This is a genomic window from Acinetobacter sp. AOR14_HL (genome assembly GCF_027855175.1).
In the GTDB taxonomy this organism is placed as follows: domain Bacteria; phylum Pseudomonadota; class Gammaproteobacteria; order Pseudomonadales; family Moraxellaceae; genus Acinetobacter; species Acinetobacter calcoaceticus.
In genome coordinates, this window is the sequence record NZ_JAKTII010000008.1 from 230,687 (window position 1) to 288,357 (window position 57,671).

51 protein-coding genes, 3 tRNA genes and 1 pseudogene (2 of these 55 running past the window's edge) are annotated in these 57,671 nt (G+C 39.7%); 17 read left to right on the forward strand and 38 right to left on the reverse strand.

The genetic code is table 11. From position 1 onward, the window contains the following. Nucleotides 1–382, forward strand: the 3' portion of a protein-coding gene (locus MKL38_RS09375) for a Na+/H+ antiporter subunit G (protein ID WP_005037179.1). The gene continues 23 nt to the left of window position 1, outside the view; only the last 382 of its 405 coding nucleotides appear in the window; its start codon lies beyond the left edge, outside the window; it ends in the stop codon at nucleotides 380–382. 60 nt (nucleotides 383–442) lie between these two features. Here the strand turns inward: MKL38_RS09375 and MKL38_RS09380 are convergent, their stop codons facing one another. The 9 genes from MKL38_RS09380 to tpiA form a co-directional block, all read right to left on the reverse strand. Continuing rightward, entirely contained in the window at nucleotides 443–844 is a 402-nt protein-coding gene (locus tag MKL38_RS09380; protein WP_003654587.1) for a ribosome-binding factor A, read from the reverse strand. Continuing rightward, nucleotides 844–3,543, reverse strand: coding sequence for a translation initiation factor IF-2 (infB, locus tag MKL38_RS09385; RefSeq protein ID WP_005037181.1), 2,700 nt, complete (start codon nucleotides 3,541–3,543; stop codon nucleotides 844–846). The genes MKL38_RS09380 and infB overlap by 1 nt, the downstream gene beginning before the upstream one ends. A 10-nt stretch (nucleotides 3,544–3,553) precedes the next feature. Then, on the reverse strand, nucleotides 3,554–5,038 hold the full coding sequence (gene nusA / locus MKL38_RS09390) for a transcription termination factor NusA (RefSeq protein WP_003654584.1): 1,485 nt from the start codon (nucleotides 5,036–5,038) through the stop codon (nucleotides 3,554–3,556). A 36-nt stretch (nucleotides 5,039–5,074) separates the two neighbouring features. After that, the gene (rimP, locus tag MKL38_RS09395; RefSeq protein WP_005037183.1) at nucleotides 5,075–5,599 is read right to left on the reverse strand and encodes a ribosome maturation factor RimP; all 525 of its coding nucleotides are present in this window, start codon (nucleotides 5,597–5,599) and stop codon (nucleotides 5,075–5,077) included. Nucleotides 5,600–5,814: 215 nt separating this feature from the next. Beyond that, a tRNA-Met gene (locus MKL38_RS09400) sits at nucleotides 5,815–5,891 on the reverse strand. Nucleotides 5,892–5,980: 89 nt separating this feature from the next. Then, nucleotides 5,981–6,057: transfer RNA gene (locus MKL38_RS09405), tRNA-Met, on the reverse strand. Between the two features lie 41 nt (nucleotides 6,058–6,098). Continuing rightward, nucleotides 6,099–6,183 (reverse strand) — tRNA-Leu (locus MKL38_RS09410). A 56-nt stretch (nucleotides 6,184–6,239) separates the two neighbouring features. Beyond that, nucleotides 6,240–6,569, reverse strand: coding sequence for a preprotein translocase subunit SecG (gene secG, locus MKL38_RS09415; protein ID WP_005037186.1), 330 nt, complete (start codon nucleotides 6,567–6,569; stop codon nucleotides 6,240–6,242). Nucleotides 6,570–6,581: 12 nt separating this feature from the next. Then, nucleotides 6,582–7,376 (reverse strand): triose-phosphate isomerase, encoded by a 795-nt coding sequence (tpiA, locus tag MKL38_RS09420; protein WP_003654580.1) that lies wholly within the window; start codon nucleotides 7,374–7,376, stop codon nucleotides 6,582–6,584. Between the two features lie 291 nt (nucleotides 7,377–7,667). On the opposite strand from tpiA, the gene pilB reads away from it, so the two are divergent. The 4 genes from pilB to coaE are packed head-to-tail and all read left to right on the forward strand — an operon-like array spanning nucleotide 7,668 to nucleotide 12,091. Next, nucleotides 7,668–9,380 carry a type IV-A pilus assembly ATPase PilB gene (gene pilB / locus MKL38_RS09425; protein WP_270903125.1) on the forward strand — a complete coding sequence of 571 codons (1,713 nt, stop codon included), beginning with the start codon at nucleotides 7,668–7,670 and terminating at the stop codon, nucleotides 9,378–9,380. 26 nt (nucleotides 9,381–9,406) lie between these two features. Then, nucleotides 9,407–10,633 carry a type II secretion system F family protein gene (locus tag MKL38_RS09430; protein WP_004640845.1) on the forward strand — a complete coding sequence of 409 codons (1,227 nt, stop codon included), beginning with the start codon at nucleotides 9,407–9,409 and terminating at the stop codon, nucleotides 10,631–10,633. Further along, nucleotides 10,633–11,493 carry a prepilin peptidase gene (locus tag MKL38_RS09435; protein ID WP_004640843.1) on the forward strand — a complete coding sequence of 287 codons (861 nt, stop codon included), beginning with the start codon at nucleotides 10,633–10,635 and terminating at the stop codon, nucleotides 11,491–11,493. Before MKL38_RS09430 ends, MKL38_RS09435 begins: the two co-directional genes overlap by 1 nt. Before the next feature lies 1 nt (nucleotide 11,494). Next, nucleotides 11,495–12,091 (forward strand): dephospho-CoA kinase, encoded by a 597-nt coding sequence (gene coaE, locus MKL38_RS09440; RefSeq protein WP_270903126.1) that lies wholly within the window; start codon nucleotides 11,495–11,497, stop codon nucleotides 12,089–12,091. On the opposite strand, the gene MKL38_RS09445 is transcribed toward coaE, so the two are convergent. The 4 genes from MKL38_RS09445 to MKL38_RS09460 all read right to left on the reverse strand — a co-directional run bounded on the left by MKL38_RS09445 (nucleotide 12,088) and on the right by MKL38_RS09460 (nucleotide 15,603). Further along, nucleotides 12,088–13,002 carry a DMT family transporter gene (locus MKL38_RS09445; RefSeq protein WP_004640840.1) on the reverse strand — a complete coding sequence of 305 codons (915 nt, stop codon included), beginning with the start codon at nucleotides 13,000–13,002 and terminating at the stop codon, nucleotides 12,088–12,090. The two genes, coaE and MKL38_RS09445, sit on opposite strands and share 4 nt — an antisense overlap. A gap of 35 nt (nucleotides 13,003–13,037) precedes the next feature. Further along, nucleotides 13,038–13,787 (reverse strand): 23S rRNA (guanosine(2251)-2'-O)-methyltransferase RlmB, encoded by a 750-nt coding sequence (gene rlmB / locus MKL38_RS09450; protein ID WP_005037200.1) that lies wholly within the window; start codon nucleotides 13,785–13,787, stop codon nucleotides 13,038–13,040. 102 nt (nucleotides 13,788–13,889) lie between these two features. Further along, nucleotides 13,890–14,216 carry a pyrimidine/purine nucleoside phosphorylase gene (gene ppnP, locus MKL38_RS09455; protein WP_003654567.1) on the reverse strand — a complete coding sequence of 109 codons (327 nt, stop codon included), beginning with the start codon at nucleotides 14,214–14,216 and terminating at the stop codon, nucleotides 13,890–13,892. 76 nt (nucleotides 14,217–14,292) lie between these two features. After that, entirely contained in the window at nucleotides 14,293–15,603 is a 1,311-nt protein-coding gene (locus MKL38_RS09460; protein WP_270903127.1) for a tetratricopeptide repeat protein, read from the reverse strand. Nucleotides 15,604–15,717: 114 nt separating this feature from the next. Between MKL38_RS09460 and recN the strand changes: the two genes are divergently transcribed. The 3 genes from recN to ruvX all read left to right on the forward strand — a co-directional run bounded on the left by recN (nucleotide 15,718) and on the right by ruvX (nucleotide 18,505). Beyond that, nucleotides 15,718–17,385, forward strand: a complete 1,668-nt coding sequence (gene recN / locus MKL38_RS09465) for a DNA repair protein RecN (protein ID WP_003654563.1) — start codon at nucleotides 15,718–15,720, stop codon at nucleotides 17,383–17,385. 125 nt (nucleotides 17,386–17,510) lie between these two features. Continuing rightward, on the forward strand, nucleotides 17,511–18,065 hold the full coding sequence (locus MKL38_RS09470; RefSeq protein WP_003654562.1) for a YqgE/AlgH family protein: 555 nt from the start codon (nucleotides 17,511–17,513) through the stop codon (nucleotides 18,063–18,065). Next, nucleotides 18,065–18,505 carry a Holliday junction resolvase RuvX gene (gene ruvX, locus MKL38_RS09475; protein ID WP_002115066.1) on the forward strand — a complete coding sequence of 147 codons (441 nt, stop codon included), beginning with the start codon at nucleotides 18,065–18,067 and terminating at the stop codon, nucleotides 18,503–18,505. Before MKL38_RS09470 ends, ruvX begins: the two co-directional genes overlap by 1 nt. 40 nt (nucleotides 18,506–18,545) lie before the next feature. Here the strand turns inward: ruvX and MKL38_RS09480 are convergent, their stop codons facing one another. From MKL38_RS09480 to MKL38_RS09495, 4 genes and pseudogenes are all read right to left on the reverse strand, one after another. After that, nucleotides 18,546–19,547: an HlyD family secretion protein gene (locus MKL38_RS09480; protein WP_003654559.1), complete on the reverse strand. Its 1,002-nt coding sequence runs from the start codon at nucleotides 19,545–19,547 to the stop codon at nucleotides 18,546–18,548. 39 nt (nucleotides 19,548–19,586) lie between these two features. Then, nucleotides 19,587–19,793: a DUF1656 domain-containing protein gene (locus MKL38_RS09485; protein ID WP_198496436.1), complete on the reverse strand. Its 207-nt coding sequence runs from the start codon at nucleotides 19,791–19,793 to the stop codon at nucleotides 19,587–19,589. Then, nucleotides 19,786–21,885 carry an FUSC family protein gene (locus tag MKL38_RS09490; protein ID WP_270903128.1) on the reverse strand — a complete coding sequence of 700 codons (2,100 nt, stop codon included), beginning with the start codon at nucleotides 21,883–21,885 and terminating at the stop codon, nucleotides 19,786–19,788. The genes MKL38_RS09485 and MKL38_RS09490 overlap by 8 nt, the downstream gene beginning before the upstream one ends. After that, nucleotides 21,876–22,007 (reverse strand): annotated as a pseudogene (locus MKL38_RS09495) (hypothetical protein). The gene MKL38_RS09490 and the pseudogene MKL38_RS09495 overlap by 10 nt, the downstream one beginning before the upstream one ends. A gap of 367 nt (nucleotides 22,008–22,374) precedes the next feature. On the opposite strand from MKL38_RS09495, the gene MKL38_RS09500 reads away from it, so the two are divergent. Then, nucleotides 22,375–23,148 (forward strand): IclR family transcriptional regulator, encoded by a 774-nt coding sequence (locus tag MKL38_RS09500; protein ID WP_003654555.1) that lies wholly within the window; start codon nucleotides 22,375–22,377, stop codon nucleotides 23,146–23,148. Between the two features lie 194 nt (nucleotides 23,149–23,342). Here the strand turns inward: MKL38_RS09500 and MKL38_RS09505 are convergent, their stop codons facing one another. The 7 genes from MKL38_RS09505 to MKL38_RS09540 form a co-directional block, all read right to left on the reverse strand. Next, on the reverse strand, nucleotides 23,343–23,954 hold the full coding sequence (locus MKL38_RS09505; protein WP_003654553.1) for an alpha-ketoglutarate-dependent dioxygenase AlkB family protein: 612 nt from the start codon (nucleotides 23,952–23,954) through the stop codon (nucleotides 23,343–23,345). Beyond that, on the reverse strand, nucleotides 23,951–24,805 hold the full coding sequence (locus MKL38_RS09510; protein WP_333724266.1) for a methylated-DNA--[protein]-cysteine S-methyltransferase: 855 nt from the start codon (nucleotides 24,803–24,805) through the stop codon (nucleotides 23,951–23,953). Before MKL38_RS09510 ends, MKL38_RS09505 begins: the two co-directional genes overlap by 4 nt. Before the next feature lie 126 nt (nucleotides 24,806–24,931). Next, on the reverse strand, nucleotides 24,932–25,519 hold the full coding sequence (pgsA, locus tag MKL38_RS09520; RefSeq protein ID WP_004640822.1) for a CDP-diacylglycerol--glycerol-3-phosphate 3-phosphatidyltransferase: 588 nt from the start codon (nucleotides 25,517–25,519) through the stop codon (nucleotides 24,932–24,934). Between the two features lie 118 nt (nucleotides 25,520–25,637). Then, nucleotides 25,638–26,432, reverse strand: coding sequence for a thioesterase family protein (locus tag MKL38_RS09525; protein ID WP_270903129.1), 795 nt, complete (start codon nucleotides 26,430–26,432; stop codon nucleotides 25,638–25,640). Nucleotides 26,433–26,551: 119 nt separating this feature from the next. After that, complete coding sequence (gene uvrC / locus MKL38_RS09530; protein WP_270903130.1) at nucleotides 26,552–28,351, reverse strand: excinuclease ABC subunit UvrC; 1,800 nt, start codon at nucleotides 28,349–28,351, stop codon at nucleotides 26,552–26,554. Nucleotides 28,352–28,484: 133 nt separating this feature from the next. Then, nucleotides 28,485–29,015 carry a CHAP domain-containing protein gene (locus tag MKL38_RS09535; RefSeq protein WP_270903131.1) on the reverse strand — a complete coding sequence of 177 codons (531 nt, stop codon included), beginning with the start codon at nucleotides 29,013–29,015 and terminating at the stop codon, nucleotides 28,485–28,487. Between the two features lie 187 nt (nucleotides 29,016–29,202). Further along, nucleotides 29,203–30,060: a hypothetical protein gene (locus MKL38_RS09540; RefSeq protein WP_270903132.1), complete on the reverse strand. Its 858-nt coding sequence runs from the start codon at nucleotides 30,058–30,060 to the stop codon at nucleotides 29,203–29,205. Between the two features lie 355 nt (nucleotides 30,061–30,415). Here MKL38_RS09540 and MKL38_RS09545 point away from each other — a divergent pair, with 355 nt between their 5' ends. Then, a complete protein-coding gene (locus MKL38_RS09545) occupies nucleotides 30,416–30,676 on the forward strand; it encodes a hypothetical protein (protein WP_270903133.1) in 261 nt (86 codons plus the stop codon). Nucleotides 30,677–30,861: 185 nt separating this feature from the next. Here the strand turns inward: MKL38_RS09545 and lpxO are convergent, their stop codons facing one another. After that, nucleotides 30,862–31,776: a lipid A hydroxylase LpxO gene (gene lpxO / locus MKL38_RS09550; protein WP_092710062.1), complete on the reverse strand. Its 915-nt coding sequence runs from the start codon at nucleotides 31,774–31,776 to the stop codon at nucleotides 30,862–30,864. A gap of 172 nt (nucleotides 31,777–31,948) precedes the next feature. Further along, nucleotides 31,949–32,974 (reverse strand): hypothetical protein, encoded by a 1,026-nt coding sequence (locus MKL38_RS09555; protein WP_270903134.1) that lies wholly within the window; start codon nucleotides 32,972–32,974, stop codon nucleotides 31,949–31,951. 391 nt (nucleotides 32,975–33,365) lie between these two features. On the opposite strand from MKL38_RS09555, the gene fadB reads away from it, so the two are divergent. After that, entirely contained in the window at nucleotides 33,366–35,519 is a 2,154-nt protein-coding gene (fadB, locus tag MKL38_RS09560) for a fatty acid oxidation complex subunit alpha FadB (RefSeq protein WP_270903135.1), read from the forward strand. 12 nt (nucleotides 35,520–35,531) lie between these two features. Continuing rightward, entirely contained in the window at nucleotides 35,532–36,704 is a 1,173-nt protein-coding gene (gene fadA, locus MKL38_RS09565; RefSeq protein ID WP_004640802.1) for an acetyl-CoA C-acyltransferase FadA, read from the forward strand. Nucleotides 36,705–36,748: 44 nt separating this feature from the next. On the opposite strand, the gene MKL38_RS09570 is transcribed toward fadA, so the two are convergent. Both MKL38_RS09570 and MKL38_RS09575 read right to left on the reverse strand, forming a co-directional pair. Then, nucleotides 36,749–37,240: a hypothetical protein gene (locus MKL38_RS09570; RefSeq protein WP_270903136.1), complete on the reverse strand. Its 492-nt coding sequence runs from the start codon at nucleotides 37,238–37,240 to the stop codon at nucleotides 36,749–36,751. Between the two features lie 243 nt (nucleotides 37,241–37,483). Further along, nucleotides 37,484–38,131 carry an RBBP9/YdeN family alpha/beta hydrolase gene (locus MKL38_RS09575; RefSeq protein WP_270903137.1) on the reverse strand — a complete coding sequence of 216 codons (648 nt, stop codon included), beginning with the start codon at nucleotides 38,129–38,131 and terminating at the stop codon, nucleotides 37,484–37,486. A 71-nt stretch (nucleotides 38,132–38,202) separates the two neighbouring features. On the opposite strand from MKL38_RS09575, the gene MKL38_RS09580 reads away from it, so the two are divergent. After that, nucleotides 38,203–38,568: a MerR family transcriptional regulator gene (locus MKL38_RS09580; RefSeq protein WP_198079125.1), complete on the forward strand. Its 366-nt coding sequence runs from the start codon at nucleotides 38,203–38,205 to the stop codon at nucleotides 38,566–38,568. 21 nt (nucleotides 38,569–38,589) lie between these two features. Here the strand turns inward: MKL38_RS09580 and MKL38_RS09585 are convergent, their stop codons facing one another. Next, a complete protein-coding gene (locus MKL38_RS09585) occupies nucleotides 38,590–39,348 on the reverse strand; it encodes a hypothetical protein (protein ID WP_003654528.1) in 759 nt (252 codons plus the stop codon). Nucleotides 39,349–39,526: 178 nt separating this feature from the next. On the opposite strand from MKL38_RS09585, the gene MKL38_RS09590 reads away from it, so the two are divergent. The 3 genes from MKL38_RS09590 to MKL38_RS09600 all read left to right on the forward strand — a co-directional run bounded on the left by MKL38_RS09590 (nucleotide 39,527) and on the right by MKL38_RS09600 (nucleotide 42,757). Further along, nucleotides 39,527–40,228 carry a DsbA family oxidoreductase gene (locus tag MKL38_RS09590; protein ID WP_003654526.1) on the forward strand — a complete coding sequence of 234 codons (702 nt, stop codon included), beginning with the start codon at nucleotides 39,527–39,529 and terminating at the stop codon, nucleotides 40,226–40,228. Nucleotides 40,229–40,587: 359 nt separating this feature from the next. Next, complete coding sequence (locus MKL38_RS09595) at nucleotides 40,588–41,730, forward strand: hypothetical protein (protein ID WP_270903138.1); 1,143 nt, start codon at nucleotides 40,588–40,590, stop codon at nucleotides 41,728–41,730. 124 nt (nucleotides 41,731–41,854) lie between these two features. Next, nucleotides 41,855–42,757: a selenocysteine synthase gene (locus tag MKL38_RS09600; protein ID WP_270903139.1), complete on the forward strand. Its 903-nt coding sequence runs from the start codon at nucleotides 41,855–41,857 to the stop codon at nucleotides 42,755–42,757. Nucleotides 42,758–42,839: 82 nt separating this feature from the next. Here the strand turns inward: MKL38_RS09600 and htpG are convergent, their stop codons facing one another. The 5 genes from htpG to MKL38_RS09625 form a co-directional block, all read right to left on the reverse strand. Then, the gene (htpG, locus tag MKL38_RS09605; RefSeq protein ID WP_270903140.1) at nucleotides 42,840–44,759 is read right to left on the reverse strand and encodes a molecular chaperone HtpG; all 1,920 of its coding nucleotides are present in this window, start codon (nucleotides 44,757–44,759) and stop codon (nucleotides 42,840–42,842) included. A 102-nt stretch (nucleotides 44,760–44,861) separates the two neighbouring features. Next, the gene (locus MKL38_RS09610) at nucleotides 44,862–45,215 is read right to left on the reverse strand and encodes a lysozyme inhibitor LprI family protein (protein WP_003654518.1); all 354 of its coding nucleotides are present in this window, start codon (nucleotides 45,213–45,215) and stop codon (nucleotides 44,862–44,864) included. Between the two features lie 189 nt (nucleotides 45,216–45,404). After that, complete coding sequence (locus tag MKL38_RS09615; RefSeq protein WP_080758612.1) at nucleotides 45,405–45,986, reverse strand: OmpW/AlkL family protein; 582 nt, start codon at nucleotides 45,984–45,986, stop codon at nucleotides 45,405–45,407. Nucleotides 45,987–46,315: 329 nt separating this feature from the next. After that, entirely contained in the window at nucleotides 46,316–47,740 is a 1,425-nt protein-coding gene (locus tag MKL38_RS09620) for a Na+/H+ antiporter family protein (RefSeq protein ID WP_270903141.1), read from the reverse strand. Between the two features lie 101 nt (nucleotides 47,741–47,841). Beyond that, complete coding sequence (locus tag MKL38_RS09625; RefSeq protein WP_270903142.1) at nucleotides 47,842–48,720, reverse strand: alpha/beta fold hydrolase; 879 nt, start codon at nucleotides 48,718–48,720, stop codon at nucleotides 47,842–47,844. A 117-nt stretch (nucleotides 48,721–48,837) separates the two neighbouring features. Between MKL38_RS09625 and MKL38_RS09630 the strand changes: the two genes are divergently transcribed. After that, on the forward strand, nucleotides 48,838–49,323 hold the full coding sequence (locus MKL38_RS09630; protein ID WP_005045166.1) for a DUF4442 domain-containing protein: 486 nt from the start codon (nucleotides 48,838–48,840) through the stop codon (nucleotides 49,321–49,323). Nucleotides 49,324–49,368: 45 nt separating this feature from the next. Here MKL38_RS09630 and MKL38_RS09635 read toward each other — a convergent pair whose 3' ends face one another. The 4 genes from MKL38_RS09635 to rpoB all read right to left on the reverse strand — a co-directional run. Next, nucleotides 49,369–49,725, reverse strand: coding sequence for a hypothetical protein (locus MKL38_RS09635; RefSeq protein WP_056483208.1), 357 nt, complete (start codon nucleotides 49,723–49,725; stop codon nucleotides 49,369–49,371). A gap of 218 nt (nucleotides 49,726–49,943) precedes the next feature. Continuing rightward, nucleotides 49,944–50,309, reverse strand: a complete 366-nt coding sequence (locus tag MKL38_RS09640) for a DNA transfer protein p32 (protein ID WP_270903143.1) — start codon at nucleotides 50,307–50,309, stop codon at nucleotides 49,944–49,946. Nucleotides 50,310–50,479: 170 nt separating this feature from the next. Continuing rightward, nucleotides 50,480–54,673 (reverse strand): DNA-directed RNA polymerase subunit beta', encoded by a 4,194-nt coding sequence (rpoC, locus tag MKL38_RS09645; protein ID WP_017391399.1) that lies wholly within the window; start codon nucleotides 54,671–54,673, stop codon nucleotides 50,480–50,482. A gap of 86 nt (nucleotides 54,674–54,759) precedes the next feature. Further along, nucleotides 54,760–57,671, reverse strand: partial view of a DNA-directed RNA polymerase subunit beta gene (rpoB, locus tag MKL38_RS09650; RefSeq protein WP_005037255.1) — the 3' portion only. Its footprint extends 1,177 nt past the window's final position; 2,912 of the gene's 4,089 nt are visible here — the last part of the coding sequence; its start codon lies off the right edge, out of view; its stop codon occupies nucleotides 54,760–54,762.

Genomic DNA, 57,671 nt, shown 5'->3' on the forward strand with positions numbered 1-57,671 from the left:
TGTTTCGGTCTTTCTGGTTTTTGGCGCTTTCTTTATGTTAGTCGGCTCAATTGGTATGGTCCGCTTACCTGACTTATTCATGCGCTTACATGCACCCACAAAATCGAGTACGTTAGGATTAGGCAGCTTCTTGATTGCTTCCATGATCTTTTTTGCTTTTCAAGGCCGCTTTGGTTTTGCCGAGCTACTGATCACACTTTTAGCTTTTATTACCGCACCGGTTTCAGCAAATTTAATTGCTCAAGCTGCGCTACATTTACGTTTGCGCTCGCTTAGTGGAGAAGTTCCTGAAGCAATTGAACGCCCTTTGCCTTGGGATCGTTATAAAATTGGACAGCGTTTCTCACAAAATAAACCACCTATGGACCCTCCTAAAGAATAGGGAAAAAAGACAACCAATAAAAAAGCCACCCGAAGGTGGCTTTTTTATTTTTAATTTATATTACTGTTCGTCATCTGACTCGCGTTTCGGTAAATCATTTACCGCTTTTTCGATCAGACCAAACATATAGTTACCATAGGCATTAGTCTTGTCATAATGGAAACGCAATCTTGGCGTAATACGTGTCTTGATACGACGACTCAATTCATGACGCAAGAAACCAGAAGCTTTATTTAATACATCTAAAGTTTCTTTATTTGCTGCTTCACTTTGCTCATCACCAAGCTCACGTCCCATTACAGTGACATAAACTTCAGCATAACCCATGTCTGCACTGACTTTCACCGCAGAGATGGTCACTAGACCACCTAAGCGAGGATCTTTAAGCTCCTGACGGATCAGCTCAGACAACTCACGTTGCACTGAATCCGCCATGCGCTTTAAGCGTTGGCTACCCGCCATTAAAGACTCCGTTTAATCAATTGAACATCATAGACTTCAATTTTATCTTTCACTTTGATGTCTTTATAACCTTTCACCGCAAGACCACATTCCATACCGGCACGAACTTCTTCAACCACTTCTTTATAACGACGAAGAGATTCAAGCTCGCCTTGGAACACAACCACGTCATCACGTAATACGCGAATCGGTTTATTACGATGCAATACACCTTCAAGTACCATACAGCCTGCTGCTGCACCAAACTTGCTTGAGTGGAATACTTCACGTACTTCAGCAACACCCAAGATAGTTTCACGATGTTCAGGAGCAAGTTTACCGCTCATGGCATCTTTCACATCATCAATTAATTCATAGATGATGCTGTAGTAACGAATATCGATACCGTCTTGGTCACTTCTCTGACGAGCAGTCGTATCAGCACGAACGTTAAAGCCTAACAATACAGCTTCTGAAGATTCAGCAAGAATCACATCAGACTCAGTAATCGCGCCAACACCCGAACTAATTACACGAACTTTTACTTCATCAGTCGATAATTCATGTAAAGCTGCATTCAATGCTTCTAAAGTACCACGTACGTCTGTTCTTAAAACAACGTTCACAGTAGGAACATCTTTTTTGCCCATTGACGACATGATATTTTCAAGACGCATTGCGCTTTGACGATCAATACGTTTTTGACGTTCACGGTCAGCACGAGCATCAGCAACTTCACGTGCTTTCTTCTCGTCATTTACAACAAGAACTTCATCACCTGCCATTGGAGCATCTGGAAGACCCAGAATTTCTACCGGAATAGATGGTCCTGCTGATTTAATAGGCTTACCATTTTCATCAGACATTGCACGGACACGACCATATGATGAACCTGCAAGAACAAGGTCACCAATGTTTAATGTACCGTTTTGAACAAGAATAGAAGTTACTGCACCACGGCCTTTATCAACACGCGCTTCAATAACAACACCTTGTGCAGCACCTTCAGCAGATGCTTTTAATTCCATCAATTCTGATTGAATAAGAATTAAATCAAGGAGTTCATCAATACCTTGTCCACTGTGAGCAGAAACCTTAGCAATCGGAACATCACCACCCCATTCTTCTGGAACGATTTGTTTCGTTGTTAATTCATTTAACACACGGTCTACATCAGCAGATTCTTTATCCATTTTGTTGATTGCAACAATAATTGGAGTACCTGCTGCACGCGCATGGTCAATTGCTTCTGCAGTTTGTGGCATTACACCGTCATCTGCTGCAACAACCAATACAACGATATCCGTTGCTTTAGCACCACGTGCACGCATTGAAGTAAACGCAGCATGTCCCGGTGTATCAAGGAATGTAATGATTCCTTTGTCTGTTTCAACGTGATATGCACCAATATGCTGGGTAATACCACCTGCTTCACCTGCCGCCACTTTCGAACGACGGATACGGTCAAGCAATGATGTTTTACCATGGTCAACGTGACCCATAATGGTAACAACTGGCGGACGAGTTGTTTGCTCACCACGTGCTTCTTCAGCCGCTTCAAGCAAGTTATCTTCCGCTTGTGTATCAGAAACTAAAACAGGGTTATGGCCCATTTCTTCAACAACAAGTGCTGCTATATCTTGATCAATAGCTTGTTCTTGATTAACCAACTCACCCATTTTCATAAGTGATTTGATAACTTCACGTACTTTAATCGCCATTTTTTGAGCAAGATCGGCAACAACAATGCTTGAACCGATTTCTACATCATAAACTTGCTTTTTAACTGGCTTTTCAAATCCATGCTTATTTGCTTGGCTTGATTTTAAACCGCGTTTGTTATGGTTAACAAAACTTTGCTCTTCTTGACCACGACGACCACCTTTTTTACCCGCACGTGGGTTAGTGGTTGCGCCACCGCGTTTAATTTCACGGTCTTCTTGCTTAAATGAATCTTCATAAGCTTGGCCAACTAGACCTGAAGCAAGTGGAGAATCATCAATCACACGAATTGTAGTAGTAGCTTCGTCATTTGAATACTTAGACGCCATTTTGCGCATTTGTTCAAGTGTACGTTGCTGAGCTTCTTCAGCCGCTTTACGACGCGCAGCTTCTTCAGTTGCTTTTAACTGAGCTGTTTGTGCTTCACGCGCTTTCTTTTGCTCTAATGTTTCTGCTGGTTTTGGTGCAGGTTTTACTGTACCACCACCACGTCTTTTCACGACTACAGCAGCTTTAGGAGCTGTTTGTGCAGCGCTATCTTGTTGATGAGCAGCACGCATAGCATCTAAAGTTGCTTTTGCTTTTTGCTCTGTTTGAAGACGCGCGTTTTGCTGTGCAGTGTCACGCGTTTGCTGTTCTACACGTGTTTTAGCTTCAGCTTCTGCACGTGCTTTAGCTTCAGCTGCAATTTGTTCAGGGTTTGGTTTAGCAAAAACCTGTTTTTTACGTACTTCTACGTTAATTGTTTTTGCTTTACCTGAAGTACTTGCAACTTTAGCGGTACTGGTTGTTTTACGTTTCAACGCAATTTTTCCTGTGTTACCACTTTCCTGACCATGCACTTTTTTCAAATGATTGACTAAAGTATCCTGTTGTTCAGTGGTAATAATATCGTCTGCTGTACGTTGAGGCAAACCTGCTTCACGAGCCTGTTCTAGGAGCTTCTCAACAGGACGTTCTACACTGAGAGCTAACTCTTTAATCGACTTGTCCGTCATATTTCATCTCCTAGTTAAACCATGATTCGCGAGCTTTCATGATCAATTGACCTGCTTTTTCATGATCAAGTCCTTCAATATCAGAGATATCGTCAGTAGCCTGATCTGCCAAATCATCGACAGTAATGATACCGCGAGCGGCAAGCGAGTAAGCGATCTCAGAAGTCATGCCTTCCATTGTTAGAAGGTCTGCGCTCGGTTCTTGAATATTTTCTTGCTGTTTCAAAGCATCAGTAAGTGCTGCTTCTTTTGCACGACTTTGCAATAACTCAACCAATTCAGCATCAAGCTCAATTTCGTCAAAAGTTTCAGCTGGAACATAAGCAATCTCTTCTAAAGAGGTAAAGCCCATTTCCACCAATGCCATTGCTAAATCTTCTTCAATATCGAGACGTGATACAAACATGTCAAGATATTGCTGAGCTTCATTTTGCTGACGAGCACGATACTCTTCTTCAAGCATCATGTCGAGTTTGTAGCCAGTTAAATCAGAAGCCAAGCGAACATTTTGGCCTTGTGAGCCAATCGCGCGAGCCAATTGATCGCTGGTTGCAAAAATAATATCGGCACTTCTTGCATCTTCATCAAGCACGATGCCTGAAACATCAGCTGGTTCTAATGCACTTGCAATGTACTGAGCTGGATCATCAGACCAGACCACTACATCAATACGTTCACCGTTTAACTCTTGTTGTACCGCTTGAATACGCGTACCACGCATACCAATACATGCACCTACAGGGTCAATACGATGGTCATTTGTTTTCACTGCAATTTTAGCACGAACGCCTGGTTGACGTGCCGCTGCTTTAATTTCAATAATTTCTTCAGAAATCTCAGGAATTTCTTTTTTCATTAAAGCAATTAACATTTCAGGCTTAGCGCGTGATAACAACAACTGAGCGCCACGACCTTCACGGTTCACATTGTATAAAATAGCGTTCATACGTTGTTTTGGACGAAGAATTTCTTTAGGAATCATTTCTTCGCGCGCAAGATAAGCTTCAGCGTTGTCGCCTAAATCGATAATAAAGCCATCTTTAGTTTGTTTTTTCACTTCACCGTAAATCAACTCACCAACTTTAGACTCGTATGCATCAGCAACTAACGCACGCTCAGCTTCACGAATTTTTTGTACAATAACTTGTTTTGCAATTTGTGCAGCGATACGACCAAACTCAATAGATTCTACTTCGAGTTCACGTACATCACCAATTGACCATTTAGATGGGTCAAGGTCAGAAATCGCATCTTGGCAAGCTGGCATTTCATGATCTTCATCTGCCACAACAGTCCATTGACGGAACGTACTGTAATCACCAGTTTTACGATCAATTTCTACACGAAGCTGAGCTTCTTCAGCATGCGTACCTTCGTAAAATCTTTTCTTCGTTGCAGCAACTAGAGCTTGTTCTAAAGCCTCGAAGATCGCTTCACGACTAACACCTTTTTCATTACTAACCGTTTCAACAACGGTAAGAATTTCGCGGCCCATAAGTCACCTACCGATTTCTTATAAAATTTAATAAATTTAATCTTGATAGATCAAGTTTGCTTTATCGATATTGTTGCTGTCGATCTCAAGCACGTGCTTCCCATCAACTTCAACCTGAATTTCTTCATTTTCAAGGTCTACTGAGATAAGTTTTGCTTGAAATTTACGACGGTTTTCTACTGCTGCAATCAAACGCAAAGCAATTTGTTGTCCAATGTAGCCTTGTAACTGTTCTAGTTGAAAAAATGGACGATCCCAGCCCGGGGAAGAAACTTCTAATGAATACTCACCTGAAATTGGATCATGAACATCCAGCATTGCGCCAACTTGTTGTGTTACACGCACACAATCTTGTACACCAATACCACGGCCTTGTTCTACTTCGCCATCTTCATTAAGTACAGGCTCAGCATCTTCACTTACCGCTTTATCGATATAAATACGCAATAATGAACGTTTGCCTTGTGGGAGAAACTCGATTCCCCAAAGGTCGACACCACATGCTTGTACTGCAGGAACAATTAAGTCATGCAATGCTTGGGATTTATTTGATAATTTCATTTACTCTCGTCATTCTCGTGCGATTCAATCGGTTGTTTTAACCGACACAGACCTACTATAGTGAAGCATGACTATTTGACCAATTGATGTCGAAACTACACGATAGCGATACGATAACCAATAAAAAAGGGCGTTAATCGCCCCTATCTTGCACAGAAAACAATAGTCCACTGTGCAAAAAGGCCCACTTGTCTGTGAGCCTCTTTTAAGAAACTTGGTAGCGGGAGCTGGATTTGAACCAACGACCTTCGGGTTATGAGCCCGACGAGCTACCAGACTGCTCCATCCCGCATCAACGTGCAAAAATTATATACAAATATCAAATAAAGTCAATGTAAACTTACTAGATATTTGCCTGATTAAGTTGCACCTTAATCAAATTGGTAGCGGGAGCTGGATTTGAACCAACGACCTTCGGGTTATGAGCCCGACGAGCTACCAGACTGCTCCATCCCGCAACAAAAACAAACTACTTGCACTCAACTTTCTGGTTAAAAGCTGGTGCGGAAGGGGGGACTTGAACCCCCACGCCCGAAGGCACTACCACCTCAAGGTAGCGTGTCTACCAATTCCACCACCACCGCAGCTTGTGGGACGCATTCTAGTGCTTCCAACTACAAAAGGAAAGCCTTATTTCGAATTATTGACTCGTTTTTGGTGCATTTGGTGAAGTTTCAGGCGATGTTGTTTGAATTGGCGCTGTCGTCTGTACAGTTTTTAAACTATATGCCTCAGTAGTCTGTTTTTTCGCAAAAACAGCTAAGGTTAAACTAGTCACAAAAAACAATGCTGTTAACACAGCAGTAAGTCGAGTAAGGAAGTTAGCAGAACCCGATGCGCCAAACACAGTGGCTGCTCCGCCACCGCCGAAAGAAGCACCAGCATCCGCACCTTTACCGTGTTGCACTAGAATCAAGCCAATCATCAGTACCGCTAAAATAATATGTACGATCAGTACAAAAGAGTGCATACCCTATCCTCGTTATTTACTTTGTGCAAAGGCTTCTACGATTTGATAAAAAGATGCTGCATTTAACGAAGCACCTCCAACCAACGCGCCATTAATATCTGGACATGCTGCCAACTCGACTGCATTTTCAGCTTTTACACTACCGCCATATAAAATCGCAATGTCTGGACCCGCAGAAGTAATCTGACTTAAACCTTCACGGATTTTAGCATGCATTGCCTGTGCATCTTGTGGTGAAGCAGTTTTACCTGTACCAATTGCCCAGATTGGCTCATAAGCAATTACAATTTGCTTTTGCCATTGCTCTGCAGTAACTACAGGAGCTATATCACAGATTTGTTGCAATACAACCTGCTCTGCCAAATCTTGTTCACGCTGTTCGAGACTTTCACCAACACAATAAATAACAGTTAAGCCTGCATTTAAAGAATTTTGGAGTTTTGCCTTCAAAATTTCAACGTTATCACCTAATAAATCACGGCGTTCAGAGTGACCCACCAATACAAAATTAATTTGGCTATCTTTTAATAATTCTGCACTGACTTCACCAGTATAGGCGCCTGTACCCGCTACACGCGATACATCTTGTGCAACTGTATATACTGTTCTTGCAGCATCTTGCAATTGTGTTTGTACCATTGCAAGTGCAATAGAAACTGGAGCAACCCCGACATGGCAGCTTTCATCTGCAATTTGGTTTTGTTGCAATAGTTGTTTAAATTCTTCTATAAGTTGTTTGGCATTGGCACGCATTGGGTTCATTTTCCAGTTGCCAACTACCCAAGGCGTAATCGTCGAACCCGACATACGGCTCACCTTTCATCAAAAATGCAGCACATTCTACACGCATTTCTACAAATTTCAGATACTTTTCTTTAACGGCTTTGCTCATATCTTTTCTACTATTTGAAAACAGTAATAAAACTTTATTAAGGCTAAAGCTCCGCCTTTTAAAAATTAATGAATAAAAACTTCGACTGGTTCAAGCTTTAATAAGCGGATCAAGACGAGAGCATCATTTTCTCAGGTAGTAATTTTAGATAACAAAAGTATAATTTTTTATATACCAATTATAAACATATGAGCACAGGTAGGCAGATGTCAGTCATACATACATCTCCAAAATTTTCGGGGTTTTTTCGACGATTAGTCGAAGAAAAACATGTGTCGGCAGCGACCATGCAAGCAGCATTAGATGCAGCAAAAAAAGCTAAACAGGATACTGTTGCGTACCTGATTGAAGAGGTTAATCTCTCCCCTTCTTTATTAGCTGAAACAATTTCTATTGAGTTTGCTGAACCATATTTTGATCTGGACGTTTACGATACCAGCCAGATTCCTAAAGATTTGGTCGACCAGAAACTGATTTTAAAACATCGGGTCTTGCCTCTCGTACAAAGAGGACAGATTTTATATGTTGCAACCAGTAATCCCAGTAATGTTGATGCTATTGATGCTATTCGCTTCAACAGCAAGCTTATGGTTGAGCCGATTATTGTCGAGCACCATAAACTCGAGAAAATTCTGGCGCAGCAATTTACTGAAGAAAGTAGTTTCGAGTTTAGTGATGAAGAGTTTGATCTTGATGTAGATCTTGATACCTCAACCGCTCCAGAAGAGGATGATGACACTCCTCAGGGCGACGAAGCACCTATTGTTAAATATGTTAACAAGTTATTAATAGATGCGATTCGTATGGGAGCTTCAGACTTGCATTTCGAACCCTATGAGAAATCGTATCGGGTCCGTTATCGGGTCGATGGCGTTTTACGTCAGATTGCAAATCCGCCTTTGCAACTGGCTAATCGTTTGGCTTCACGCTTGAAAGTTATGTCTCAAATGGACATTTCCGAAAAGCGTGTTCCTCAAGATGGTCGTATCAAACTCAAGCTATCGAAATCTAAAGCAATTGATTTTCGTGTGAACTCTCTTCCGACCTTATTTGGTGAAAAGCTAGTTCTACGTATTCTCGATCCATCGAGTGCCATGCTGGGAATTGATGCTCTAGGATATGAAGAAGAGCAAAAAGCACTCTTTATGGAAGCATTAGATAAGCCACAAGGTATGCTTTTAATTACTGGTCCTACAGGTTCTGGTAAAACAGTATCCTTATATACGGGTCTCAACATTTTAAACACTGAAAGTTCCAATATTTCTACTGCCGAAGATCCAGTCGAAATTAACCTTGAAGGTATTAATCAGGTTAACGTGAACCCTAAGGTAGGTCTTAGTTTTTCGGCCGCGCTTAAATCATTTTTACGTCAGGATCCTGACATTATTATGGTCGGTGAGATTCGTGATTTAGAAACAGCTGAAATCGCGATTAAGGCGGCTCAGACGGGTCACATGGTAATGTCCACACTACATACCAACAGTGCCCCTGAAACACTGACTCGTCTACGCAACATGGGAGTTCCATCTTTCAATATTGCGACATCAGTCAATCTGGTCATTGCTCAACGTTTGGCACGTCGATTATGCCCTCAATGTAAGGTGCCTAGTGACATTCCTAAACAAAGCCTATTAGAAATGGGTTTTACCGAACAAGATCTAACACATCCCGATTTTCAAGTTTTTCAACCGATCGGTTGTCCTGAATGTCGTGAGGGCTACAAAGGTCGAGTTGGTATTTATGAGGTAATGAAAGTCACACCTGAGATTTCCAAGATTATTATGGAAGATGGCAATGCTTTAGAAATCGCTGCTGCTTCTGAAAAGTTGGGGTTTAGTAATCTGCGTCGCTCAGGTTTAAAGAAAGTCATGCAAGGTGTTACTTCTTTACAAGAAGTCAACCGCGTGACCAGTGAATAAAGACAATTTAAAATAAGGATAATGTCATGACTGTCAAAAAGGCACAATTGATGCCGACTTTTGCTTATGAAGGGGTTGACCGTAAGGGCGTAAAAATTAAGGGAGAACTTCCGGCTAAAAATATGGCTTTAGCCAAAGTCACCCTACGCAAACAAGGGGTAACTGTCCGTAATATTCGGGAAAAACGTAAAAATATTCTTGAAGGTTTATTCAAGAAAAAAGTATCAACACTTGATATCACGATTTTTACCCGACAACTTGCAACCATGATGAAAGCTGGTGTGCCACTGGTACAAGGCTTTGAAATTGTGGCGGAAGGTTTAGAAAATCCAGCGATGCGCGAGGTGGTACTCGGTATTAAAGGCGAAGTTGAAGGTGGTAGTACTTTTGCATCAGCTTTAAGAAAGTATCCTCAGCACTTCGACAAACTATTTTGTTCTCTTGTAGAGTCTGGCGAACAATCTGGTGCGCTTGAAACCATGCTGGATCGTGTGGCAATTTACAAAGAAAAAAGTGAATTGCTCAAGCAGAAAATCAAGAAAGCCATGAAATACCCGGCAACGGTTATTGTAGTTGCTGTGGTTGTTACCATTATTTTGATGGTTAAAGTAGTTCCTGTCTTCCAAGACCTATTTTCTTCCTTTGGCGCAGATTTGCCTGCGTTTACACAAATGGTCGTAAATATGTCGAAATGGATGCAGGAATACTGGTTCATTATGATTATTGTGATTGGTGCAATTATTGCTGCTTTTATGGAAGCTAAAAAGCGCAGTAAAAAATTCCGTGATGGTTTAGACAAACTCACGCTTAAGTTGCCTATCTTTGGTGATCTTGTTTACAAGGCGATTATTGCCCGCTACAGCCGTACTTTAGCAACCACTTTTGCAGCAGGTGTTCCGCTCATTGATGCACTTGAATCAACAGCTGGTGCAACCAATAATGTTATTTATGAACAAGCTGTAATGAAAATTCGTGAAGATGTTGCAACAGGTCAACAACTCCAATTTGCGATGCGCGTTTCAAATCGTTTTCCATCGATGGCTATACAAATGGTCGCAATTGGTGAAGAATCTGGTGCACTAGACAGCATGCTCGACAAAGTTGCCACCTACTATGAAAATGAAGTTGATAATGCCGTTGATGGTTTAACTTCAATGATGGAACCTTTAATTATGGCAATCTTAGGGGTACTTGTAGGCGGTCTGGTTATTGCTATGTATCTTCCAATTTTCCAAATGGGCTCAGTCGTGTAATGCAAGAAATTATTGCTTATTTTATTCAAAACTTAACTGCACTTTATATTGCAGTTGCACTATTGAGCCTGTGTATTGGTAGCTTTTTGAATGTGGTGATTTATCGCACCCCCAAAATGATGGAACAAGATTGGCAGCAAGAATGTCAAATGTTACTCAATCCTGAACAACCAATCATTGACCATGAAAAGCTAACATTAAGTAAGCCCGCTTCATCATGCCCCCAATGCCACCAGCCCATTCGCTGGTATCAAAATATTCCTGTCGTCAGTTGGTTAGTTTTAAAAGGTAAATGTGGGCATTGTGAGCATGCAATTAGCATGCGCTACCCAGCCATCGAACTATTAACAATGGCATGTTCACTGGTTGTGGTCATGGTGTTTGGCCCAACCATACAAATGCTTTTTGGACTAGTCCTGACTTGGGTTTTAATTGCTTTAACATTTATTGATTTTGATACTCAGCTGCTACCCGACCGTTTTACCTTACCTTTGGCCGCACTGGGTTTAGGCATTAATACCTTTAACATATACACCACACCCACTTCAGCTATTTGGGGTTACTTAATTGGTTTTTTATGCCTGTGGATTGTGTATTACCTATTTAAAGTAATTACCGGCAAAGAAGGCATGGGCTACGGCGACTTTAAGTTGCTTGCGGCATTAGGTGCATGGATGGGGCCATTGATGCTGCCATTAATTGTGCTATTGTCATCTTTACTAGGTGCAATTATTGGCATCATTTTACTAAAATTACGCAATGACAATCAGCCCTTTGCCTTTGGGCCGTATATTGCCATTGCAGGCTGGGTTGCCTTTTTATGGGGTGACCAGATTATGAAAATCTATTTGGGAGGTTAAGATGGCTTTTATTCTGGGAGTCACAGGTGGAATTGGCAGTGGAAAATCTGCTGCAACACAATGGTTTGAATCCCAAGGAATACAAGTCGTCGATGCCGACATCGTTGCTCGCGAAGTGGTTGAAAAAGGCCAACCTGCCCTTCAAAAAATTCAACAAACTTTTGGAGACTGGGTACTTCAAGCAGACGGGTGTTTAGATCGCCGTGCCCTACGCGAGTATATTTTTCAAAATCCACAAGCACGCCATACACTTGAGCAAATTACTCATCCTGCAATCCGCCAATCTATTATTCAACAATTACAAAATCCGCGTAGTACTTATGTGATTTTAGTTTCGCCATTGCTCTTTGAAACCAACCAGCATGAATTGGTTAATCACACATTATTAGTTGATGCGAGTGAACAAACTCAAATTCAGCGTGCAAGCCAACGCGATGGACAAAACCAAGAACAAATCCAGAAAATTATTGCGGCGCAAATGCCACGTGAGCGAAAACGCGAACTTGCCAATGACATTGTGTTTAATGACGGATTACTCGAACATTTACATCAACAATTAGAGCCTTTACATCAAAGTTATTTGAAACGTACAGATTAATCTGGCTCATTTTGCTGTTTAATTTTTTGTGCCAAGCTATCTGGTCGAAACCATCGCCAAGGTTGTAAGGCACCCACTCCCATTCCAACTAAACCCACAACAATAGATGGGCTTAACGCCTCCCCCAGCAGAGGTACGGCCAATATGGCTGCAATAAAAGGTGCCAAAGTGACGATACTTCCTGTTTTAAAAGCACCTAAACGCTGAATCGCTGCCACATAAGTCAAAGTTGCAATAATAACGACAAACACACCATGGAAGATGCCTTGTATGGCTAAATGAACAGGACTGACTTCCATGAAATGCTTAGGCAAAAATAAAACATAGATGGGCAAATAAATAATTGCAGACCAAATCGCAACACTTGCCATTGAGTGCCATGCAGACAATTTCCACTGTTTAAGTAACACAGTGAAAATCCCCCACCAAATCGCACTAATAAAAAGGAGTAGATCACCTATTCCAAAAGCAGAAGCATTACCTTGCAACATCAAAACACTCATGAGCCCTAAAGCAGCGATCATGATTGCCAGACTAGCCCATGTATGTTTATCAAATGGTTGTCTAAATAAAATATATGCTGCGAACGCAGTACAAATTGGAATACAGCCATTTAAGAAAATTGCAGCATGAGCGGCGGGAGCATAGAGAAATGCGGTGTAGACGGTAAGACAATAAATGACCCCGCCAATCAAGGCCAAAATAACCGCATGCTTACTCCATAAAAAAGCGAGATCTTTTTTATAGATCAGAATAGGCATTAAAATTAAGAAGGCTATTGCGAAGCGCAGTGCGGCAATATCCCAAGCACTGATGTGCCACTGTGCATTTAAACGGGCAAAAAGCGTAAACCCGCCCCAAATGCACATGGTCACCAATACAAAGAAATAACCTTGCTTACGGGGAGACATATCAAAATGACTTAAAAACTAGAAAGGCAGCTAAATTATACCTCAGAACGCTGGCGGCAAGCCTCATAAAGAGCCATACCAGTCGCTACACTGACATTTAGACTTTGTAGATTTCCTGACATCGGAATATAAACTTTATGATCACACTGCGCCTGTGTAATAGGACGCAAACCGGTATCTTCGGCTCCCATCACAATCACGACTGGTCCAGAAAAATCGCATTTTTGAAGTGGCAACGCACTTTCATCAAGCATGGTGCCAATCACACGCACGTGCGTTGTTTCTTTAAGATGAGCCAATGTACGAGCTAAATTTGTGACTTGAATGAATTTAACTTTCTCGGCTCCACCCGCTGCAACTTTACGAGCAGTTGGCGTTAAACTTGCCGCACGATCACGAGGCACGATGACTGCTTGCACACCCATCGCAGCTGCGGTACGAATACAAGCCCCTAAGTTATGTGGGTCTGTCACCTGATCCAATGCCAACAACAAGGCATCTGGAGTTTCACTTAAGATTTGATCAAGATCTTGCTCATTTAAGACAGGATGCGGACGCACTGCTGCAACTACACCTTGATGAAATGGTAGACCTGCAAGTTTTTCAAGACTATCGCGACTTGCTTTTTGTACACTAATTCCAAAAGGCTCTGCCAATTGCAAAATCTTTTGCAAACGCTGATCATCCCGTCCTTTTAAAGTAAACAGGGTTAGCACACGCTCCGGCTCAAGTTCTAGCAATGACTCCACTGAATGAACGCCATAATAATATTCCTGTTTTGCCATGCATGACCTCTAACAACGTTTGAGCAAAAAAATAAAAATCCTGCAAAGCCAACTTCACAGGATTTCTTTGGGCATAGTGTACCCGATTTGAACAGGAATTTCTTAGCCTTCTAAATGGCACACGTAATCGAGCACTTCATCAGTTTCGATTTTAAAAACACTATTTCCAGGCACGTAAAATGATTGGCCTGCACGGAACAATTCACTTTCATTACTGTCCGCAATTGTTACGCGACATTCACCTGAAATAATTTCCATACGCTCAGGGACATGCGTTTCAAAAGTTAAGGCTTGCTCAGTCGGCAAAATAACACCTAGTGTTTTTTTCGTTCCATCTTCAAATTGCACGGTATGGCTGATACATGCTCCACCAAAATAAACGTTTGATTTTTTGATGACCGTTACATGATCAAATTGGTTTGTACTCATGCACATTCTCCAGATAATGCCATATTTATATAAATTATGATGAATGTAGTTTAATTGTGCCTAAATAACTAATCAATCAGTTTTCATACGGATAGACTTGTAATTTCCACTGCTCGGCCTGAATTTTTTTGGCAAAAGCATGAGGTAAATTAATCTCAATATTTCGACTATTCGACACAATTGCATCGTATCTGCAAACTTCGACCTGATTTTCATCTAGGAGTACCCAACACACTCTTTGTGCAGTTGGATGGGCAACTGCTGTAGCAACTACCGGTGAACCGTCATTCATTCCTACATGAAAATTTTCACTGTCATTTTGCATTAACACCAGATCATACGCTGGAAAATCGATAGCATCTGAATCGAATTGCTGACTATCGTGTATCAGCACACTCTGTTTTAAAGTCGGCCAAATACAATAACGCAAATAATGTTGATCCATCACCCGATTATCCAGATAACGCCCGGTGGCAACATAATCTCTGATATGTGCTTCAATATTATGAAAAATCCCCGTACATCCGCCCCACATTCCAGCCAGAATTAGTTCGGTATGAGAATAGTTGTCTCGCATTAAATGAAACCATTTATCACTCTTGAGCCACGCGTCTACAGCCGCCTTTTCACGGTATGACACAATCGAGTCGGCATCACGTATAAGAAAACGCTTAATTGTTGGATCATCCATCACAAAAAATCGCCAGAACAGCCCTGATAGTTGTTTTTGGGAGTCCGTCACTGGTACCACTTGCGCACCTTTCTCTTTTAAACGCTGTTGCACAAGCACTGGAACGGTATCATCGACATAAAATCGGCACGTCCACTCTGGATAAACTTGTTTGGCTAACTTAGTATTTAAAATAGAGGTTTCACAATAACGCGGGTTTGCCCCAAACAATGAAAAGGCAATAATATTTTCTTGAGGGTTTGAACTAAACTCTGGGGGTGCATGACTCGGAATAGGCAAAACAGGTTCGTTCTTAGCCAATTCTTTTTTAGTTGTAATGGCCAAGTGTCCAAATTTTATTGTTTCTTCTTTTTTATTTAAATGATGACAAACTTCTGTTAATCCATCGTATAAGTTTGTATTTACGTTAGACCCACTTGCCTGAATCGCTTGCAAATAGTGTTGATAGGCATCGTTATAACGGCGTAAGCGTAGCTCGGTATATGCCAAATCGGATAATGCTCCCGGATGCTTGGGAACTAAATTAACAGCCTGTTTAACATGTTGATAAGCTTTGGCATAATCGCCTTGTGCAGCTGCTTGTTTAAATGCATTAAAATGTTGATTTAAAATTTTATTCATTTCCGCAGGATTGTTTTTTTTATGACGGTTAATCATCCCTATCGGTGGTTTCGGTAAGCTTAATGTTTTTTTCATTGTAAATATCCGCAATCTTGCTGTTCTATAATTTCAGTTAGAATAATAGATCACTTGTAGCAAATTCAAAACTTCTCTATCTTTAACCCATAATTTGGCGCGTTGGATGCGTTTATGCTCACACATTTAACTTTAATTAATTTTGCATTAGCTGATCATTTAGCTATTGATATAGAACAAGGATTTAATGTTCTAACAGGCGAAACAGGTGCCGGAAAATCATTATTACTGGATGCACTTTCTGCCTGTCTAGGGGAACGTACCGATACGAATTATGTCCGTTATGGTTCAGACAAAGCGGATATCACCGCTGTTTTTACCTATCAAAATAATAGCCCTGAAGAAAAATGGCTACAAGAACACGAGCTAGATGATGATTCTGGGGAAATTCATTTACGTCGCGTTATTTTTGCAACTGGACGTAGTAAAGCATGGGTCAATGGCCGCCCTAGCAGCTTATCTGAACTCAAAGAATTGGGCCGTTTGCTCGTTCAACTCTATAGTCAACACAGCCAGCAGCAGCTTCTTGAACCGCCTTATCCAAAGCATTGGCTAGATCGTTATAACAATTTTTATGTTGAAGCGAATGATGTACGTGAAGCCTATAGTATGTGGCAACGCACGATTCGTTTACACCAAGCTGCCTTAGATGCACAAGCAACACGTTTGCAGCGTATTGGTACTTTAGAGCATCAAATCGAGGAACTTGAAGAGGTTGTCCAAACCGATTACAAAGAAATTGAGCAAGAATTTGATCGTCTTAGCCATCATGAACATATCATGCAAGACTGTAGCTACAGCTTAAATGTCTTAGATGAAGCTGAGCAAAATATTACTCAAGAAATGTCTTCGATTATTCGCCGTCTAGAATCTCATGCCGGGCGTAGTGATCAACTTTCTGAGATTTATAATTCTTTACTGAATGCTCAAAGTGAAATAGATGATGCAACGGCGAACTTGCGTCAATTTATTGATCGTCAGAGCTTTGATCCAGAGCGAATGGAAGAGCTCAACTCTAAACTTGAGGTTTTTCATCGTCTGGCACGCAAATACCGGACTCAACCAGAAACACTTAAAGAAGAATATGAAGCTTGGCAACGTGAGCTTGAGCAACTACATCAACTCGAAGACCCAGAAACACTGGCAGAGCAAGTTGAAAAGTCGCATGAGGAGTTTTTAGAAAAAGCTCAGCATTTAGACAATATACGTCGTGAAGCTGCCGCTCCGCTTGCTAAACAATTAACTGAACAAGTGAAACCTTTAGCGTTACCAGAAGCACACTTCGAGTTTAAGTTCGAACCATTAGAACAACCAGGTGCAGAGGGTTTAAGCTTTATTCAACTTTTATTTACTGCCAATAAAGGTATTCCTCCACAACCATTGGCACGAGTGGCCTCAGGTGGTGAGCTTTCTCGTATTGCACTCGTGATGCAAGTCATGAATGCTGAGAAAACCGAATCCGAAGTTTTGGTGTTTGATGAAATTGATGTCGGGATTAGTGGCGGTACCGCAGAAGTTGTGGGACGTTTACTTGCCGACTTAGCGCAACATGTCCAGCTCTTATGTATTACTCACCAAGCACAAGTTGCTGCACAATCTGATCAGCATTTATTAGTGAAAAAACAACAAACTGACCCAGCCAGCAGTACAATTGTAGAACTTGATGAAAATCAAATCATTTTTGAGTTAGCTCGCATGTCAGGTGGCGTTGAAATTAATGAAACAACCTTGCAGCACGCAAAACAATTACGCCAACTTAAATTTCAGGCTTCTTCAAATTAATAAAGAAAATGAGAGAAAAAGATTGGCGAAATCCGATTAACTCTTGTATGTTGATAAAAAGAACCTATATAGATAAAAGGGTCGAGAGGCCCTCTAGTGACATTTTTTGAGGGAGAACCGCTTAGGTGACCAAACAATACCTGACTCACCGTTGTCTGATTGCCCCGCCAGAAATGGCAGATGACTTTTTCGCAAACACTGTAATTTATCTTGCTCGTCATGATGAAGAAGGTGCTCAAGGCATTATTATTAATCGTCCTTCCGGTATTCAAATTAAAGAATTACTCAATGATCTCGACATTGAAGCTGACAATGTAAATCCACATGCGGTTTTACAAGGTGGTCCTTTACGTCCTGAAGCTGGATTTGTTCTACATACTGGGCAACCAACATGGCATTCATCTATTGCTGTAGGTGAAAATGTTTGTATTACGACCAGTAAAGATATTCTTGATGCGATTGCTCATAACGAAGGTGTCGGTCGATACCAAATTGCATTAGGCTATGCGAGCTGGAGCAAAAATCAGTTAGAAGACGAAATTACGCGTGGTGACTGGCTCATTTGTGATGCTGATATGGATCTGATTTTTAACCTGCCTTATGACGATCGTTGGGATGCAGCTTATAAAAAAATTGGTGTAGATCGTGCGTGGCTAGCATCTGAAATCGGACACGCTTAATGACCGAAACACAATCAAAATCGATTATGGCTTTTGACTTTGGCACTCAAAAAATGGGAATGGCGATTGGCCAGTCTTCAATTGAAAGTGCCAACCCTCTCCCTCTATTTGTCATGAAAGATGGCATCCCCAATTGGGATCAACTCTTAAAAATCGTGAAAGAATGGCAACCTGATTTATTTTTGGTTGGCCTTCCCCTAAATATGGACGATAGCGAGTCAGAACTCTCTACACGTGCTCGCAAATTTGCGAGACGTTTACGTCATCAAACCAACATAGAAACGTTGATGGTAGATGAGCGTTTAACGACACGTGAAGCGAGAGAAGAGTTAGGTTTTTACCAAGAACAAGGTCGAGCAAAAAAGCTATCAGCAGATAGTTTTGCAGCTGCACTACTCATTCAGAGTTGGTATCGAAATCCAGTCGGTTTAACACCCTAAGATTTTAAAAAAGAAGGAAGGCTTTAGCCTTCCTTCTTTTTTACTTCTCAACAATATGTACGGTAGCAGTTCGTCCAGAGACAAAAGCAAGCTGATTCTTCGGTGTTTCATCTAACACGATCTTCACGGGTACACGCTGTGCTAAACGAACCCAGCTAAAGGTTGGGTTTACATTGGCAAGAAGCTTAGAGCTACTTGAACGCTCACGATCTTCAATTCCCGATGCAATACCTTGTACATGGCCTTTAATTTTTTGGTTATCACCCATTAACTGTACAGTGGCCTGATCACCGACATGAATACGATTTAATTTGGTCTCTTCAAAGTATCCCACAACATACAGCTGTTTACGGTCAAGTAATGCAGCAACCGCTTGGCCTACTTGAACATAGTTACCTGGGCTCATATCAAAGTTAGATAAAGTACCATCAGCGGGAGCAATTACCGCAGCACGATGCATATTAAGCTCAGCCAAATGTAAACTGCTCGTTGCTGCCTCAATCAAAGCCTGCTGTTGCTTAACAGTTGCTTCTGCCTGCTCAATTGCCGCTTGTAATTGCTCATGCTCTGCATGGGATTGATCACGTGTTGCAAAAACCTGATCTTGTTCTTGTTTTGAAATCGCCCCATCCATTAAGTTTGAATAGCGGCTCGCATTTTTTTCAGCTAAACGAATATTGGTATCTGATTTAATCAGGTTTGCTTTTGCTTGAGCTAAGCCTGCTTGTGATTGAGCAAATGCTGCTTTCGCTTTTGCTAAATCAGATTTTGCTTGCTCGACATCTAAAGCTCGACGAGACACGTCAATTTTAAAGAGTACCTGCCCCTTCTTCACACTCTGGTTATCTTGAACCAAAACTTCTGTGACAAGGCCAGCTACATCCGAAGATACTTGAATAACGTCACCACGAACTCGACCATCTCGTGTCCACGGCGCTGCATTGTAGTAGTTCCACAAATGCACAATGGTATAGACCGCAACCATTAATGCGACAATCAAAATTACTGGACGGATGACTTTTTTCAAATCCACCTGATTCATTTCACTCACCTAACTCAATCTTTAATTTCGCAATCATCTCTATGCACCCACCCCAACAAAAATTTGATGTATCACCAAGAGTAATAAAAGGTAAAAACACAAATTAAAAATACTAGGTAATGCAATCCAGCCTTGTGCAATCCACTTGTTGGTTAAAATACTTAATCCACGGAAACATATATATGCCAAGAGGGCTTGAACGAGCAAAGAAGGCACGTAAATGCCATAAACATTAAACTCACCCATTTGCTGTGGCTCCTCTAAAGGTACTGTTTTCATTCATTTGATCTGATGAAACATGACACATGCTATAAGCAATATTGTTAAGTGAAATGAGTAATCTTTGTCGCATAGTCATATCGTCAACATTTGAAGCAAGCTGTTTTAGTTCAAATAAAGCTCGATGGATTTTTTCCACTAAAGCTACAGTATTGTCTGCATCATTTTCTTTAGCTCTAAATAGTTCATCCAGATTCTGTTGCAGATTTCCGATGTGATGAGCCAGTTCTGAATTTTGAGGGAACTGATTCGCCAGTTCTTGTAATCTACTTAAATCGACAATACTGCTCGACTCAATCAGTGCTTGATGAATTGAAGTTTTAATCTCGCCAGATTGCACCATTTTGCTGTTTAGAATCCCAATTCGGTCTAGCATGCTGCGTAAGTGAACTTTAAAATCAAGACCATATGGCAAATAAATCGCCTGTCTCATTGCACGATAATGCAAGGCCAAAATACGGCTGGCACTCGTGTCTGGAGACATTGCACGAACAACGTCAATGACAACTAAAGACACTAAGACACCCAAGATCATGGCAAAAGAACCATCAAGATAAGATACTGCATCCATGCTATAAGCATTGTGCAGGTTTAGGCCCATCATGGTATTAATACCCAAAACCATACCCACTGGCATAAGCATCTGGTTAGCCATCATAGAAACTGCAAACAGGAACATAGGTAATAAAACCAGTCCAAGCTCCCAGAATGTGGTGACATGAGGGAAAATACCAAATGCGTAAACGAAGACTAAAACTGCTGAAGCGATACTGCCCCAGATAAAAATACGCAAAACTGGAACGGGATTATCTAAGGCCGTTAAAATACAGGCAGTTACTGCGCCCATTTGCGCCATCATAAATCCAGCTTTCCACCCCGAAATAATCCAGACCCCAGTCACAATAAATGTAATAAGGACTGCACTAATACCACCTCGTATAGCCACACCATGGTCACGGTGTAAACTCGGATATTTGGTGGTCATTGGCGTAATGTTGTCAGGAATTTCTTTATTACCTTGCTGAATTCTTTGCCACAAGACTTTAACCGCTAAAACATTGCTAATGAAATGGCGCACATCCATTTTCATGGCTGCGACCAAAACTTGCTGATGGGTAGAAGCCGATTCCATCAAACTTGCAAAATCACTTTCAAACTCATCAGGTAACTGCAAAATATTTTCATCAACAATTAGATCTTTTTGCTCCAGAAAATGTACAACATGTGCTGAGAGCTGTTGCAGTTTTTCTGCATGAGTCTCGATAAACCGAAGCTCTTGAAGCTGCTTAATACGCTCAGATAAAGCGACCAGATTAGCAACCACCATTGAGATTTGATGAAGCATTTCCTGCAAAGGTTTGGTCATGCCATGCAACTCACCCTTTTCATAACTCAAATGTACTGCCAAAGCATGAATATCGGTGGTGTCGCGAGTAATGGTCGCTAAAAGTTGAGTATTATTCTGCTGCGGATCAGCAGTTAATAAATTGGCAAACAGATTTTCTGTATCTTTAAGCGTTTTGATAACGCGTTGCTTAATCGCAGAACCAATGTGCATCGGCAGAATGGTCGCAGAAACCACAGCGCTTGAAATCACTCCAATCGAAATCTCTATGACCCGAGCTAAAGCAATATCAAAAATATTGTATTGATCAATATAGGTAATCGCATTGAAGACAATCATGGCTGTCGAATAACCCGCCAGCATAAAAGCATAACTGCGTGGAGTCCGGTCAAGTAAAGACACATAAAGCGCAAAACCCACCCACAACGACAACACCACGGTAAATAACCAAGGTGTATTAATTAGATGTGGCGTTAGCGTTAAGGCAATCACAGCCCCACCAATCGTCCCTACCACACGGTAGACACACTTAGAGGACACCATTCCCGAATAGGGATTGGCAATAATCAAGACCGTACCAATCGACCACATCGGATTAATCAGATCTAATTCAAATGAAACAAATAACGCCAGCATTCCGGCAATAAATGTTTTTGTTGCAAAGATCAGATCAAGCCTACTCGGGCGAAACGCCAGTATTTGCTTTAATAACATGAACTCATCTCAAATACAGATTTGAACTGATGAGCATGCCCTTCAATGTTAAATTGCCTTTCTAGAGACAACAAAACTGTGCCATTTGCCTAAAAGCAAATGAGATGAGGAGCATCCTTCAATACAATGATTTTTCCACATCCTGCCTGATTGGCCCAGATGATTTCAATTTGGACATTATTTAAACGGCCAAACTTTGGAAAGAAGAGGCATCAAGAAATTCGCCTAGAATCGACCAATTTCTCGATTAGATATTTTGTTTGGCAATTTTTTCAAAATAAAGCAATTTAGTCAACTAAAATATCTCTATTTGATAATTTGATATATTTTTTGATAATCGTATATGATGTATAAGCCAAGAGAAGTTTTCTCTTTGTCAGAGTAAAATACTCAAATCAGGCATTTATTTTAGAATTGAGACAAATTTTCTTTTTTTCTGTTATAAGAACTCAAACATGACTCTTTGTTAAAGGATACGAACAAGACGCTATGGCAATTTCAAGTTTTGGCAAAATTTTAACCGTACTGGACCTATTTTCAGTTTCGCGTCCAATAATTAATGTCGATATTATTTGCGAAGAACTTGGCTTGTCTAAACCAACCAGTTACCGTTATCTGAAAGAACTGGTGTCTACTGATCTATTAAAACGCATTAATGGAACGTCTGGCGATTATACCTTAGGCTCAAAAATTGCAGTTCTTGACTATATTTCTCGAACTACTGATCCGTTAGTTCAAATCAGCACACCATTTATGAGAAATATTGTAGAGCGTACCGAACTGTGCTGCTTGCTCACCTATTTAAATGATGACTATTGCATTGACATTCATCATGAAATATTCAAAGACACCGAATTACTCTCATATGGCCGAGGCTGCCCAAGACCTATTTACGTGGGGTCATCTCCCAAAACGATGGTTTCGCATTTAAGTAAACAACGGATGCAAGACTACTATCATCGTTACCAGCAAGAATTAAAACAATCAGGTTTTGCTGAAGATGAACCAAGCTTTATTCAGCGTATGCGTAAAATTAAAAAACAAGGGTTCTATTTCTCACAAGGTGAGATTGACCCGAATGTTTCTGGCCTTGCCGTTCCCGTTCGTTTTTCGAACAAAGAAGTACCTTTAGCTTTAACTTTAGTTGCTTCTAAAAATCGTTTTGATTTTTTAAATGTTGAAAAGCTCACCGAAATTTTGCAAGAAAATGCAGCACTTATTGAACAACGTTTTATGGAGTTATCTGAAAAAGGTGAAATTTAAAACCCGACTTTATGATAATTTAACCTTTTCTTACATTTTAATGCATTGAATAGATCACAATATTCTCATATTATGATTTTAGCTCTTATTGATGATTCTTTTCATCAGCAGCTCATCAATAGAAGCATCCCCCTCAGAGGAATAAGCTCATGTTGCCATCATGGGCTTTTTTCTTGCCGAATTTTTAATGAAAGTCATGAAAACTGAAACTGCCTGAAAGTAAGATTAATACGCGGCTGTAAAATCTTTGTTGAGCGATTTAAACGATGTTGCCAATGTTGTTGCGTTTCGCCACGCATCACGATGAGTTGGCCTGGCTGTAGCCACAATTCAACTTTCTCTTTACTTTGAATGTGTCTAAAAGAAAATTTACGAGTAGCTCCAAAACTTAAAGATGCAATCGTTGTGGTTTTTGCTAAAGAAACATCCGAATCACTATGCCAAGCCATCCCTTGTGTTCCATCTTCATAAAGGTTTGCCAAGCAGGAGTTAAATTTTTCTGAAAGCCGCTGTTCTACCAATTGTTTTAGTTTGGCAAGCGCTCGATCCCAAGGCAAAGAATCACGAATGACACCCGAATATTTATATTGATAATAATTATCTCCATACCATGCCACTTTTCGGGGGGTGATAAAGTGCTTGCCATACAACTTAGCCTCGTCATGTTTCCACGCGAGATGTTGGTAAAGATAGTGAAAATATTGTTCAGCTTCTTCTGGGCTTAAAATACAACCATAGTCCTGAACTTCACCATCATAAGGTAATAAATTTTCACAAGGCTCTGGAGCAAATAAATCCAAGGTCATGCGGTCTCTCCATGTTGCTTTGACATCTCCCAAGCTAACAATGCCAATTTACGCCCCTTTTGCCAATGATATTCTCCGACCATGCCTGTTGCACGAATCACCCGATGGCAAGGAATTAAATATGCAATCGGATTTTGTCCAATCGCTGTAGCAACGGCTCTAACGGCTTTAGGTTTGCCAATCTGTTCGGCAATATCTTGATAGGTCCGCAATTGCCCTTCTGGAATGGTCAGTAGCGCTTCCCAGACTTGCAATTGAAATGGAGTTCCAGCCAAGTTAAGCGGAAGTTTCTGCTGTAAGTGTTCTGAGAAATCTTGTTCAAACCACTGCGCAATTTGTTGATGCCAAATCGGCGCCTGATTTTTTAATTGGGCTTTAGGGAACTGCTGTTTAATTATTTCTTCGATATTCTCACGAGTATCGATAAAGCGAACAGAACATATTCCCTTTTCGCTGCTTATAATCAACAACTCACCAAATGGGCTTGCCTCAATCGAATAATTAAGAATAACCCCTTCACCTTGCTGTTTATATTCACCAGGCGTCATGCCTTCAAGTTGAATAAACAGATCATGTAAACGACCAGTACCAGACAAACCCGTGTTTAAAGCAGTGTCTAATAAGCTGCGTTGCTGCATTAGATAGTATTTAGCCTGCTGCAAACTCATATATTGAACGAATTTTTTCGGGCTAATACCCACCCATTCTTGAAACTGGCGTTGAATATAACCTGAACTTAAATTCATATGGCTCGCAACATCGTCCAGACTGGGTTGCTGGTCTAGATGTTCATATAAATATTCAATCACAGTGGCAATTACAGCAAATTGCCGAGAAGAAAGCATTTGCATGTGTCACCTCCTTAGCACTTATATCTTACATTAAAGTAGCTAAAGCTCGGTGACGACCCGATTCTTGCACTATCCGAAAATAAAAAAGCCTTTCATTATAGAAAGGCTTAATCATTCAATCTGGAATTAAGGTTGCTTTAAATAAGGCCAAGCAGCTCTTAGGTAAATAAACATTGACCATAAAGTAAGAATCACAGCGGTATATAACAAGGCATATGCCAGCATTTCTAAAGGCTGCCAATTAAGTAAAAACACACTGATGGCAATCATCTGAAAAGCTGTTTTATATTTGCCTACTGTCGATACAGCCACACTCGTTCTTGCGCCAAGCTCTGCCATCCACTCACGTAAAGCAGAAACTGTAATCTCTCTTGAAATAATGACAATTGCAGCAAAAGCCATTGATATGGTGGGATTCCACTGCACCAAAACAATCAGTGCTGCTGCCACCATAAGCTTATCTGCAACTGGATCTAAAAAACGGCCAAATGCTGAAGTCTGGTTTAAAGTTCGTGCCAAATAGCCATCAAACCAATCGGTAATAGCAGCAAACACAAAAATTGCAGTCAGGATAATATGACGACTCATACTTCCTTCTTGCTCACCAATACCCATTGCAGGCGGCCAATACGCAATCACCAAAAATACAGGAATAAGCGCGATACGCGCCAAAGTTAGGATATTTGGGATATTCAGGATTCGCCCTGTGGTCATAAACACCGCCAATTTAGTCTTCAAGCATCTTGTAACAGACAAAAATACATTCTTCAATATTGTATCTATCTGTAACAGCCACTTTATACGAAATATATGAATCGAGGAAGTAGACTGCTTAGGTAAATACCGTAACAGTTTGCCGTAAAATTGCAATTAAATGATCATTTTGATCCCATAAATGCGCATATTCTGTGGAATAACCTTCACCAGCATATTCAGTTACCACTTTATATTTAAACCAGTCACATAGTTGATGCTGGATCGGATGCACATAGGTGATGTGCCAAGTTAAAGAACTTGCAGGAGCAACTTGTTTAAACATCGGCAATACACCAGGTGGCCAAATATCCATCAGAACAATTAAATCTGGCAAAGTCATTTGACGATTTTCATGCTTCTCTGGGGAAAATCTTGACCATCCTCCAAAGTCAGCATACTGACTTCCTGTAACAAGATAATGACCTTCTGCCCAGCATACATCAAAATGTTGATAGCATTCTGGCATTTGTCTAGCAAAAGGAAGAGGTTGTAAGTCTTCTGGTGGTGCATAAACTGGAACCATAGGTTCTTGTCGTACTTCAATATTCGAAGTGCGAGGCACACCAAAGCTTGCAACCAAAATAGTTTGTACAGCACCATCTTGCCATAAACGGGTTTCAAGCGTAGTGACCGACTTTCCTTCCCTTAAAATTTCAATAGTCAATTGGGCAGGTCCCTGCTGTACAGGGCCAACAAAAGTAATACTACAACTTAATAATCTTTTATTTGGGTCGTGAATATTTGAACATGCTTTTTGCATCAATAACCCTGCAACAAAACCACCAAAAACCGTGCGGCCTTGTAACCATCCTTCAGGTATTTCAATCCATTCCTTTTCTTTTATCTCTTCAAATATTCGCAGCAATGACATTCCTTTCCCTAAAACGAAAGTGTTATTAGGAATATATCTTTCATCATTTTGATTGGAATGTGAATGGTCAATCATTTAGTAATTAGCGAATTATTTTGTCACTCACATTATTCGCATGATTATTCATGGAGAATTTTATAAATTGTTCTGGCCATCATCTCACCAAAACCAGGCACAAGTGTGAGCTCTTTTTCCGACGCTTTTAAAACACCTTGGATCCCACCAAAATGAGTCAATAAATCTCGACGGCGTTTCGGTCCCAACCCTGGAATTGCTTCTAAAACTGATGTACTACGACGTTTATCACGTTTAGCTCGGTGTTTAGTAATTGCGAAGCGATGGGCTTCATCACGCACCTGTTGAATCAAGTGCAATGCTTTATTGTCTTCTGGTAATTGAATTTTCGTGCCATCAGTAAAATGTAGGGTTTCAAGCCCGGGTTTACGGCCTTCACCTTTAGATACACCCACCATAAAAGCATCGAGCCCAAGCTCTTGCATGACTTCCATCGCCATGTGAAGTTGACCTTTACCGCCATCAATCAACAACAGATCCGGCAATATGGCTTTTTTATAACGTCGTGTTAAAGCTTGGCGCATGGCAGCATAATCATCGCCACCAGTAATATCTTGAATGGCAAATTGGCGGTAATCACGCTTACGAGCACCACCTTGGTCAAACACCACACATGATGCAATTGGAGCTTCACCCATGGTGTGACTAATATCAAAGCATTCAATACGATCGACTGGTCTTCCAATCACTTGTTCTAACTGATGAAAACGTTCATTGAGTTCTAAATGATTACTCAACTGCCCCTTAATGGCATGTTGAACATTCATTTCAGCAAGCTCTAGCCACTCCGCACGAGTTTCTCGCACACTACTCTTAATTTGGACCTTCTTACCAAACTGCTGTGCCAATGCTTCTTCTAACTCTTTACGGTCAGGTAAAGCAATATTCACAATGAGTTCATTTGGAACTTCATCTGCAACCTGAAAGTAAAAGTTAGCCATAAAGTCACTGAGCATCTGGCCAAGATCATCACCAAGCATGTCTGGGAAATAACTTTTACCTCCCAACATTCGCCCATTTCGTACATACATAATTTGTACGCATGTCACGCCAGCCTGATATGCAATTGCCAGAATATCCGCCTCACCTTTAACCTTAAAAACAGCCTGTTGTGCTTGTACGTCACGAAGCAAAGACAATCGGTCGCGGTAAAAAACAGCTTTTTCAAATTCAAGTTCAGCCGCTGCTTGCTCCATTTTGGCAATGAGCTCTTGATTTAACTCTTTGGTGTCGCCTTGTAAAAAGCGAATACTGTTATTAACGTCTTCTTTATAATCTTCGGGTGAAATCAGACCTACACAAGGTGCAGAGCAACGCTTGATCTGATATTGCAAACATGGGCGTTTGCGCTGTGAGAAGTAGCTATTTTCACACTGACGCACATTAAAAAGTTTTTGCAAAACCAGTAAAGTATCGCGAGCGCTATAGGCGCTTGGATAAGGTCCAAAGAACTTACCAATTTGATGCTTCCCTTTGCCACGACCGCTCGCAAGTCGAGGATAGGGCTTATCTGACGAAACAAAAATATAGACATATGACTTATCGTCCCGCAGCATGATGTTATAAGGCGGACGATGTTGTTTAATTAGGTTTTGTTCTAAAAGTAATGCTTCGGTTTCTGAACGAGTCACCAAAGTTTCAATATTATAAATTCGTGCAACCAAAGCCTGAGTTTTAGGATGCTCAATCGTTTTAACAAAGTAACTCGATACCCGATTTTTTAGGTTTTTTGCTTTGCCGACATATAACAATTCGCCCTCTTTCCCTAGCATTTTATAAACGCCTGGAAGTTGGGTCATGTGGGCTAAAATTTTTTCAATGTGGGGACGAGCGTTTTGATTCACTATTGGCAGACATGGCTTAATACTGAATAGCTAATGTGATGTTTTAACCACTACTTTTCAAGTGCTTTACTGTGCCAGAAGCCAAATTTGAAAAGAGATTTTGATAGGCCCCGACTGACTATGTCGTACTATTTTAAGAATCGAGACGATAGTAGCTATATTTCACATCTTTTTCTTTATAGACCGCATAGGTTTTTTGGCGAAAATCCGAGAACCAGCCATTGCCTGTATATCCCGCAATATGACCATATGTGTGGCCACTTGTCCGCTCAATAATATAGATATCACCTTCTTGGGGACGGTTAAAAGCAGGTTTAATTTTCTTATAGCCATTCTTCTCAAGCGTATGCCCCCAGTCTGAAGCTGCTACTGGGTGCTTAGACACATCCGCTCCTGCTGCTTGTAAAGCAATACGAATATTTTTGGCACATTTCTCTTTACTATGCTGTGCCGACATGCTTTCAAGCTTACTTGAGAACTTGTGCAAATTAATATTTTGATCTTCAGATTGCTGTCTTTTAGCATCAGATTTTTTATGTTTTTCAGACGTCGGAACTGCTTGTCTTAACATCACTTTCATTTTTAAATCATCCTGAGAGCTTTCTTCTTTTCTCTCTGCGATATGATGAACATGTGCATGAACTGCGTGATGAGCATGAGCCATTTTAAAACCTACTTGCGCTAACCAGTCTTCGAAAAAAACGCGTCATTGTAGAATCAAAATTGCTTATTGGTTTTTAATAGTTGTAACAAATTGCCAGCACTGTGAAATGAGTCACAAAATATATTAAGTACTGTACAGCATAAAAAACGCCCTTTCGGGCGTAATAAAACTATTCATTTATCTATAATTACTGGGTTAAAGATTCACCTTTCCAAGTCTTAATCATAGCATCCGCAGCATTTTCACTAACAAAGTCACAATATTTACCGGCATAAGGTGGAACATATTCGTCAACACCAGATTGATGATGATATTGTCCGGAATATTCGGTATCGTTTATTGTAAATTTCATCGCTAATAATGTTTCACCACGTGACCAGTTAATACCTTGCCATGTTCCCATTGCAGGCGCAGTACGATTTGATTCAGTATACAAAGGTGCAGTAGGATCACTAGAGAACTCAATATAATCTTTGTTGCTGTAGGTTTTATTAATCATCCAACAGGTTGAACCCTTAGGAAAATTAGCTACATTTTGCTGTAATAATGCATTGTAATAATCTTCAAAAAAGCCTTGCTGACTAAGTGGCAATGATTCATAAATCCACTGGCCTAAATATTTAGTCACTGGTTGACCTGAAATATCAATTTTAACTAAATCTTGATTTAAAAATAAATTATCACCTTTCACTAAGTTGGCTGGCTGATAGTTTAAAGCTGTATCAGAAAACTGGACTTGAGAACCTAACAAATACCATGTGCCATCAGTTGTTTTAATCTGATCTAAGCTCACTCCCTGATCAGTGAAATAATGCTGACTAAGTTCATAACCTAATGGATGATTATCAGGATAGCTTATATAAATCTTATTATCCTGAATCTTATAATTTTTCTTCTCAAGCATTGGATTCCCAGCAATCTGACTCGCAGAAAAACCAACCAAAGTCTGCGCTGGTGTTACTGACGTATCCTGTTCCTGATTATCAGATTCATTACATGCCGAAAGTCCAAATGCACATAAACATGAAAGTATTAACTTTTTCATTATGTTCCTAAATTATTAATATAATGTAATCTTTATTATCAATAATTTGCTCTTTTTGGCAATGTAAAAATTAAATAATTCAGATGAGAGGTACTATAGTTTTATTAAGAATTATTCTATAAAACTTAATATTAGACTAACTAAAAATCATCTAGTTGGATAAGATGACTCACTATTATCATCTTTTCCCCTAAATCATTTCATAGTCATTTTTCTTTTAGAAAAGAGAACTAAAATTTTCATGCTAAATTAATCTAAAAACCTTCAATATTAAAACTTAATCATTAACATCACGAACCTTTATAAAAGTTTTGTGGTAATTAGACTAGCAGGTTAAATTCCATTGAAATATTCCATGTCCTTACAAGAAATGATATCAAATATTGAACATATTTCTGATGAGCACACCATCTATGCTGAACAACCTTGGGATATTACATCCAAAGCAATTGCTCTATCAAACGATGAAAAGATGGAGGTTATTATCAAGGATAAGTGCTACAGCTATTTTCTTGAAGTATTTATTATCAAAGAGTTAATAGAAGACTTAGATGACTCTTTAAATAATCAAAACCTTGTATTTAAGATCATTCAATACGCAATAAATGATGCATGATGAATATCATTGTTAAAAACAAACTAATCCTGCAATAAATGATTTTTTATAGTTTTTTTTAGAAGCTAGATTAATCCTCATAGAGTTAGCTTTAAAAACCCAAATAAAAGCAGTTTTCTAGTAAGATATAACGTGAACTAGAAATTATTATTTAAAAACAAAAAACGCCCTTTCGGGCGCTTTAATTAAAATACATATGGTCGAACAAAAATCAGGAAGAAAATCCCAAGCATCAAGAACCATTTTAAGAAGTAATACAACTTACGATTTTTAGCTTTTAAAGCTTTAGCTTTAATACGAATTTGGTAAACATAACCAAAAGCTTTATTTAAACCGCCTGTTTGGTCACCTGTTTCATTCGGTGAGCTTGCCGCGGTCATCACACTACGACCGAACCAATGGTTAAAACGTTCCATCCATTTCACTTTCATTGGACGTTCAACATCTGCAAAGAAAATGATACGGTTTTGATCTGTCTTATTTTCAGCATAGTGAATATAAGTTTCATCAAACACTACACTTTGGCCATCACGCCAAGAGTATCGTTCACCATCGACATCAATAAAACAACGGTCATCATTTGGTGTAATTAAACCCAAGTGATAACGTAATGAACCAGCATATGGGTCACGGTGTCTTACCAAACGGCTATCAGGTGCAAGCTCAGTAAACATTGCGGCTTTAATCGTCGGCAATGTTTTAAGAAGAGCTGTGGTTTTTGGACAAAGCTCAGCAGCAGATGGATGACTTGATTCGTACCATTTTAAATAAAAACGTTTCCAACCTGTTTTAAAGAACGAGTTAAAACCTAAATCGTTATAAGTACTCGATGCTTTAATCCCACCTTGATCATATAAAGCTTTCGCTTCGTCACGAATCATTTCCCAATTTTCATCCAACACTTTTAAATCTTTAAAATGCTGGGTGTCGATATAAGGTTGATTCGGCACCTTTGAAAAGATGTACATTAAAAAGTTAATCGGTGCGAGCAAGGTTGAATGGTCAAAAAATTGACGATAAAACGAATGCTTTACTTTCCCACGATGCTGAATATACAACGCTGAAATGATAAAAATCGCTAATATGATCCACTTAATCATATAGTTACTCGCATTTAAGCACCTTTAAAGATACTTTGAAGAAATTTGAAATTGGCAGGAATAATAACAAACTCTAGAAGAAAATTCAGACATAGATCGGCAAGTATTATTTTTAATAAATAGAAATCTCAAAAATATTCATTCTTGAGATTTCTTAAACTCAGCTTTTAAATTAGTTTTGATATGCTTGCCAATTTAATGCAGTCAGAGAATCAAGTGCTTTTGCAGCGGTTTCATTATAGACATAACAACCAGATTTCAATTGTGCAATTTTTAATTGAGCAAGACGAATGTTTTTAGGATCATCGGTATTTTTTAAGAATATTTCCCAATGCTTAATCTCTTGATCAGCGGTCCAACCAATGTTACTCGTGTAATCTGCTGCATATGTCTTACCTTGATATTGCACCGCAACACCAGCACCCACAGCAAAACCTAAACTAGTATCATAAATCGTTGTCCATGGAACATTTTGCCATGTACCCTTAACTGCCTTATAAGTAAAACCAAATGGAGTCGTTTGATTCAAATAATTAAGATATGGGCCATTTTCAGCATCAAAATCCTCAAAACTTTGATTAATTTCGTAATTTTGATCAACATTAAAAGCAAATGTCTCTAGATTAGATTTTTTTGAAACTAAACGATAACAACTACTTCCTTCAGGAAATTTACTCTGCCCATAAGTATTAAGAAATAAACGTCCCTTAGCTGTACTTTTATCGATAACTGGAAAACCTACTGCTCGATACCCTGGTAAAACAGTATCAAACATATTCTTATTAGAAAGGTCAACTCGTTGAAATTTCCAATCTTCTTTAACATCTCCAATGATGTCTAATCTCCAATCTGTCATTGAATTAAAATTCATGACATTGATTGCTTTATCAATAGGGAAATAGAGTTTTTTCTCTGTTAACAAATACTCACCTAAAGCTTGATTAGAGGATCCATCCGTTGATTTTTTATTAAATATTTCAAAATAAGCATTATTTAGCTCATCTGTTTGTTCATTTAGATTATCTATTTGATCAGGGTTGTAATCCATAAAATAATAACGGGTACCATTCGCAATAGAATCTTGTGAAGTACCACTTTGATTGTTATTCGCTGAATTATCATCACTAGAACCACCACCTCCACATGCACTCAACATAAAAGGAAGGATGGCCAAAAACATAAATTTATTTTTTAACATAATACATACTTTATTGAACATTTTTATAACACAAAGTTTATCCAAAGATAAAAAAATAGACAATACTTTCTGTCTAATAATTCACAAAGAACCTTATTTTTTATTACCAGTTCAAAAATTAAAGTAATCAACGATCTGCTACATTCTCTTACTTTCCTTGAATTCCTGTCTATTAAGCAGTTCTTTAAATAAAAATATATTTTTCATATATATAGTTTAAGAAGGTTGTTAAAAAAAATTTGATGACCCTTGCGTCACGGCTTGATACAACTTGTCAGGTTTTTTTTAGATATAGTTATCGTAAGATTAGCGAAGCATAAATGTGTACCAAAGCTGTGCACACGCTTCATAACATCAATTTAGAAGTCCTCCAAAACCAAGGAGATCAGGCATGATCCACGCTGGCAATGCCATTACCGTCCAAATGCTTTCGGACGGAATTGCAGAATTCCGCTTTGACTTACAAGGTGAGTCGGTCAATAAATTTAACCGTGCAACAATTGAAGATTTCCAAGCTGCTATTGCTGCGGTAAAAGCAAATAATGATATTAAAGGCTTAGTTGTTACCTCTGGCAAATCAACATTTATTGTTGGGGCAGACATTACCGAGTTTGGTGAAAACTTCGCTCAAGGTGAAAAAGCGATTGTTGACTGGCTTATGCCTGTTCACGAAATCTTCAATAGCTTTGAAGATTTAGACATTCCAAAAGTTGTTGCTATTAACGGTATGGCGTTAGGTGGCGGTTTTGAAATGTGCTTAGTGTGTGACTATCGTGTGATGTCAGAAGCTGCACAAGTGGGCTTACCAGAAATTAAACTTGGTATTTACCCAGGTTTTGGCGGTAGCGTACGTTTAAGCCGTGTTATCGGTATCGACAACGCGGTTGAATGGATGGCGATGGCTGCTCCGAAAAAACCGGCTGCTGCACTAAAAGATGGTGCTGTAGATGCGGTTGTAGCTGCTGATAAATTACTTGATGCTGCAACTGATTTAGTTAAGCAAGCAATTTCTGGTCGTTTGAACTGGAAAGCAAAACGTCAAGAAAAACTTGATGCTGTGAAATTGAACCCACTTGAGCAAATGATGGCTTTCAACACAGCAAAAGGTGCAGTACTTGCTAAAGCGAATCCGGCTCAATACCCTGCTCCAAAACTATTACTTGATTCATTACAAGCAGGTGCAAGCCTTGCACGTGACGAAGCATTAAAAGCTGAAGCTGAAGGTTTTGCTAAAGCAGCGATTACTCCACAAGCTGGTGCATTGATTGGTTTATTCCTCAATGACCAAATTGTTAAGAAAACTGCTAAGAAATATGAAAAAGGTGCTCACCCTGTAAACCAAGCAGCTGTACTTGGTGCTGGTATCATGGGTGGTGGTATTGCTTACCAAGCGGCAAGCAAAGGCACACCAATTATCATGAAAGATATTGGTAACCCACAACTTGCACTAGGTATGTCAGAAGCGAATAGCTTGTTAACTAAACAAGTTGAACGTAAGAAAATGAAACCTGCGCAAATGGGTGAAACCCTTGCACGTATCCGTCCTACTTTAAGCTACGATGAGTTTAAAGAAGTCGACATCGTGATCGAAGCGGTTACAGAAAATCCAAAAGTTAAAGAAATCGTTCTTGCTGACACTGAAAAGCATGTTCGTGAAAACACGATTATTGCGTCTAACACGTCTACAATTTCAATTACGCGTTTAGCGAAAGCTTTACAACGTCCTGAAAACTTCGTAGGTATGCACTTCTTCAACCCAGTTCACATGATGCCATTGGTAGAAGTGATTCGTGGTGAAAAGACTTCTGAAGAAGCAATTGCAACAACTGTTGTTCTCGCTCAAAAAATGGGTAAAACACCAATCGTTGTAAACGACTGCCCAGGGTTCTTGGTTAACCGCGTATTGTTCCCTTACTTTGGTGCGTTTGACCTTCTTGTAAAAGACGGCGCAGACTTCCAGCAAGTTGACAATGTAATGTCTAAGTTTGGTTGGCCAATGGGTCCTGCTTACCTCATCGACGTTGTAGGTATCGACACAGGTGTACATGGTGCAGAAGTAATGGCTGAAGGTTTCCCTGACCGTATGAAGCCAGACTACAAAGGTTCAATCCAAGCAATGTACGAAGCTAAACGTCTTGGTCAAAAGAATGACGTTGGTTTCTATAAATACGAACTCGACAAGAAAGGCAAGAAAGCAAAAACTGTTGATCCAACAGCGTATGAAATCATTGCTCCTTTCGTAACGGGTGAAAAACGCGAGTTTGATAACCAAGAAATCATTGACCGCATGATGCTTGCTTTCTGTAACGAAACAGTTCGTTGCTTAGAAGACAACATCGTTGCAACTGCAGCTGAAGCTGATATGGCAATGATTATGGGTGTAGGTTTCCCTCCATTCCGTGGTGGTCCATGTCGTTATATCGACCAAACAGGTGTTGCTGAATACGTTGCGCTTTGCAACAAATATGCACACTTAGGTAAGGCTTATGAAGCGCCACAAATGTTGCGTGACATGGCTGCTAACAACAAAAAATTCTACGGTTAAGGAGCAACGTGAATGGCTACTTTAAATCCACGTGACGTTGTCATCGTTGATGGCGTACGTTCTGCAATGGGTAAAACCAAAAACGGTATGTTCCGCAATGTACGTGCTGACAGCTTATCTGCTGAATTAGTTCGTGCACTCGTTGCTCGTAACCAGTTTGATACCAATGAAGTTGAAGACCTGATCTGGGGCTGTGTAAACCAGACTCTAGAGCAAGGTATGAACATTGGACGTAACATCGGCTTATTGGCTGACCTACCAAAAACTGTGGCAGGTCAAACTGTTAACCGTCTTTGTGGTTCTTCTATGCAAGCACTTCATACGGCTGCTGCACAGATCGCAACCAACCAAGGTGATATCTTCATTATTGGTGGTGTAGAGCACATGGGGCACGTAGGTATGATGCATGGCATCGACCTAAACCCTGAAGCATCTAAACACTACGCTAAAGCATCTAACATGATGGGCTTAACTGCTGAAATGTTAGGTCGCATGAATGGCATTAGCCGTGAAGAGCAAGACGCTTTTGGTGTTGAATCTCATCGCCGTGCTTGGGCTGCAACACAAGAAGGTCGTTTCAAAAACGAGATCGTTGGTGTTGAAGGTCACGATGCAAATGGTTTTAAAATCCTTTGCGACATCGATGAAGTGATTCGTCCAGATGCAAACCTTGAATCGTTCAAAGCATTACGTCCTGTATTCGATCCAAAAGGCGGTACTGTAACTGCGGCTACATCTTCAGCTTTGTCTGATGGTGCTTCTGCAATGTTACTTATGTCTGCTGAACGCGCACAAGCGTTAGGTTTAAAACCACGCGCTGTGATTCGCTCTATGGCAGTTGCAGGTTGTGACGCTGCAATCATGGGTTACGGTCCAGTTCCAGCAACTCAAAAAGCGCTTAAACGTGCTGGTTTAACGATGGCTGATATTCAAACTATCGAATTAAACGAAGCATTTGCTGCTCAAGGCTTATCAGTAATGAAAGGCTTAGGCGTTTATGACAAGCAAGACATCATTAACTTAAATGGTGGTGCGATTGCTTTGGGTCACCCACTAGGCTGTTCTGGTGCACGTATCACCACTACGTTATTGAACGTAATGGAACAACAAGATACTCAAATTGGTCTTGCAACCATGTGTATCGGCCTTGGTCAAGGTATTGCAACGATTATCGAACGTGTTTAATTAACACCAAGATAAAAAAATCCCCGCTCAATGCGGGGATTTTTTTATCGGCCTTTTAAACCATCTTGAATTTGCTGCTGTAAATTTATGAGGTCAGTAATATTCACTTTCATCGTACCCTCACGATAAGCGTCGACATTACTTCGGTTAATTTTAAGAGGCTCTAACATTTTAAAAATACCGTTGGTCGGGTCAGAGGACTGTATTCCCCCTGCTACCGCTAAAATATATTGTTGTAAGAATGGAGAAAGTTGAGACAAATCAGGCTGTGCCATAACTGGCTGATAATCTACCGTAGTCATGCCTTCAGGGACTAAAGCATTCTGTATATCGTAATGAGTTTTATACTCACGATGTTGCAGAGCCTGACGCACTTTTTTATCTTCTTGAAACGGTACAAACCCCACTTCTTCACGTAGCTCAGATTCAGCCATAACGCGAATTGTAGGTAACGTAGCGACTTCTTCAGCTTGAACAGTCGGCAACCCCATAAAAGCAAATGCAGCAATGAAGGCTGATTGTTTTAGAAAGTTCATAACTTGCTCCAAAAATCAGTCACCCTATTTTAATTAAAAGATGATGATTAAATTAAAAGTATCTATAAATAGGCTACAACAAAGTCGAATTTGATTCAGTAATGCTCAGATAAACGGTAAATATAATTAAATTTTTTAATGTAATAGTACGGTTCTTCTATTTATTAAAACAGCATCCTATAAAACACTCTATAACTTAAACAAAAGTGTTCAGATTATAGAGTGCGATTTAACTTATAAATTTTATTTGCTCTCTAACATCTCTTTTAAAGAATTCACGACTTGCGGAAATGTTGTATAACCTTCCCGCCCTAAAAAATGACCGCCATTAGGCACTGTAATGTACGGCGCATCAATTTCTTTAGCGAATTGAATCGTAAGTTTTGGTGGAACCAAATCATCGTTATCAGACAAATAAACGAGTTTTTTCTTTATGTCATGAAAGTAACTCGTATCGACTTTGCTTTTTGTTATATAAGCATCGAGTGGAGAAAAATCTGAAATAGGTCCAGAAAATCCAGATACTAAAATCATTCCTCCAATATTTTGGTAATCATGTCTTTGCAGAAAGTGCAGTAACGTAATTACCCCTAAACTGTGTGCAACGAAATACGTATTTTCATCCACAGTAGGAATCTGCTGATCTAAAACTTTCTGCCATGCTTCCACATCCGGATGTTCAGAATCTGGAAATGGGATTAAAGTAATGGTTGTATGTTCATCTTCTATTTGATGTTTTAGATCTAAAAACCAGTGATCGTCGATAGAAGCAGAGTAACCATGAAGTACAAATATTTGACGCATGTTGTTCTCCCGAAGTTCAAGTGTTTTGGCATTTGCAACAAATGACATTAATCCGAATAACACCAATAAAATGAGTTTTCTAATCATGGAACAAGTACCATTTTGAAAGATATAAACATGCTAAACTATGACACCACTGTTAAGGTCAACCCTATTTTATGAACCTTGCCAAAGTTGCCGAACTCACAAAAGTAAGCCCTCGTATGCTGCGTTATTATGAGAGTTTAGGGCTTATACAGCCTCATCGAGCGAGTAATAACTATCGAAGTTATACGCAAAAAGATATTGAAAATATTAAGAAAATTAAAATATTAAATGATGCAGGAATGAATCTAAAAGACATTCAGGCTTTGCTACCTTGTTTTGATTTAGATGAACGCGTATTTACGCTGTGTTCAATAGTTCAAGAAAAGCTGCAAACTGAGCTCATGCACGTGTCCCAGCAGTTAATCAAACTACAATCTTCTCAAAGTTTATTACAATCTTTTTTAAGTAAAGGAAAAGCCGAGAGCACCAATCCATAAATTTTGATGCTCACGTTCAATTTATTCTTTTAAATCTCCCTCTAATGCAGCTACGTTCCTTTTCTTAATTTTCTCAACTTTTGCATTCAGCTTTAAAACATCTTGGTAAAGCTGGTTAAATTTTTTGACTTGGGCATTTTCATGAAAAAGAATCATTTGGTCTTTCTTTTGCCATGGATAGTTTTTTAGAAGTTTAAACATTTCTTCTGCTTTATCTAAAATTTGCAGTTCAATCATAAAAATTGCGTGATCTTGATCAGCCTTTTGTTGAGACCCCAATTTCATTTCCAGCAGTTGCCTCATCTCTGCATCGACAGATAATTCCTGAACTTTTGCTAAGAAAGTTTTATGAATTTTTTCATATTGAGTTTGATATTTATCTGAAGCCGTACGAACATCGGCTAACATTTTTTCTGTTTCCACATACTTCTGTTTTTTATCAACATCTAAACGATCAACATTTAAAAAAGTATCCCACTTTGCTGCTTTTAATTCTCTTAAATATTCATTACGTGCATTTATATTTTGAATCCAATAACTTAAGAGAAATTCTGAAATTTGCTTATAGTGACCTGCTAAACGTTTATCGTGAATATCGAGCTGGATGGGTTTAGACCAGTCTTGTGCTTGGTCATAAAGCTGGTTCATTTTTTCAGTCATGACCACATCAAACATTTGGCTACTGTCTTTGGCCTGTTGCTGTTTGATATGTTGATAGGTGAAAAAAATAATACTCGTGATAACAACCAGACTTGCAATTGCAATCAAAACTCGGCGCATACACACCTCCTATTTCCCTTCTTATAGTTTTGCTCTTTATAGTTATGAAATAGAGCTTATATCTTCTTTATATGCCATTTATTTCACAATACGCAACACTCTATTCGCTATTCAAAGCTTTAAATCCTTGGACATCATCCCTATTATGATGGGTAATTAAAATTTATGAGATTCTCCCATGCGTGTTGATGTCTGGTCTGATGTAGTTTGTCCTTTCTGTTATATCGGCAAAAAACGCCTTGAACATGTAGCTGCTGAAGCAGGTATTGAGCTTGAAATTCACTGGCATAGTTTTGAATTAGATCCTGATGCGCCAGCAAAACATGACACATCAAATACAGAACGTTTGGCTAAAAAATACGGCCGTACCTATGAAGAGATGGAAGAAATGGAGCGCAATATTGCGGCCATGGCTGCCTCTGAAGGTATTGATTTCCAATGGCAAAAGGCTAACTCTGGCAATAGTTTCAATGCACACCGTATTATTCACCTTGCGCAAAGTAAAGGCTTAGGCAACCAAGCAAAAGAAGCTTTTTTTCATGCTTATATGACCGAAGGTTTGGCAATTGGTGAACGTGAGGTTGTTGAAGAAATCGCTTCTCGTATTGGTCTTGATAATGCCGAAGTTGAATTTGTATTAGATACAAATGAACTATCTGACTTTGTTCGTCATGATGAAAAAATTGCGAAAGAGCAGTTAAATGTTACTGGCGTGCCATTTTTTGTATTTGATCAAAGAATTGCACTTGCAGGTGCTCAACCACGTGAAGTCTTTTTAAACGTCTTAGAACAAGCACAACTCAAAGCAAATGCTGAAGAAGTTGAACAGGATGATGCGGCTGTTTGTAATGATGAATCATGTGATATTCCACAGAAATAAATCAACACAATTAAAAGTGTGATTAAATCGTATGTTTTATCACCATTTTAGCAATAGAGCGTTCTAAAAAAAGAACTATCCAATTGTTTAAAATCAGTTTATCATTGCCGCTTAGAATATTCGCGCTGTAATGTTCTGTTTTTTATGTGTTTAATGATCGGAATTTGAAGTTTCCTTGATCTATCATCCCCCTTAAATGGGGGATTTTTTTATGTAAAAATAATCGCTACTAGCTTAAACTTTTTAATTTATTTCAAATATGTAAGAAAAGTTAAATTTACTTAACTTTTGTGTCGCCCTCTTGATTTTATTAGAAAAATCAACAAAAGTGGAAACAACAACAAAACATAAAGATAGATATGAAAACATTTCACGTAATTCCTTATCGGCAGCTTTTTGCACTTTTAACGCTTGGGTTTGGTTCGGTGTGCATAACTCATGCAGAGGCAACTCATACTTCTTCAACTCAAATGGTCGAAGGTTCAAGCTCTGGAGTACAAACAGAAGCCACAACGGATGAGAATCTTCTAGATCAGATCCCACGTTGGGTAGATGCGACCCCCACCATTTTTCCAGAGCAGTCTAATCAACCGATTGTTCCTCCTACCGAACAAACAGAAGATCAAACATGGATTGATCGTAAACAAAAGAATATTCGTAATTGGGCCGATCGTACTTCTGAAAAAATTGACAACTGGTTTGGTGAAGTCGATCCAAAGAAACCTGCGACAGCAACTATTCGCGTGATGGTTGATAACTATTGGAATGAATACGACAACTTTGAAATTAAGCCCAGAATTCGCGGTAGGATTAAGCTACCTACTCTAGAAAAACGTCTAAGCGTCGTGTTTGGTGATGACTCTTTAGATAACGAATTTGATAATAGCCCAGCCAATATTAACCAGAACCCAAATCAAGATTCAAATAAGAAGCTAGATGGTAAGCAAACTCGAGAAGACAACAGTTCTATTGCTTTACGTTGGTCAGATTTTTCGAAAAAATTGCCTTTTGAAACAGATGCTGACTTAGGTATTCGTTCTGGAGACGATATTTATGTTCGTTTAAAAGCATCGAGAGATTGGCAATTACGTAATGATTTTAAATTTTATGCAGAGCAAATTTATCGTTATGGCATAGACAGCGAAAACTACTTACGTACTAATCTTGAACTTACACATGCCAGACCAAATCAGCCGATTTTATCGAATCAGTTCAGCCTGACCTACGCCGATGATCAAGATGATGATCTAGCTTGGGAAAACCGGACTTTCCGCGAGCATAATTTCTTTGCAAATAACCGTTTTAACTATGGTATTTATACCAGTGGTTATTACAACGACAATGACTTACGTTTAAATAGCTGGGGGCCTTTTGTTTCATGGCGTCAACCCGTTTTACGTGAATGGTTATTTGTTCAGGGAGATGTAAATTACTTTAATGACCACCGTGAAGATCGCAACCATTTCGTCAGCACATTCTTACGTCTAGAAGCACTTTTTTAAGCCTGCAAACATCACCTTGGAAACTTCATTCAAGGTGATGAATAATAAAACACTTTTAAATAAAAATTTAAGCTTAGCCTCTTAACATATTATTCTAATTTTTGATTCTTTTTTATTCTGAACGATGAATCAATTCTCTTCTTTTTCATTTCACTACAGATCAACTGTCTTAGTTTGTATTTATAGTCTGGGCGTATTGGCTTTACTTCCGCATACTCAATTTTTTTACAGTTCTATAAAGCACCAACGTTCAAGACGACATTCCTACTTGTCGAACCAACTCAGCAAAGCAAACAGACTGTCTCTGCCATTTTCGATCTCTCCTTGTGAAATAGAGACAAATAATGCTTTACCCGATGTAGCCTTAATTCAAGAACTTATGGCTGTATTTGGGAGTGATACGTTATGGAAGCGTGCAACCCAGCCTGAACAGCCTTATAAAGCCTTAGGTAAGAAAAAGAAGAAAGCTTCATCAAATCAAACTGAACTAACTAATCCACTCAGTGCAAGCTGGGCCACCATTTCAACCTGGATGCTTTTTGAAAATAATCTTGATATAGGTTCAAACTCAGAAAGTGATGTCTATGTACAATTTTTGGCAAAGAAAAAATGGAACTTAAGACATAACATTAGTTTGGATACAGAACAGATATTTCGTTACGGTTCGACCAGCCGAAACTACACTGAAACCACCTTAAACCTAACTCAGAAAATGCAAGATAACACATTATTTTCTAATAAATTTAATGTAAACAAGAGTGAAAATGAAGATTACAACTGGGGAAATTGGACTTTTCAACAATTTGAGTTTGTAAAAGATAATAGTCTGACTTACGGTGTTTATAGTAGTGGCGTATATACCAAAAATGATATGCGACTAAATAGTTGGGGACCTTACATTTCATGGCGTCAGCCCGTGTGGCGAAATTGGCTTTTTATGCAAAATGACCTTAACTTTTTTAACCATATTGATGATGATCCGAGACATCAACTCAGCGTTCAAATGAATCTAGAAGCTAATTTTTAGTCAAAAATTACCAAATTGTGGATAACTCTTTCTTTATCCACAAAAAAGCCCCTGAAGGTTCAGAGGCTTTTTTTATACTGAATTATTTCAGCAATAAGCTATTAATACGTTTTACATAAGCTGCCGGATCTTCTGGTAAACCACCTTCAGCAATAACAGCCTGATCGAAAATCACATTTGCCAAATCATCAAAATGTTCTGAACCTTCAAGTTTTTTCACTAATGGATGTTCAGGGTTAATTTCTAAAATTGGTTTGATTCCAGGAACTTCTTGCCCCGCTTGTTTTAACATGCGAATAAGTTGAGGTGATAACTCACCTTCGCTTGTTACTAAACACGCAGGAGAGTCGACCAGACGCGTAGTTACGCGTACTTCTTTGGTTTTCGCTTTCAATGAATCACTTAGCTTATCAACAACAGGTTTGAACTGTTCAGCTGCTTGCTCAAGTGCTTTTTTCTCTTCAGCATCTTGCAAGTCACCTAAATCAACCGCGCCTTTAGAGACATTCTTTAATGGCGTACCCTCAAACTCTTGAACAAAATTCATTGCCCATTCGTCAACACGCTCTGCCATTAATAAGACTTCAATGCCTTTTTTCTTGAACAACTCAAGCTGTGGCGAGTTTTTCGCTGCCGCTAAACTGTCAGCAGTCACATAATAGATGGCTTTTTGGCCCTCTTTCATACGTGCCTTATAGTCAGCGAAAGAAGTCGTCACTTCATCATTTGTTGAAGTCGCGTAACGTAATAATTTTAAAATACGTTCGCGGTTACCAAAGTCTTCGCCCAAGCCTTCTTTAATAACTGAGCCAAACTCACTATAGAAGGTCTTGAATTTTTCTTGGTCTTTTTCATCTTCCGATTTAGCCAAAGCATCAAGCACAGTTAATACACGGCGTGCATTACCTTCTCGAATCGTTTTTACATCACGGCTTTCTTGCAACAACTCACGGCTGACATTCAGTGGTAAATCAGCACTGTCCACTACACCTTGAACAAAACGTAGATAATTTGGAATTAAATTATCCGCATCGTCCATAATAAAGACACGTTTCACATAGAGCTTAATGCCCGCTTTTGCTTCACGAGTAAAAATGTCATGTGGCGCTTTACTTGGAATATAAAGTAATTGGGTATATTCGGTACTACCTTCAACGCGGTTATGCGCCCAAGCCAATGGCGCTTCAAAGTCGTGAGTTAAATTTTTGTAGAACTCAATGTACTGCTCTTCAGTTACTTCACTCTTGTTACGTGTCCATAACGCACTTGCCGAGTTGATCGCTTCCCACTCGCCAGTTTTGACCATTTGACCGCCTTTAGACTCTTCGCCTTCAGCCGCCTCTTCCTCTTGCCAAACTTCTTTTTGCATTTCAATTGGCAAGCTAATGTGGTCAGAGTATTTATTAACGATCTGCTTAACTTTATAAGATTCTAAATAATCAAGCGCATCATCACGCAAGTGAAGAATGATGTCAGTACCACGTGAAGCCTTATCAATTTGCTGAACTTCAAACTCACCTGTACCACCACTAATCCAACGCACCCCTTCAGATGCATCTAGACCTGCACGGCGTGATTCCACTGTAATTTTATCGGCAACAATAAAACCTGAGTAAAAACCAACACCAAATTGACCAATCAACTGAGCATCTGCTTTTTGATCACCTGTCAATTTTGACATGAAATCTTTAGTACCCGATTTTGCAATGGTACCCAAGTTATCAATCGCTTCTTGCTGGTTTAGGCCAATACCGTTATCAGAAATTGTTAAAGTTTTATCTTCTTTATTTAAAATGACTCGTACATGTAAATCTGGATCATTTTCATAATATTCAGGATGATTAATTCCTTCAAAGCGTAACTTATCACATGCATCTGATGCATTAGAGATAAGCTCGCGTAAGAAAATCTCAGGGTTAGAATAGAGAGAATGCGTCACTAAATGTAAAAGCTGTGCAACTTCCGCTTGGAAACTATAATTTTGTGATGCTTGTTCACTCATAAATCACTCCTTAAATTTTGAAGTCTGTTTGTTCTCGAATGCTTTATGAATGGAGTACTTCTAGAATTTTTCAATCCTGAATATTAAAAATTTTTACTCTAATTAAAATGGACCATGGCTTAGCACTCTATCTTGCAATATTGTGTCTAACTGCTTTTGACGTTGTTGATAAGCTTTAGCAATACAACTTACACCAGCAGCACAAGCATTTCTTTTTTTCAGCCATTGCTGCTGAGCATCTTTTTGGTTGTCCCGTCCGCCCATTGGTAAAGCATGCAGAACAATTTGATAAGTCGTTGCCATTTTTACATCTGCATCATTTAAAGAACGATTTTTACAAATACTCTTTTCCGTTTTAGTTTTTGCAGCATCACACGAGAAACTTGCAGCTTGCAAACTCTGTGTAAAAGCAATACCACTAAAAAGAGCCAAACACATCGCTAATTTTTTGTTCATGATTTTATTTCCATGTTTTGTAATGAATAGAAATTAGTTTAGAAAAAAAATATGCATAAGATGTGTAGAAAACTGTCTGTTTTATGCTTTTTTTAGTGCAAATAAAACTCATAAAAAAACCTCACATAAAATATATGTGAGGTGCCTGAGTCTAGGTTTATTATTATATTGTTCTATTTATTATTATGCTTAAAATTTATAGCTATAACCTAAAGTGTAAACAAACGGATTAATATCTAAATCAAACTTAGCACCATTTGTTAAAGTAACTTCCGGACTAATATCCATATAACGAACATCTACAAATACTCCCCAGTTTTTAGCATCAGCAGGTTGGAAGTTAAAACCAACTTGCCCTGCTACACCAAAATCTTCTTTAACTTTGTCAGCAACCCCTTCTTCATCCCAAGGAATAAATGCGGTTGCACCAACACCTATATATGGTGTGAAACGTGTCGAGTTTTTAAAATGATACTTTGCTGTAATTGTCGGTGGTAACTGTTTAATACGCGCTACCTTGTTTCCATCTAACAAAACATCATGATTAATAGGTGTTGCTAATAATAACTCTGCAGAAAATGGAGATTGACCAAAAAAGTATTCTACTGATGGCGTAAATGCATATTCATGATCTGCTTTTACCACACCCAAAGGAGTTGTTGTGTCTTCTGATGGAGCAATAACACTTCCACCAAATTTAACTTGCCAGTTACCAGCAAAAGTAAAAGAAGACATCCCCATTAATACAACAACCAAAGCTTTTTTGAACACTTTAATATCTCCAAACTTATTTATATTTATAATAAACATGTATTTTAAAATCATGCAATACTCATTATAAAATTATTTTATCGTTTATTTTTAAATATCTGTTTTAAATAAAATTATATATTAACCAACCATTTTAATTGGTTTTAAATCCAACCTTATTAATCAAGATTATTTTATATTACCAACCATTTTAATATACTTTTTAATTCTGAGTATTTTAATATAATTTATTTTAAATACATCTTTTATTTATTTAATAAAAAACCTTCTTAATTTAAATCTAAAGATCATCATTAAGAAGGTTAATCATTCAATATTTTATAAAAAACTTATAAAACCATTGCAGCAATCCAGCCAAAAATTAATAGCGGAATATTAAAATGAATAAATGTAGGTACAACCGTATCCCAAATATGATCATGTTGCCCATCTACACCTAAACCAGCTGTTGGTCCTAAGGTTGAATCAGAAGCTGGTGAACCTGCATCACCTAATGCTGCGGCTGTCCCAATAAGAGCAATAGTCGCTAATGGTGAAAATCCAAACTGTACGCATAAAGGTACATAAATGACAGCAAGTACAGGTACACTTGAGAAAGATGAACCAATACCAATTGTGACAAATAAACCAATACAAAGCATTAAGAAAGCCGCAAGTGCGCGATTATCTCCGATAATATCGACTACACCGTTCACTAGCTGATTAATATCTCCCGTATGGGTCATCACTGATGCGAAGCCCGCAGCGGAAATCATAATGAAACCCACCAGAGCCATCATCCGCATGCCTTGTACAAAGACATCATCTGCATCTTGCCACTTAAAAATTCCAGCAGTAGATAAAACAGCAAAACCGACTAAACCACCTAAAATCATTGAACCGGAATAGAGCTGTGAAGCGAGTGTCAGACCGATTGCAAGGAGTGCCATAAAAATGGTTTTCTTCGCAATCACTGGCGCTTGCTCTGCCTCATGCTTTAACTCTTCAGCATCTGCTTTTAAGTCAGCTGTTTCGACTTGAGTAGTTGCACGAAGAGGCTTATCTAAATCAATCGTTACGGTTGGCGTAATAGCACGATCGGCATAAATCCTTGGTTTACGGTAGCTAATAAATACAGCAACCAAAGTACCTAAAACCATTCCTAAAACTGGAATAGCCATGCCAATTGACATCATGCCACGCTCTACATGTAAGCCGTACGCTGCACCGACCTTGTTGATATTTCCCATCAAAATTTGTTCAAGGAAAATTGCACCAAACCCAACCGGAAGAAAAATATAAGTTCCGACCAAACCTAAAGTAAGCACACAGGCTGCGGCTCTACGGTCTAACTTTAAATGGTTCATTACCCGTAATAATGGCGGAACGAGTACAGGAATAAAGGCAATATGAACCGGGATAAGGTTCTGAGAGAAAATAGCTGAAATAAGTAAAATACCTAATAGTAGATATTTCACTTTAGTTTGACGGCTTTTTCCCGCTTCCATTCCCAACAAACCAATAAGTTTATGAGCAAGTAAATCAGGTAAACCAGACTTTGAAAGTGCTAGAGCGAATGCTCCTAGCACTGCATAGGCAAGTGCGACTTCAGCACCATCACCAAGACCAGCGTTAAAGGCATCAACGGTTTGAGAAAGGCTTAAACCTGCTACGAGGCCGCCTACAATGGCAGAAACCACTAAAGTCAGTACGACAGAAACGCGTGCCAGTGATAATAAAAACATCACTGCAATCGCAATAACGACAGCATTCATGAATAAATTCAGAGCAAAACAAAAGGCGATATTCTATCAGATTCAGATCTATGAAGCCGAAAATATCGCCGAATTAACTGTTTTATGCAGTCACTCAATCATTAAGCTTGAGCCTTAATAAACTGACGAATATGATCTGCAATTTTCGCAGGCTCACTCAGAATTGCCCAGTGATTTGCCTCAAGCTCTACATATTCAAATTTTTCTACCCACTTTGGCATAGCCTCAGTGATATATTCAGGGCTCACAAAAGTATCATATTTTAAAATAACCGCTTTAACTGGACATTGCGCATAACGTTGACGTGGGCCAGTTAAACGAGGAATAAAATTGGCACGATATAAATTAATGCCATATTTACCATCAGCATTAATATTATTATTTAAAGGTAAATTACTTTTTCTCTCCAACTGAGTCAGAACTTTCCCCCATTTTTCAGGGCTAAAAAGAGACCACACTGTTGGTGCTAGTAATGGAAGATGGAATGCACCGATATACCAAGATTTGGTTAATATTTTTAAGATTTGACCTGGTGAAGATTTAAATTTATCACGCAAAAATAAAGCTGCATGATCAAGACATGGCCCAGAAATTGTTGTATATGACAATAAATGCCCTTTAAATTTAGGCTCTGTTGCCGACTCCCAAGATTGGATCGAACCCCAATCGTGTGCAGCCATATGAAATTGACGATTTGGTAATAATTCATCAACGACTTCTTGTAAGTCTAGAGATAAACGCTCTAAACGGTAATCACGAATACGTTTTGGTATAGAAGACAAACCCGCTCCACGTACATCATAGGTGACAATGTAGAAGTCATTGATTAAATGTTCAATGATTGATTCCCATACTTCTTGATTGTCAGGATAACCATGTACTAAAACCAACGGTGTATTTTTTTCGTCGCCCCATGTCTTGGCACAAAGCGTTTGTTGGTCACTTGTTGTTACTGTATGAACTTTTGGCTGCATAATCATTTCCTATCTTGTTTTTCAATCGATCATGTCGTTAGTCGGATAGAGCATTGCCATCAATATAAAAAAGATGATACTTATCTAGTATGAATACTGTTTCAATAAAAAAAATTGACTATTATGGCTATTTTAAGAAGACTTCAGAACAATCCTACGATTTCCAAATTTCTATTTAATCACTACCCTCCTTATCGAGGAGCAGGGATTTATATTGAAATCATGAATTTAGAACTTTGTCATGTACGAGTAAAAATGCCTCTGACTTGGAAAAACCAAAATTTGGTTGGAACGCATTTCGGGGGCAGTATTTATTCAATGGTTGATCCATTTTATATGATGATTCTGCTGCATCATCTCGGATCAAAATATATTGTTTGGGATAAAGCTGCTGAAATTAATTTTCTTTCCCCTGGTCGAAGCACTGTGCATGCAGATATTCGAGTCGACTTGGCTGAAATTGAGCAAATTCGTGAACTTGCCGACAACTTCGAACCTGTTTTAAGAACCTATCATTTAAACATTTTTGATGAAACTGGAGTAAGAATTGCTGAAGTTCAAAAAACGCTTTATATCAGACGAAAAAAAGCAAAACCCTTTCAACAATAAAAATAAGCGCTGAAAAAGCGCTTATTTTATTAATTTGCTAAATTTTTATTTTTTCTCTTCAATCGCTGCACCAGCACCACCACCAATCGCACCGCCAATTGCAGCACCAGAGTCACCACCCAATATTGCTTTACCTACCACAGAACCGATACCCGCTCCGATCGCACTCTTAGTCGTGGTTTGCTTACTACCACCTTGGCTATTTGAACCAACACCAGCACCTACTGCTGCACCTAAGCCTGCACCAACACCACCGCCTACATGGTTACCTAACCCGCCACCTAGTGCTCCACCTGCTGCTGCTGCACCAATACGCTGGTCAGACGGACTCATATTTTGGCAACCCGTAAGCATAAGCGTAGAAAGCATCACAGCAGAAACTAATCCAATTGTTTTTTTCATGACCATACTCACTATTATCTGTTCTAATAAAAAGCATAATCCTCTTTTATGAGGAATTTGATCAGATTGTGTTATTCGTCTGTCCTAATCGATTGATATTTTGTAAAGCTCTTCCTTTTATACCTATTCATTGAAATTTTAATTATAAAAAAAGCCATAAAAAAGAAGTCTCTAATAAGATAAAGACTTCTAAGGTTTAAACATTATTAAGGGTACTTTTAGTACTTCCCTTTCTTCTCTTCATAGGCTGCACCTGCACTACCACCTAGTGCTCCGCCTGCTGCAGCACCAGTATCGCCACCAATTATTACGCCACCTAACACAGCACCCACACCGGCACCAATTGCACTATTACGTACTGTTTTACTATTGGACCCTTTTGCATTAGCTGCAACACCTGCACCAAGTGCCGCTCCTAAACCTGCACCAATATTACCGCCCACATGTTTTCCTACAGCCCCGCCTGCACCACCACCAATCGCAGCTGAACCAATACGTTTACTTTCTGGGCTTGCATTTTGACAACCAACAAGCAAAGTTGTTGACATCAGGCCAACACTAACAATCATCATCATTTTTTTCATTAGATTTACTCCAGTCTTCATAAGCATGTAGCCTAATATGTTTTTGTGGAGGGTTTATCCCGCTTAAGTAATGAAATAATGGCTCTTCAATATGTTTTTGTAATTACCACTTTTAATTGTTATAAATAAAAAAGGCACCCTTAGGTGCCTTTTTTAGTGCCAGTCTAAACTTAGAATTGTTCTGAGTTTAATGCTTGGCTGAATGCTTGGTCTACTTCGCTGAAGTCATTGTGAAGCTCATGTTCAGCAGCTTCTGCTTCTTGACGACGACGTTCTAGGTGGTATGCAAGACCAGTACCAGCTGGAATCAAGCGACCTACTACAACATTTTCTTTCAAGCCACGTAAATCATCTTCTTTACCTGTTACAGCTGCTTCAGTTAACACACGAGTTGTTTCCTGGAACGATGCAGCAGAGATGAACGAGTCAGTAGAAAGCGATGCTTTAGTGATACCCATCAATAGACGTTCGAACTTCGCAGGGAACTTGTTCTGAGCCAAGACAGCTTGGTTCTCTTGAACAACGCGGATGTAATCCACTTGCTCACCTTTGATGAAGCTTGTATCGCCACCATCAGTGATATCAACTTTACGCAACATTTGACGTACGATAACTTCAATATGTTTGTCGTTGATTTTTACACCTTGGAGACGGTATACGTCTTGAACTTCGTTCACGATGTAGTTAGTTAAAGCAACTTCACCTTTCAAACGTAAGATGTCATGCGGGTTTTGTGGACCATCAGAAACAGTTTCACCACGGTTCACATGCTCGCCTTCGAACACGTTGATTTGACGCCATTTTGGAATCAACTCTTCGTAGATCTCAGAACCATCATCAGGGCTAATTACCAAACGGTTTTTACCCTTAGTCTCTTTACCGAAGCTTACAACACCTGAAACTTCAGCAAGAATTGCATGTTCTTTCGGCTTACGTGCTTCGAACAAGTCAGCTACACGCGGAAGACCACCGGTAATATCACGAGTACGTGATGTTTCTTGTGGTACACGACCAATAACGTCACCCACACCAATCGTTTCGCCATCGCGAACAGTTACGATTGTGTTTTGTGGCAAGAAGTAGAACTGTTCGCCGCCATCTGTTGTATCCAACACGATTGCAGGACGTAAATCTTTACCAGAAGCAGGACGAGCTGTTACAGGTAAGATTTCAACAGTAGTCATACCAGTTGCATCATCAGTTTTTGATGTTGCAGTTACACCATCAGCGATTTGGCTGAAACGTGCTTTACCAGCAACTTCTGTAACAAGTGGATGCGTATGCGGATCCCAAGTCGCCACAATACCGCCAGCTTCTACAGATTCACCATCTTTCAACAAGATGCTTGCACCGTAAGGAAGTTTATAGCGCTCGCGTTCACGACCTAAATCATCGGCAATACCAATTTCACCTGAACGAGAAACTGAAACCAAGTGACCTTTTGCATGTTGTACAGTTTTCACGTTATGGAAACGTACAGTACCTTTGTTACGTACTTGAACACTGTTTGCAGCAGAAGTTCGGCTCGCAGCACCACCAACGTGGAACGTACGCATCGTTAACTGTGTACCTGGTTCACCAATAGACTGTGCTGCCATTACACCTACTGATTCACCTGGATTCACCAAGTGACCACGTGCAAGGTCACGGCCATAACATCTAGCACATACACCAAAAGCAGATTCACAAGCAATTACTGAACGTACTTTGACTTCATCCACACCCGCTTCTTCAAGATGAGCTGCGATTTTTTCGTCAATTAACGTACCACGAGGTAATACAACTTCATCATCAGACGCACGACGTACATCTTCAGCAGTTACACGACCTAATACACGGTCACGTAATGGCTCGATAACATCGCCACCTTGAATGAATGGAGTCATTACTAGACCACCCGCTGTACCACAGTCAGGCTCAGTAATTACCAAATCTTGTGCTACGTCTACAAGACGACGTGTCAAGTAACCAGAGTTCGCAGTTTTTAATGCTGTATCGGCCAAACCTTTACGGGCACCGTGTGTTGAAATGAAGTACTGAAGTACTGTCAAACCTTCACGGAAGTTCGCTTTAATCGGCGTTTCGATAATCGAACCGTCTGGTTTTGCCATCAAACCACGCATACCAGCAAGCTGACGAATCTGTGCCGCACTACCACGGGCACCAGAGTCAGACATCATATAGATGCTGTTGAATGATTTTTGCTTCTCGTCTTCACCTTGTTTGTTTTTCACAACGGTATAAGACAAGTTATCCATCATTGCTTTAGCAACTTGGTCGTTTGTACGCGCCCAGATATCGACAACTTTGTTATAACGCTCACCAGCAGTTACGAAACCTTGTTCGAACTGTTGTTCGATTTCACGAACTTCTGTTTCTGCTTTATCAATAATTGTGTGCTTAGTAGGTGGAATTAACATGTCTTCCATACCTACAGATACACCTGAACGAGTCGCTTGACGGAAGCCCAAGTACATTAATTGGTCAGCAAAGATAACTGTATCTTTCAAACCAAGTTTACGGTAACAAGAGTTGATTAACTTTGAGATATTCTTTTTAGTCATCTCAAGGTTGATCATGTCAAAGCTTAAGCCTTGTGGAACAACTTCCCAAAGCAAACAGCGACCTGGTGTTGTCTCAACAATAATAGTGCCGTGTTCACGTTCACCATCTTCATTGATAACAGTTTGATGCACACGTACTTTAACACGAGCATGAATCGCAACCTGACCAGTTGCAAGTGCACGGTTTACTTCGTGAGTATCAGCAAACACCATGCCTTCGCCTTTAGCATTTACTGCATCACGTGTGATGTAGTAAAGACCCAAGACAACGTCCTGAGAAGGAACGATGATCGGCTCACCATTTGCTGGTGACAAGATGTTGTTTGTTGACATCATCAATGCACGAGCTTCTAACTGTGCTTCAAGTGTCAATGGAACGTGTACCGCCATTTGGTCACCATCGAAGTCGGCGTTAAACGCAGCACAAACGAGTGGGTGAAGACGGATTGCCTTACCTTCAATAAGAATAGGTTCAAATGCTTGAAGACCTAAACGGTGAAGTGTTGGCGCACGGTTCAACATTACTGGATGTTGACGAATTACAGAAGCAAGAACGTCCCAAACTTCTGGAGTCTCACGCTCAACCATTTTCTTCGCAGCTTTAATGGTTGTTGCCTGACCTGAAGCTTGTAGTTTCGCGAAAATGAATGGCTTGAATAATTCAAGTGCCATTTTCTTCGGAAGACCACATTGGTGAAGGCGTAAAGTAGGACCTACAGTAATTACCGAACGACCAGAATAGTCAACACGCTTACCAAGTAAGTTCTGACGGAAACGACCTTGTTTACCTTTGATCATATCTGCCAAAGATTTTAATGGACGTTTGTTAGAACCCGTAATTGCACGACCACGACGACCGTTATCAAGCAATGCATCTACAGACTCTTGTAACATACGTTTTTCGTTACGTACGATAATGTCTGGTGCCGCAAGATCAAGAAGACGCTTCAAACGGTTGTTACGGTTAATGACACGACGATATAAATCGTTCAAGTCAGAAGTCGCAAAACGACCACCTTCAAGTGGAACTAATGGACGTAAATCAGGTGGAAGTACCGGAAGTACATTCATCACCATCCATTCTGGCTTATTGTTTGAATCGTTGAATGCTTCCATCAATTTCAAGCGTTTAGACGCTTTTTTCAACTTCGTTTCAGAAGTTGTTTGAGGAATTTCTTCACGTAAACGTGCGATTTCAGCTTCAAGATCGATATCTTTTAATAAGTCCTGAATCGCTTCTGCACCCATTTTCGCAGTGAATTCATCACCGTGTTCTTCAAGTGCATTGAAGTATTCTTCGTCTGTTAAAAGTTGGTACTTTTCAAACGGAGTCATACCTGGGTCAGTTACAACGTATGATTCGAAATACAATACACGTTCGATATCACGAAGCGTCATATCAAGTAATAAACCGATACGAGATGGTAACGATTTTAAGAACCAGATATGTGCAACTGGAGAAGCGAGTTCAATGTGACCCATACGTTCACGACGAACTTTCGCTGTAGTTACTTCAACGCCACATTTTTCACAAATGACGCCTTTGTATTTCATACGCTTGTATTTACCACACAAGCATTCGTAATCTTTTACTGGACCAAAAATTTTGGCACAGAACAAACCGTCACGTTCTGGTTTGAAAGTACGGTAGTTAATTGTCTCAGGTTTTTTAACTTCACCATGAGACCATGACTTAATCATTTCTGGTGACGCAAGACCAATACGGATACGGTCAAACTCAATTGGTGCATGACCATCTGAGTCCGTTTTCTTACGCATGATATCGAGCAAGTCTTTCAATTTTTTTCTCCGTGTGTCGGGAAGCAACGCTTACCCGACTGGGTCACAAATATTGTTTTTTCCTAAAAAATCGTGAGTCTTACGACTTAGTCACCATTTTTCAGTTCAATGTTGATACCTAAAGAACGGATCTCTTTGGTCAATACGTTGAACGATTCAGGCATACCCGGATCCATATAATGGTTGCCATCTACAATATTCTTATAGATGCGTGTACGACCTTCAACGTCATCCGACTTAACAGTTAACATCTCTTGAAGTGTATATGCTGCGCCGTAAGCTTCGAGTGCCCAGACCTCCATCTCACCGAAACGCTGACCACCGAACTGTGCTTTACCACCAAGCGGTTGCTGTGTAACAAGTGAGTAAGAACCAGTTGAACGCGCATGCATTTTGTCATCAACCAAGTGGTTCAATTTGAGCATGTACATGTAACCTACAGTTACAGGACGATCAAATTGTTCACCCGTACGACCATCAAACAATACTGTTTGACCAGTACGAGAAATATCAGCTAATTCAAGTAAGTCTTTAATTTGGCTTTCTTCAGCACCATCAAATACAGGAGTAGCTAAAGGCACACCTGCACGTAAGTTGCCTGAAAGTGCTAAGACTTCAGCATCAGTTAAGCTATCAAGATCTTCTTGCTCGCCGCCGACTTTGTTATAAATCTTGTCTAAGAATTCGCGAAGTTCTAAAACTGTACGCTGTTCTTTCAACATTTTTTCGATTTTATCACCAAGCCCTTTAGCTGCCATACCCAAGTGAGTCTCAAGAATCTGACCCACGTTCATACGAGATGGTACACCCAATGGGTTCAATACGATATCTACTGGCACACCGTTAGCATCGTGTGGCATGTCTTCAACAGGTAAAATGTTAGATACAACACCTTTGTTACCGTGACGACCAGCCATTTTATCACCAGGCTGAATACGACGTTTAACCGCTAGGTAAACCTTAACAACTTTCAGAACGCCAGTTGTTAACTCATCACCAGTTGAAAGCTTACGTTTCTTCTCTGCAAACTTCTCATCAATTTCTGCGCTCTTCTCTTTCAAGAACACTTGAATTTGAGATAAACGTTCAGCGATTGCTTCGTCTGTAGGTTGGATTTCAAGTAAGTCAACAAGTTCTAAACCAGACAACATATCTTCAACGAGCTTGTCGCCACGTTTAGTCGAACCACCACCGTTAGACTCTTGGCCGTTAAGCAAACGAATTACACGCTCACGAGCTGCTTCTTCAAAGATCTTGTATTCTTCTTTCAAGTCTTTACGGTAAGCATCAAGCTGTGCTTTTTCAATTGCCATCGCACGGTCATCTTTTTCTAAGCCATCACGAGTGAAGACTTGAACATCGATAACTGTACCTTTAGTACCAGATGGAACACGTAAAGATGAGTCTTTAACGTCAGCTGCTTTCTCACCAAAGATTGCACGAAGCAATTTTTCTTCAGGAGTTAACTGAGTTTCACCTTTAGGCGTTACTTTACCAACAAGGATGTCACCAGCAGTAACTTCCGCACCGATATAAACGATACCTGACTCATCAAGTTTAGAAAGTGCAGCTTCACCTACGTTAGGAATATCGGCAGTAATTTCTTCTGCACCTAACTTGGTATCACGCGCTACACATGATAATTCTTGAATATGAATAGAAGTTAAACGGTCTTCTTGAAGTACACGCTCAGATAATAAGATCGAGTCTTCGTAGTTGTAACCATTCCACGTCATGAACGCTACACGCATGTTTTGACCAAGCGCAAGCTCACCCATATCTGTTGACGGACCGTCTGCCAGAATGTCACCGCGAGCAACTTTGTCGCCTAAATTCACGATAATATTTTGGTTGATACAAGTGTTTTGGTTAGAACGTGTATATTTAATGAGGTTGTAAATATCTACACCAGCCTCACCTGCAATCATTTCATCTTCGTTTACACGAATAACGATACGAGAAGCATCTACATATTCAATCGCACCACCACGGTTTGCGATCACACATACGCCTGAGTCACGTGCAACGTTCGCTTCCATACCTGTACCTACAAGCGGTTTATCCGCACGTAGAGTAGGAACCGCCTGACGTTGCATGTTTGAACCCATCAATGCACGGTTCGCATCATCGTGTTCAAGGAATGGAATAAGTGATGCAGCCACAGATACAACCTGCTGTGCAGATACATCCATATGCGTCACTTTTTCAGGTGGCATACGTACAAAGTCACCTTGGTGACGAACAGAAACAAAATCTTCTGTTAAGTTACCATCTTTATCTATCGCAGAATCGGCCTGTGCAATAACAGTACCTACTTCTTCAATAGCAGAAAGATATTCAACAGCATCCGTTACTCGGCCATCTACCACTTTACGGTAAGGTGTTTCCAAGAAACCAAAATCATTTGCTTTTGCATAAACAGAAAGCGAGTTGATCAAACCAATGTTTGGACCTTCCGGCGTTTCAATTGGACATACACGACCATAGTGAGTTTGATGTACGTCACGTACTTCAAAGCCCGCACGTTCACGCGTTAAACCACCAGGTCCAAGCGCTGAAACACGACGTTTATGTGTAATCTCAGATAATGGGTTGTTTTGATCCATAAACTGAGACAATTGGCTTGAACCAAAGAATTCTTTGATTGCAGCTGCAACTGGTTTTGCGTTAATGAGATCTTGCGGAGATAAATTATCTGTTTCTGCTTGGCTTAAACGCTCTTTAACAGCACGTTCAACACGAACCAAACCAACACGGAATTGGTTTTCAGTCATTTCACCAACAGAACGTACACGACGGTTACCTAAGTGATCGATGTCATCGACTTCACCTTTACCGTTACGGATCTCAACTAATGTACGTAATACATCGATGATATCTTCGTGCGATAAAATACCTTCTACTTCACGTGACTTCTGGTCAGTACCAACTTCGTATGGGCGACCCAAACGACGGTTGAATTTCATACGACCTACTGGAGATAAGTCATAACGTTCAG

What these genes read in the sequence shown, in the direction of transcription:
- MKL38_RS09640 (WP_270903143.1), bottom strand. Translation starts at nt 50,309, where the DNA reads ATGAAAAAAATGATGATGATTGTTAGTGTTGGCCTGATGTCAACAACT.
- MKL38_RS09380 (WP_003654587.1), bottom strand. Translation starts at nt 844, where the DNA reads ATGGCGGGTAGCCAACGCTTAAAGCGCATGGCGGATTCAGTGCAACGT.
- fadB (WP_270903135.1), top strand. Translation starts at nt 33,366, where the DNA reads ATGATCCACGCTGGCAATGCCATTACCGTCCAAATGCTTTCGGACGGA.
- ruvX (WP_002115066.1), top strand. Translation starts at nt 18,065, where the DNA reads ATGACCGAAACACAATCAAAATCGATTATGGCTTTTGACTTTGGCACT.
- MKL38_RS09525 (WP_270903129.1), bottom strand. Translation starts at nt 26,432, where the DNA reads ATGTCATTGCTGCGAATATTTGAAGAGATAAAAGAAAAGGAATGGATT.
- infB (WP_005037181.1), bottom strand. Translation starts at nt 3,543, where the DNA reads ATGACGGACAAGTCGATTAAAGAGTTAGCTCTCAGTGTAGAACGTCCT.
- MKL38_RS09585 (WP_003654528.1), bottom strand. Translation starts at nt 39,348, where the DNA reads ATGCGCCGAGTTTTGATTGCAATTGCAAGTCTGGTTGTTATCACGAGT.
- tpiA (WP_003654580.1), bottom strand. Translation starts at nt 7,376, where the DNA reads ATGTCGGGTTCGACGATTACGCCTTGGGTAGTTGGCAACTGGAAAATG.
- pilB (WP_270903125.1), top strand. Translation starts at nt 7,668, where the DNA reads ATGTCAGTCATACATACATCTCCAAAATTTTCGGGGTTTTTTCGACGA.
- MKL38_RS09600 (WP_270903139.1), top strand. Translation starts at nt 41,855, where the DNA reads ATGAATCAATTCTCTTCTTTTTCATTTCACTACAGATCAACTGTCTTA.
- MKL38_RS09485 (WP_198496436.1), bottom strand. Translation starts at nt 19,793, where the DNA reads ATGGGTGAGTTTAATGTTTATGGCATTTACGTGCCTTCTTTGCTCGTT.
- MKL38_RS09490 (WP_270903128.1), bottom strand. Translation starts at nt 21,885, where the DNA reads ATGTTATTAAAGCAAATACTGGCGTTTCGCCCGAGTAGGCTTGATCTG.
- recN (WP_003654563.1), top strand. Translation starts at nt 15,718, where the DNA reads ATGCTCACACATTTAACTTTAATTAATTTTGCATTAGCTGATCATTTA.
- MKL38_RS09625 (WP_270903142.1), bottom strand. Translation starts at nt 48,720, where the DNA reads ATGATTATGCAGCCAAAAGTTCATACAGTAACAACAAGTGACCAACAA.
- MKL38_RS09435 (WP_004640843.1), top strand. Translation starts at nt 10,633, where the DNA reads ATGCAAGAAATTATTGCTTATTTTATTCAAAACTTAACTGCACTTTAT.
- MKL38_RS09430 (WP_004640845.1), top strand. Translation starts at nt 9,407, where the DNA reads ATGACTGTCAAAAAGGCACAATTGATGCCGACTTTTGCTTATGAAGGG.
- MKL38_RS09480 (WP_003654559.1), bottom strand. Translation starts at nt 19,547, where the DNA reads ATGAATCAGGTGGATTTGAAAAAAGTCATCCGTCCAGTAATTTTGATT.
- MKL38_RS09570 (WP_270903136.1), bottom strand. Translation starts at nt 37,240, where the DNA reads ATGAACTTTCTAAAACAATCAGCCTTCATTGCTGCATTTGCTTTTATG.
- MKL38_RS09620 (WP_270903141.1), bottom strand. Translation starts at nt 47,740, where the DNA reads ATGAATGCTGTCGTTATTGCGATTGCAGTGATGTTTTTATTATCACTG.
- MKL38_RS09630 (WP_005045166.1), top strand. Translation starts at nt 48,838, where the DNA reads ATGGCTATTTTAAGAAGACTTCAGAACAATCCTACGATTTCCAAATTT.
- MKL38_RS09540 (WP_270903132.1), bottom strand. Translation starts at nt 30,060, where the DNA reads ATGAAAAAGTTAATACTTTCATGTTTATGTGCATTTGGACTTTCGGCA.
- MKL38_RS09460 (WP_270903127.1), bottom strand. Translation starts at nt 15,603, where the DNA reads ATGAAAAAAACATTAAGCTTACCGAAACCACCGATAGGGATGATTAAC.
- rlmB (WP_005037200.1), bottom strand. Translation starts at nt 13,787, where the DNA reads ATGGCAAAACAGGAATATTATTATGGCGTTCATTCAGTGGAGTCATTG.
- MKL38_RS09635 (WP_056483208.1), bottom strand. Translation starts at nt 49,725, where the DNA reads ATGAAAAAAACAATTGGATTAGTTTCTGCTGTGATGCTTTCTACGCTT.
- MKL38_RS09610 (WP_003654518.1), bottom strand. Translation starts at nt 45,215, where the DNA reads ATGAACAAAAAATTAGCGATGTGTTTGGCTCTTTTTAGTGGTATTGCT.
- MKL38_RS09555 (WP_270903134.1), bottom strand. Translation starts at nt 32,974, where the DNA reads ATGTTAAAAAATAAATTTATGTTTTTGGCCATCCTTCCTTTTATGTTG.
- MKL38_RS09505 (WP_003654553.1), bottom strand. Translation starts at nt 23,954, where the DNA reads ATGACCTTGGATTTATTTGCTCCAGAGCCTTGTGAAAATTTATTACCT.
- lpxO (WP_092710062.1), bottom strand. Translation starts at nt 31,776, where the DNA reads ATGATTAAGTGGATCATATTAGCGATTTTTATCATTTCAGCGTTGTAT.
- MKL38_RS09510 (WP_333724266.1), bottom strand. Translation starts at nt 24,805, where the DNA reads ATGCAAATGCTTTCTTCTCGGCAATTTGCTGTAATTGCCACTGTGATT.
- nusA (WP_003654584.1), bottom strand. Translation starts at nt 5,038, where the DNA reads ATGGGCCGCGAAATTCTTACCGTTGTTGAAACGGTTAGTAATGAAAAA.
- coaE (WP_270903126.1), top strand. Translation starts at nt 11,495, where the DNA reads ATGGCTTTTATTCTGGGAGTCACAGGTGGAATTGGCAGTGGAAAATCT.
- MKL38_RS09595 (WP_270903138.1), top strand. Translation starts at nt 40,588, where the DNA reads ATGAAAACATTTCACGTAATTCCTTATCGGCAGCTTTTTGCACTTTTA.
- MKL38_RS09580 (WP_198079125.1), top strand. Translation starts at nt 38,203, where the DNA reads ATGAACCTTGCCAAAGTTGCCGAACTCACAAAAGTAAGCCCTCGTATG.
- MKL38_RS09535 (WP_270903131.1), bottom strand. Translation starts at nt 29,015, where the DNA reads ATGGCTCATGCTCATCACGCAGTTCATGCACATGTTCATCATATCGCA.
- ppnP (WP_003654567.1), bottom strand. Translation starts at nt 14,216, where the DNA reads ATGAGTACAAACCAATTTGATCATGTAACGGTCATCAAAAAATCAAAC.
- MKL38_RS09590 (WP_003654526.1), top strand. Translation starts at nt 39,527, where the DNA reads ATGCGTGTTGATGTCTGGTCTGATGTAGTTTGTCCTTTCTGTTATATC.
- MKL38_RS09500 (WP_003654555.1), top strand. Translation starts at nt 22,375, where the DNA reads ATGGCAATTTCAAGTTTTGGCAAAATTTTAACCGTACTGGACCTATTT.
- MKL38_RS09545 (WP_270903133.1), top strand. Translation starts at nt 30,416, where the DNA reads ATGTCCTTACAAGAAATGATATCAAATATTGAACATATTTCTGATGAG.
- secG (WP_005037186.1), bottom strand. Translation starts at nt 6,569, where the DNA reads ATGCACTCTTTTGTACTGATCGTACATATTATTTTAGCGGTACTGATG.
- htpG (WP_270903140.1), bottom strand. Translation starts at nt 44,759, where the DNA reads ATGAGTGAACAAGCATCACAAAATTATAGTTTCCAAGCGGAAGTTGCA.
- MKL38_RS09575 (WP_270903137.1), bottom strand. Translation starts at nt 38,131, where the DNA reads ATGATTAGAAAACTCATTTTATTGGTGTTATTCGGATTAATGTCATTT.
- pgsA (WP_004640822.1), bottom strand. Translation starts at nt 25,519, where the DNA reads ATGACCACAGGGCGAATCCTGAATATCCCAAATATCCTAACTTTGGCG.
- rimP (WP_005037183.1), bottom strand. Translation starts at nt 5,599, where the DNA reads ATGAAATTATCAAATAAATCCCAAGCATTGCATGACTTAATTGTTCCT.
- fadA (WP_004640802.1), top strand. Translation starts at nt 35,532, where the DNA reads ATGGCTACTTTAAATCCACGTGACGTTGTCATCGTTGATGGCGTACGT.
- MKL38_RS09445 (WP_004640840.1), bottom strand. Translation starts at nt 13,002, where the DNA reads ATGTCTCCCCGTAAGCAAGGTTATTTCTTTGTATTGGTGACCATGTGC.